This is a genomic window from Streptomyces luteireticuli, from assembly GCF_041519305.1.
GTDB lineage: Bacteria > Actinomycetota > Actinomycetes > Streptomycetales > Streptomycetaceae > Streptomyces > Streptomyces luteireticuli.
Genome location: NZ_CP167927.1, coordinates 7,851,316 through 7,906,413 on the forward strand (window position 1 = coordinate 7,851,316; position 55,098 = coordinate 7,906,413).

At 72.5% G+C, this 55,098-nt stretch carries 43 protein-coding genes; 22 read left to right on the forward strand and 21 right to left on the reverse strand.

Features of this window, described 5'->3' with window-relative positions; genetic code table 11:
- Positions 1–18: 18 nt before the first annotated feature.
- Together AB8735_RS35230 and AB8735_RS35235 are read left to right on the forward strand one after the other, a co-directional pair.
- The gene (locus AB8735_RS35230) at positions 19–1,149 is read left to right on the forward strand and encodes an amidase domain-containing protein (RefSeq protein WP_344021679.1); all 1,131 of its coding nucleotides are present in this window, start codon (positions 19–21) and stop codon (positions 1,147–1,149) included.
- Positions 1,150–1,255: 106 nt separating this feature from the next.
- Entirely contained in the window at positions 1,256–2,524 is a 1,269-nt protein-coding gene (locus tag AB8735_RS35235; protein WP_372411709.1) for a hypothetical protein, read from the forward strand.
- Between the two features lie 43 nt (positions 2,525–2,567).
- Here AB8735_RS35235 and AB8735_RS35240 read toward each other — a convergent pair whose 3' ends face one another.
- Together AB8735_RS35240 and AB8735_RS35245 are read right to left on the reverse strand one after the other, a co-directional pair.
- On the reverse strand, positions 2,568–4,658 hold the full coding sequence (locus AB8735_RS35240) for a transglycosylase domain-containing protein (protein ID WP_372411710.1): 2,091 nt from the start codon (positions 4,656–4,658) through the stop codon (positions 2,568–2,570).
- A 145-nt stretch (positions 4,659–4,803) separates the two neighbouring features.
- Complete coding sequence (locus AB8735_RS35245) at positions 4,804–5,214, reverse strand: nuclear transport factor 2 family protein (RefSeq protein ID WP_344021675.1); 411 nt, start codon at positions 5,212–5,214, stop codon at positions 4,804–4,806.
- 193 nt (positions 5,215–5,407) lie between these two features.
- Between AB8735_RS35245 and AB8735_RS35250 the strand changes: the two genes are divergently transcribed.
- Positions 5,408–5,995, forward strand: coding sequence for a PadR family transcriptional regulator (locus tag AB8735_RS35250; protein ID WP_372411711.1), 588 nt, complete (start codon positions 5,408–5,410; stop codon positions 5,993–5,995).
- On the forward strand, positions 5,988–7,475 hold the full coding sequence (locus AB8735_RS35255; RefSeq protein WP_372411712.1) for an FAD-dependent monooxygenase: 1,488 nt from the start codon (positions 5,988–5,990) through the stop codon (positions 7,473–7,475). The genes AB8735_RS35250 and AB8735_RS35255 overlap by 8 nt, the downstream gene beginning before the upstream one ends.
- Here the strand turns inward: AB8735_RS35255 and AB8735_RS35260 are convergent.
- The 7 genes from AB8735_RS35260 to AB8735_RS35290 all read right to left on the reverse strand — a co-directional run bounded on the left by AB8735_RS35260 (position 7,438) and on the right by AB8735_RS35290 (position 14,359).
- A complete protein-coding gene (locus AB8735_RS35260) occupies positions 7,438–9,057 on the reverse strand; it encodes a purple acid phosphatase family protein (RefSeq protein ID WP_372411713.1) in 1,620 nt (539 codons plus the stop codon). The genes AB8735_RS35255 and AB8735_RS35260 overlap by 38 nt on opposite strands.
- Before the next feature lie 119 nt (positions 9,058–9,176).
- Entirely contained in the window at positions 9,177–9,968 is a 792-nt protein-coding gene (locus tag AB8735_RS35265) for an AAA family ATPase (protein ID WP_344021669.1), read from the reverse strand.
- A 44-nt stretch (positions 9,969–10,012) separates the two neighbouring features.
- On the reverse strand, positions 10,013–10,189 hold the full coding sequence (locus AB8735_RS35270) for a hypothetical protein (protein WP_372411714.1): 177 nt from the start codon (positions 10,187–10,189) through the stop codon (positions 10,013–10,015).
- Positions 10,186–10,746 (reverse strand): hypothetical protein, encoded by a 561-nt coding sequence (locus tag AB8735_RS35275; protein WP_372411715.1) that lies wholly within the window; start codon positions 10,744–10,746, stop codon positions 10,186–10,188. Before AB8735_RS35275 ends, AB8735_RS35270 begins: the two co-directional genes overlap by 4 nt.
- A 160-nt stretch (positions 10,747–10,906) precedes the next feature.
- The gene (locus AB8735_RS35280; RefSeq protein WP_372411716.1) at positions 10,907–11,941 is read right to left on the reverse strand and encodes an AvrD family protein; all 1,035 of its coding nucleotides are present in this window, start codon (positions 11,939–11,941) and stop codon (positions 10,907–10,909) included.
- A 213-nt stretch (positions 11,942–12,154) separates the two neighbouring features.
- The gene (locus AB8735_RS35285; protein WP_372411717.1) at positions 12,155–12,643 is read right to left on the reverse strand and encodes a MarR family winged helix-turn-helix transcriptional regulator; all 489 of its coding nucleotides are present in this window, start codon (positions 12,641–12,643) and stop codon (positions 12,155–12,157) included.
- Positions 12,644–12,718: 75 nt separating this feature from the next.
- Positions 12,719–14,359, reverse strand: coding sequence for an MFS transporter (locus AB8735_RS35290; RefSeq protein ID WP_372411718.1), 1,641 nt, complete (start codon positions 14,357–14,359; stop codon positions 12,719–12,721).
- 381 nt (positions 14,360–14,740) lie between these two features.
- On the opposite strand from AB8735_RS35290, the gene AB8735_RS35295 reads away from it, so the two are divergent.
- Complete coding sequence (locus tag AB8735_RS35295) at positions 14,741–15,976, forward strand: cytochrome P450 (RefSeq protein ID WP_344021657.1); 1,236 nt, start codon at positions 14,741–14,743, stop codon at positions 15,974–15,976.
- On the opposite strand, the gene AB8735_RS35300 is transcribed toward AB8735_RS35295, so the two are convergent.
- A complete protein-coding gene (locus AB8735_RS35300; protein ID WP_372411719.1) occupies positions 15,915–23,366 on the reverse strand; it encodes an SDR family NAD(P)-dependent oxidoreductase in 7,452 nt (2,483 codons plus the stop codon). The two genes, AB8735_RS35295 and AB8735_RS35300, sit on opposite strands and share 62 nt — an antisense overlap.
- 136 nt (positions 23,367–23,502) lie before the next feature.
- Between AB8735_RS35300 and AB8735_RS35305 the strand changes: the two genes are divergently transcribed.
- The 3 genes from AB8735_RS35305 (at position 23,503) to AB8735_RS35315 (ending at position 27,217) form a co-directional block, all read left to right on the forward strand.
- Positions 23,503–24,063: a gamma carbonic anhydrase family protein gene (locus AB8735_RS35305; protein ID WP_344021653.1), complete on the forward strand. Its 561-nt coding sequence runs from the start codon at positions 23,503–23,505 to the stop codon at positions 24,061–24,063.
- Positions 24,060–25,616 (forward strand): DHA2 family efflux MFS transporter permease subunit, encoded by a 1,557-nt coding sequence (locus AB8735_RS35310; protein WP_344021651.1) that lies wholly within the window; start codon positions 24,060–24,062, stop codon positions 25,614–25,616. Before AB8735_RS35305 ends, AB8735_RS35310 begins: the two co-directional genes overlap by 4 nt.
- A gap of 347 nt (positions 25,617–25,963) precedes the next feature.
- Positions 25,964–27,217, forward strand: a complete 1,254-nt coding sequence (locus tag AB8735_RS35315; RefSeq protein ID WP_372411720.1) for a cytochrome P450 — start codon at positions 25,964–25,966, stop codon at positions 27,215–27,217.
- 18 nt (positions 27,218–27,235) lie between these two features.
- Here the strand turns inward: AB8735_RS35315 and AB8735_RS35320 are convergent, their stop codons facing one another.
- A complete protein-coding gene (locus tag AB8735_RS35320) occupies positions 27,236–27,922 on the reverse strand; it encodes a lipoprotein (protein ID WP_372411721.1) in 687 nt (228 codons plus the stop codon).
- A 121-nt stretch (positions 27,923–28,043) separates the two neighbouring features.
- On the opposite strand from AB8735_RS35320, the gene AB8735_RS35325 reads away from it, so the two are divergent.
- Positions 28,044–29,015: a GNAT family N-acetyltransferase gene (locus AB8735_RS35325; RefSeq protein WP_372411722.1), complete on the forward strand. Its 972-nt coding sequence runs from the start codon at positions 28,044–28,046 to the stop codon at positions 29,013–29,015.
- On the opposite strand, the gene AB8735_RS35330 is transcribed toward AB8735_RS35325, so the two are convergent.
- Positions 29,002–30,243, reverse strand: a complete 1,242-nt coding sequence (locus AB8735_RS35330; protein WP_372411723.1) for an alpha/beta hydrolase family protein — start codon at positions 30,241–30,243, stop codon at positions 29,002–29,004. The genes AB8735_RS35325 and AB8735_RS35330 overlap by 14 nt on opposite strands.
- A gap of 302 nt (positions 30,244–30,545) precedes the next feature.
- Here AB8735_RS35330 and AB8735_RS35335 point away from each other — a divergent pair, with 302 nt between their 5' ends.
- Positions 30,546–31,610, forward strand: a complete 1,065-nt coding sequence (locus AB8735_RS35335) for a mechanosensitive ion channel family protein (protein ID WP_372411724.1) — start codon at positions 30,546–30,548, stop codon at positions 31,608–31,610.
- A 23-nt stretch (positions 31,611–31,633) separates the two neighbouring features.
- Here AB8735_RS35335 and AB8735_RS35340 read toward each other — a convergent pair whose 3' ends face one another.
- On the reverse strand, positions 31,634–32,698 hold the full coding sequence (locus tag AB8735_RS35340) for an NUDIX domain-containing protein (protein WP_372411725.1): 1,065 nt from the start codon (positions 32,696–32,698) through the stop codon (positions 31,634–31,636).
- Positions 32,699–32,888: 190 nt separating this feature from the next.
- Between AB8735_RS35340 and AB8735_RS35345 the strand changes: the two genes are divergently transcribed.
- Together AB8735_RS35345 and AB8735_RS35350 are read left to right on the forward strand one after the other, a co-directional pair.
- Positions 32,889–33,416, forward strand: a complete 528-nt coding sequence (locus AB8735_RS35345) for a tetratricopeptide repeat protein (RefSeq protein WP_372411726.1) — start codon at positions 32,889–32,891, stop codon at positions 33,414–33,416.
- Between the two features lie 514 nt (positions 33,417–33,930).
- A complete protein-coding gene (locus AB8735_RS35350; RefSeq protein WP_344021636.1) occupies positions 33,931–34,209 on the forward strand; it encodes a hypothetical protein in 279 nt (92 codons plus the stop codon).
- Positions 34,210–34,452: 243 nt separating this feature from the next.
- Here the strand turns inward: AB8735_RS35350 and AB8735_RS35355 are convergent, their stop codons facing one another.
- The 3 genes from AB8735_RS35355 to AB8735_RS35365 form a co-directional block, all read right to left on the reverse strand.
- On the reverse strand, positions 34,453–34,818 hold the full coding sequence (locus AB8735_RS35355; RefSeq protein WP_372411727.1) for a hypothetical protein: 366 nt from the start codon (positions 34,816–34,818) through the stop codon (positions 34,453–34,455).
- A gap of 533 nt (positions 34,819–35,351) precedes the next feature.
- Positions 35,352–36,311 (reverse strand): amidohydrolase family protein, encoded by a 960-nt coding sequence (locus tag AB8735_RS35360; RefSeq protein ID WP_372411728.1) that lies wholly within the window; start codon positions 36,309–36,311, stop codon positions 35,352–35,354.
- Between the two features lie 32 nt (positions 36,312–36,343).
- On the reverse strand, positions 36,344–37,105 hold the full coding sequence (locus AB8735_RS35365; protein WP_344021618.1) for an SDR family oxidoreductase: 762 nt from the start codon (positions 37,103–37,105) through the stop codon (positions 36,344–36,346).
- Between the two features lie 537 nt (positions 37,106–37,642).
- Here AB8735_RS35365 and AB8735_RS35370 point away from each other — a divergent pair.
- Positions 37,643–38,191: a hypothetical protein gene (locus AB8735_RS35370; protein ID WP_372411729.1), complete on the forward strand. Its 549-nt coding sequence runs from the start codon at positions 37,643–37,645 to the stop codon at positions 38,189–38,191.
- Here AB8735_RS35370 and AB8735_RS35375 read toward each other — a convergent pair.
- Positions 38,178–39,128 carry a LysR family transcriptional regulator gene (locus tag AB8735_RS35375; RefSeq protein WP_372411730.1) on the reverse strand — a complete coding sequence of 317 codons (951 nt, stop codon included), beginning with the start codon at positions 39,126–39,128 and terminating at the stop codon, positions 38,178–38,180. The genes AB8735_RS35370 and AB8735_RS35375 overlap by 14 nt on opposite strands.
- Positions 39,129–39,274: 146 nt before the next feature.
- Between AB8735_RS35375 and AB8735_RS35380 the strand changes: the two genes are divergently transcribed.
- The 3 genes from AB8735_RS35380 to AB8735_RS35390 all read left to right on the forward strand — a co-directional run bounded on the left by AB8735_RS35380 (position 39,275) and on the right by AB8735_RS35390 (position 42,930).
- Positions 39,275–40,030, forward strand: a complete 756-nt coding sequence (locus tag AB8735_RS35380) for an SDR family oxidoreductase (protein WP_372411731.1) — start codon at positions 39,275–39,277, stop codon at positions 40,028–40,030.
- 131 nt (positions 40,031–40,161) lie between these two features.
- On the forward strand, positions 40,162–42,360 hold the full coding sequence (locus tag AB8735_RS35385) for a helix-turn-helix domain-containing protein (RefSeq protein ID WP_372411732.1): 2,199 nt from the start codon (positions 40,162–40,164) through the stop codon (positions 42,358–42,360).
- A gap of 12 nt (positions 42,361–42,372) precedes the next feature.
- Positions 42,373–42,930 carry a helix-turn-helix transcriptional regulator gene (locus tag AB8735_RS35390; protein WP_344021608.1) on the forward strand — a complete coding sequence of 186 codons (558 nt, stop codon included), beginning with the start codon at positions 42,373–42,375 and terminating at the stop codon, positions 42,928–42,930.
- A gap of 179 nt (positions 42,931–43,109) precedes the next feature.
- Here AB8735_RS35390 and AB8735_RS35395 read toward each other — a convergent pair whose 3' ends face one another.
- Positions 43,110–43,550, reverse strand: coding sequence for a heme-binding protein (locus tag AB8735_RS35395; protein WP_372411733.1), 441 nt, complete (start codon positions 43,548–43,550; stop codon positions 43,110–43,112).
- 65 nt (positions 43,551–43,615) lie between these two features.
- Between AB8735_RS35395 and AB8735_RS35400 the strand changes: the two genes are divergently transcribed.
- Positions 43,616–44,512, forward strand: a complete 897-nt coding sequence (locus AB8735_RS35400) for a helix-turn-helix domain-containing protein (RefSeq protein ID WP_344021604.1) — start codon at positions 43,616–43,618, stop codon at positions 44,510–44,512.
- Positions 44,513–44,565: 53 nt separating this feature from the next.
- On the opposite strand, the gene AB8735_RS35405 is transcribed toward AB8735_RS35400, so the two are convergent.
- On the reverse strand, positions 44,566–45,039 hold the full coding sequence (locus tag AB8735_RS35405) for a nuclear transport factor 2 family protein (protein ID WP_372411734.1): 474 nt from the start codon (positions 45,037–45,039) through the stop codon (positions 44,566–44,568).
- A gap of 194 nt (positions 45,040–45,233) precedes the next feature.
- Here AB8735_RS35405 and AB8735_RS35410 point away from each other — a divergent pair, with 194 nt between their 5' ends.
- The 5 genes from AB8735_RS35410 to AB8735_RS35430 all read left to right on the forward strand — a co-directional run bounded on the left by AB8735_RS35410 (position 45,234) and on the right by AB8735_RS35430 (position 50,970).
- Entirely contained in the window at positions 45,234–46,247 is a 1,014-nt protein-coding gene (locus AB8735_RS35410; protein WP_372411735.1) for an aldo/keto reductase, read from the forward strand.
- 215 nt (positions 46,248–46,462) lie between these two features.
- Positions 46,463–47,326 carry a chitosanase gene (locus AB8735_RS35415; RefSeq protein ID WP_372411736.1) on the forward strand — a complete coding sequence of 288 codons (864 nt, stop codon included), beginning with the start codon at positions 46,463–46,465 and terminating at the stop codon, positions 47,324–47,326.
- A 590-nt stretch (positions 47,327–47,916) separates the two neighbouring features.
- Entirely contained in the window at positions 47,917–48,480 is a 564-nt protein-coding gene (locus AB8735_RS35420) for a CAP domain-containing protein (protein ID WP_372411737.1), read from the forward strand.
- A 437-nt stretch (positions 48,481–48,917) separates the two neighbouring features.
- Positions 48,918–50,147 (forward strand): S8 family peptidase, encoded by a 1,230-nt coding sequence (locus AB8735_RS35425; RefSeq protein ID WP_372411738.1) that lies wholly within the window; start codon positions 48,918–48,920, stop codon positions 50,145–50,147.
- Positions 50,148–50,328: 181 nt separating this feature from the next.
- Entirely contained in the window at positions 50,329–50,970 is a 642-nt protein-coding gene (locus tag AB8735_RS35430) for an AAA family ATPase (RefSeq protein ID WP_372411739.1), read from the forward strand.
- 342 nt (positions 50,971–51,312) lie between these two features.
- On the opposite strand, the gene AB8735_RS35435 is transcribed toward AB8735_RS35430, so the two are convergent.
- Positions 51,313–53,988 (reverse strand): Helicase associated domain protein, encoded by a 2,676-nt coding sequence (locus AB8735_RS35435; protein WP_372404112.1) that lies wholly within the window; start codon positions 53,986–53,988, stop codon positions 51,313–51,315.
- A 390-nt stretch (positions 53,989–54,378) separates the two neighbouring features.
- Positions 54,379–54,588, reverse strand: coding sequence for a hypothetical protein (locus AB8735_RS35440; protein ID WP_372404111.1), 210 nt, complete (start codon positions 54,586–54,588; stop codon positions 54,379–54,381).
- Between the last annotated feature and the right edge of the window lie 510 nt (positions 54,589–55,098).

The following is a 55,098-nucleotide window of genomic DNA, read 5'->3' on the forward strand; positions in this document are numbered from 1 at the left end:
ATGACAAGGGGAAACTTCGTGAAATCAACGACTCTCAGATCCGCCGTGGGCGTCGTGGTGGCCGGCGCCGTGTCCGCCGTCCTGCTGCCCGCCTCGGCCGCGGGCGCGGCGACGCCGCGCCCCGCCACCGTCGACAAGGCCACCGCCGACGCGTTCGGCCGCGTCGCGGCCGCCGTGCTGACCGAGCGCACCGACGCGCTCGTGGACGGCCCGGCGCACCGAATAGCCGGCAAGGGCGGGCAGAAGGCGGGTCTTTCGGCCCGTATGGCCCGTACCGAGGGCTCCGACGTCTCGTCGCTGCGGACCCGCAAGAAGCGGCTGGCCGCCCTGGGCGAGGTGTACACGGCGGGCGCCACCAAGGTGTCCGTGGACGGCGTCCGGGTCACCGGGAAGCGCGCCACGGTGAAGGTCACCGAGACCACCACGTTCACCTACAAGAGGATCCGTGGTGACGAGCCGGCGTCGACCGGCTTCAAGGCCCACCACGAGCTGGGCTTCACCGCCGCCAAGGGCGGCCGGTGGGAGCTGACGGGCATCAAGGCCACCGACGACGGCCCCCGGGCCGTCAACGCCCCGGCCCCGAAGCAGGCGAAGGTGGCGGGCGTCGCCACGACGACGCCCAGCGCGCCCAAGGCCGACACCTCCTGGCCCGCCCGCGCGGTGCCCAAGCAGCGGACCTCCTACGACTACGCGGCCATGGCGGCGTACTCGGAGAAGTACTGGCGGAACTACAACCCCGACTACCGCAAGTTCAACGAGGCCGGCGGCGACTGCACCAACTTCCTCAGCCAGGCCCTGAAGGCCGGCGGCTGGAAGCCCGAGACCGGCAAGTCGGCGGACTACCGCAAGTGGTGGTACGACGGCAAGGGGCAGTCCGACAGCTGGATCGGCGTCAACGAGTGGTCGTGGTACGCGCTCAACTCCAAGCGCGTCACCCCGCTGGCCAACGTCTTCCAGATGGAGGTCGGCGACGTCCTGCAGATGGACTTCGACGGCGACGGGTCCAAGGACCACTCCATGATGACGACGTACCGCAGCCGTTACGGCATGCCGTACCTCACCTACCACTCGACGAACACCTACCGGAAGTCGATGGCGAGCATCCTGGCGTCCTACCCGGACGCGGACTACTTCGCCTACCGCACCTGACGGTCCGGCCCGTCCGGCCTCCTGGCACCAGGGGGCCGGACGGGCCCGGTGGTCCGCCTGTGATACTGGAGGTAGAACATCCGTTTTGGTGCCAGGGGGTACGAAATTGTCGACGAGAACCGTGCACACCGCGTCGGCTCTGGTCACCGTGGCCGCTCTCGCCCTCGGGCTGTCGGCCTGCGATTCGGGAGATTCCGGGAACAAGGCGGACAAGGCCGATGGCAAGGGCACGCCGTCCGCCTCCAGCGGGCCCACGGACGCCCCGAAGAAGGACAAGAGCAAGAAGAAGCCCGAGGAGAAGTGGGACGGCAAGGTCCGGGTCCTGGGCGACGGATCGACCTCCAACACGGGACCGCAGCCCAAGCAGCCCAAGCCCCGCAAGCTCAAGCCCGGTGAACGGCCGCCGCAGTTCGTCGTCTTCTCCTGGGACGGCGCGCTGGAGGGCGACGACCACCTCTTCTCGCACTTCCGCGAGGCCGCCAAGGCGAACGACGCCCAGATGACGTTCTTCCTCACCGGCACCTATCTGCTGCCCAGGTCCAAGGCGAAGATGTACAAGCCGCCGCAGCACAAACCCGGCGAATCCGCCATCTCCTATGCGACCGACGAGCACATACGGGACACGCTGGAACAGCTGCGGGGCGCCTGGCTGGACGGCAACGAGATAGGCACGCACTTCAACGGGCACTTCTGCGGCACCAAGGGCGGCGGCGACTGGAGCCCCGCCGAGTGGAAGAGCGAGATCGACCAGTCCTACTCCTTCGTCGAGAACTGGAAGACCAACACCGGCTACAAGGACCTGCCCCCGCTGCCCTTCGACTACAAGAAGGAACTCGTCGGCGGCCGCGCCCCCTGCCTGGAGGGCCAGAAGAACCTGCTGAAGACCGCCAAGGACTACAACTGGCGCTACGACGCCAGCTCGCCCGGCGACTTCCAGATCTGGCCCTCGCAGATCGACGGCATCTGGAACTTCCCGCTCCAGCTCCTGCCCTACCCCAGGAGCGAGAAGCAGGTCCTGTCCATGGACTTCAACTTCCTCTACAACCAGTCCGGCGACAACACCAAGGGCGACCCCAAGAAGTACGCGGAGTGGCGCAGGCTGACCCGCGACGGCTACCTCAACGGCTTCGAGCGCGTCTACAACGGCAGCCGCGCGCCGCTGTTCATCGGCAACCACTTCGAGGACTGGAACGGCGGCATCTATATGAAGGCCGTCGAGGACGTCATGAAGTCCGTCTGCAAGCGCGAGGAAGTGCGCTGCGTCTCCTTCAAGCAGGTCGCCGACTGGCTCGACGAGCAGGACCCCGAGGTCCTGGCGAAGCTGCGCGGGCTGGACCCGGCGCAGTCCCCGGACTGGAAGACCCTGGTCAAGTAGTCCCTGTGAGGGGCGCCGGGCCCCGACGGCCCGGCGCCCGGCCCTACTTGGCGGTCATGTACCGCGTCCACAGATCGAGTGGCAGGGAACTGCCCGCCGTTCCCTCGGGCGTTCCGCCGATGCCGTCCAGCGGCAGCAGCTCCTGCGTCTTCGGGTCGATCCGGGCGAGCGAGACCGCCGTCGACAGCGAGCCGCGGTAACCGACGAACCAGGCGGACTTGTTGTCCTGCGCGGTGCCCGTCTTGCCCGCCGTGCCCGCTCCCGCGGCCCGCGCCGGCTTCGCCGGGCCCTTGCGGACCGCCTCGCGCAGCGCGTCGTCCACGGCCCCGGCCACCTCCCGCGGCAGGACCTGGTCGGTCTCCGGCCTCTTCACGGGAACGTCGTCGCCGTTGCGCCGCAGCCCGGCGACCGAGTACGGCTCGGTGTGCCGGCCCCCGGCGGCGAACGTGGCGTACGCGTCGGCCATGCGGATGGCGCTGGGGGTGGACGTGCCGAGCGAGAAGGACGGCAGCTTCTCGCCGAGGCTGCTCTCCAGCAGGCCCGTCTGCATGCCCACCTTGCCGACCTCGTCCAGCCCCACGTCCATGCCCAGCTGCATCATCGGGGTGTTGACCGACTGCGCGACCGCGTCCTTGAGCGAGATCTTCCCCCAGGATTTGTCGCCGTCGTTGACCGCCTTCACGATCTTTCCGGACCGGTCCCAGTAGGGGCCCTCCGGGGTCTGGAGCGAGATCTTGTTGTTGCCGTCGTAGACCGTCGCCGGGGTGACGCGCGTACGGGGCTTGCCGCGTTCGCGCTGCACGCCGTCGCGCAGGGCCGCGGCGTAGACGAACGGGGTGAAGGCGCTGCCCGCCGGGACGACGGAGGAATTGGCGTCGTTGAAGCCCTGCTTGAGGTAGTCGGGCCCGCCGGACAGGGCGACGATGCGGCCGTCGGTGGTCACCGAGGCGGCGCCGATGCGCACATCGCGGTCGGCCGCGCGGCGGTCCGGGGCGAGACCGCCCCGCGCCTTCTCGACGGCCCGGGTCAGCGCGGCCATCCGCCGCTTGTCGAAGGTCGTGCGCACCTGGTAGCCGCCCCGCGCGAACTCCTGCTCGGAGACGTCGGAATGGGCGAGGAGGTAGGCGCGGGCCGTCTCGACGAGATAGCCGGTCTGGCCGGTGAGCCCGGTGGCCTTGGGCGGGGCGATGGGTTCGGGGAAGCGGGTGTAGCCGGCGCGCTCCTGCTGGGAGAGCTTTCCGGTCGCCACCATCCGGTCGAGCACCCACTTCCAGCGCTCCTCCGCGCGCTTGTGGTTCTCGGCGCCGACCGCCGGGTCGTAGAGCGCGGCCCCCTTGAGCAGGGAGGCCAGGAAGGCGCCCTCGCTCGCGTTGAGCTGGGAGACATCCTTGCCGTAGTAGGCGTGGGCGGCCCGCTGGATGCCGTAGGTGCCGCGCCCGTACCAGCTGGTGTTGAGGTACTGCTCGAGGATCTCGTCCTTGCTCAGCTTGTTGTCGAGCTTGATGGCGATGAACATCTCGGTGAGCTTGCGCGTGAAGGTCTGCTCCTGGTTGAGGTAGGCGTTCTTCACGTACTGCTGGGTGATGGTCGAGCCGCCCTGGGTGTCGCCGCCGCCGATCATCTTGGAGACGGCGCGGAGCATGCCGCTGGGGGAGACCCCGCTGTCGGAGTAGAACGTCTCGTTCTCCGCGGCCAGCGCCGCCCAGCGGACCTTCTCGGGCACCTTGTCCAGCGGGGTGTCCTGACGGTTGATCTCGCCGGTGCGGGCCATCTCGGTGCCGTCGGCCCAGTAGTAGACGTTGTCCTGCTGTGTGGCGAAGGCGTTGAGGTCGGCGGGTATGTCGGTGCGTATGTACATGATCGTCAGCAGGGCGGCGACGACGGTGACGGTGGAGCCGAACAGCCCCAGCGTCTGGCGCCACGACGGAACCCAGCGCCTGAACCCCGTCCGGCCCGGGCGCGGATAGGCCGGGCGGAACCGCGGCCCGCGGCGGCGGCGCCCGGTCCCGCGATGTCCGGTTCCGTGGCGGCCGGGCTCGCCGTGTCCGGCCTTGCGGCGGCGGCTGGAGAAGGGACGACGCAGCAGCGGGGGGAGGAGAGTCAGGGCATCCACTCTCTTGCGACGATCGCTCACGGACCGACCCTATGGGATGAAACTGAGAGCGGATGTTTGGATTCCAGTCCACGCATATTACGGTTCAGGGTCATTTGGCCTCAGTGGGCCGTGCGCTCCGTCCGCAAGGGCCGGACGGTCCCGTCCGGCCCTTGCGGCGGATCCCTTACGCGCGCTCCACCAGCGCACGCTCCCAGTGCTGCGTGTCCGCGTACTCCCGCATGCCGACGATCCTTCCGTCGCGGACCGTGAAGATGCCGGTGTTCTTCTGGTCGTACGCTCTGCCGGTCCGGCCGGTCGCCCAGGAGTCCCACTCGACGAGCACCTGCTCGCCCTCGCCGAAGAGGTTGGTGATCCGGATGCCGATCTCCCGGTCCGGGTCGAGGTGGGCGAAGGCGGTCGCCAGGAATCCGTCGATCACCCGGTCGCGGCCCTGCCACGTGCCCGAGATGGGGAGGTCGCCGCCGTACCAGCAGCTCCCGTCCTCGGCCCAGGAGTCACGTACCGTCTCCTGGTCGCCCGCCGCCAGCGCCTCGAAGTAGCGCCGCACCACGTCCTTGGGTTCCGTGCCGGTCATCGCCGATCCCCGTCCTCTGCTCGTTCCCGGCGGTCCCTCCGCCGTGTTCACAGTCAAGCCGCCGGGGGAGCGGCGGCCAACGGCCGCTTCGTGCGGGCAGTCATCGCGCATCGTGATCAATACGCCCTAGCGCTTACTCGGATCCGAGTAGTAGGGTCCGAGTGAATCGTCCGCTGCGACCGAACGGAGCGCGATGTCCCCCCGACGACCCGCCAACCCCCTGGCCCTCGCCGTCCTCGGCCTCCTCCTCGAACAGCCCCTGCATCCGCACGCCATGGCCACCGCCCTGCGCGAGCGCGGCATGGACCGGGCCTTCAAGGTGACCACGGGATCCCTCTACGACACCGTGCGGGCGCTGGCCCGCGACGGCTGGATCGAGGCGGACGGCACCGAACAGGTGGGCGGCCGCCCGGCCCGTACCGTCTACCGCCACACGCCCGACGGGCGGCGGCAGTTCACCGAGTGGCTCGACGAGCTGATCCGCGAACCGGCCGAGGAATACCCGAAGTTCGTCTCGGCCGTCAGCTACCTCGGCGCCCTCGGCCCGCAGCGCGCCGCACAGGCGCTGCGCGAACGGGCAGCAGCCCTGGAGACCCGGATCGAGGAGGGCGGACGCGCGTACCGCGCGGCCCGCGAGGAGCACGGAGCACCCCGGCTGTTCGTCATCGAGGCCGAGTACGCGCGGGAGATGGCGCGCGCCGAGCTGCGCTGGGTGCGCAGGACCGCCGAAGAGATCGAACAGGGCGCCCTGGAATGGCCGGAGAAGGACCGCCATGCCTGACGCCGACGTCCTGATCGTCGGAGCCGGACCCGCCGGGCTGGCGCTCGCTGGCGAACTGGGCCTGGCCGGGGTCCGCACCCTGCTGATCGAACGCGACCCGGCCCCGCCCGCCCGCTCCCGGGGCTTCACCCTCCACGCCCGCGCCCTGGAACTCCTCGACCGCCGCGGGCTCGCCGCCCGCTTCCTGGCCGAGGGCCCCACCGTGCCGAGCACCGCCTTCGTCGGCACGGCCCGCCTCGACCTGGCCGCCATGCGCACCGGCCACCCCTACGTCCTGGGGATCTCCCAGACCCGGGTCGAGGAACTCCTCACCGAGCGGGCCACCGGGCTCGGCGTCCGCATCCTGCGCGGCCACCGCCTCACCGCCCTGCGTCAGGACGACGGCGGGGTGACGGCCGAAGTGGCGGCACCGGACGGGCCGTTGCACCTGCGCGCGCCCTGGCTCGTCGGCTGCGACGGCGGCCGCAGCGCCGTCCGCACGCTCGCCGGCATCGCCTTCCCCGGCACGCCCCCGCGCCGCTTCACCCTGGCCGGGGACGTGGTCCTCGCCGACCCCGGGGCCCTCCCCTTCGGGGTGACGGGCGGGGTGTTCGCCGTGCCCCGGCCCGGATTCGTCCGCCTGATCACCGCCGACCCCCGGCCGCCGGAGGACCGGGACGAGCCAGTCACACCGGCCGGTTTCCGGCGGGTGGTCGACGCGGCGCTGGGGCGGCACCTGGAGATAGCCGAGTTCCGGTGGCTGACGCGGTTCGGGGACGGCGCCCGGCTCGCGGAACGGCTGCGGCACGGCCGCGTCCTGCTGGCAGGCGACGCCGCGCACGTCCACCCGCCCGCCGGTGCCGTCGGCGTCAGTGCGGCGGTCGACGACGCGGTGAACCTCGGCTGGAAGCTCGCCCTGACCGTCCACGGGCAGGCCCCCGACGGCCTGTTGGAGACCTACCACACCGAACGGCACGCGGCCGGAACGGCGTTGCTGCGCAGCACCCGCGCCCAAGCCGTGCTCAACCGCGAAGGCCCCGAGGGCGAGGCCCTGGCCCCGGTGCGCGAACTCCTCGCCCACCTCGCGACGTCCGAGGACACGGCCGGCCCGCTCGCCGAGACCGTCACCGCCGTGGGCACCCGCTATCCGGCCCCGGGCAGCAGCGGCCACCCCTGGGACGGCCGCATGGTGCCGGACGTCCCGCCGGCGGGCGAGGGCCTGCTGCCGCTGCCGGCGCGCACGGGCGGCGGGGTGCTGCTGGTGGACGGCGAGGAGGAACCGGCGGTCGCCGCCCCCTGGGCGGACCGGGTCGCGGTCGCCCGTACCCGGCCCGGCGCCCTGCCGGGCGTCCGCGCCGTCCTGGTCCGGCCGGACGGTCACGCCGCCTGGACGGGAACGCCCGGGGACGGTGCTCTCCGCGAGGCCCTCGCCCGCTGGTTCGGCCCGCCGGGGCCGGGGGAGTTCAGCGGCGCGCGTCCGAACGCGGGCGCTGCAGGGTGAAGGTGTCGACCGGCGTGAGGTCGCCGTGGGGCCCGTCGAACGTGTAGTAGGTGACCCGCATCCGCGTCAGGCCGTCGCGGCCGTCGCCGGGATCCACGTCGAACGCGGCGAAGCCGCGGTTGTACTTGCGGTCCTGGACGGCCGCCCACGGCGCCTCCTCGGGGATCCACACCGCCTCGCGGTGCCCGGAGGAGGACTTGTCGTCCTTGAGGCCGACCAGGACCCGGGCCCGGGGCGTGTCGAAGAGGTCGTCCTGGCTCGTGGCGATGTTGCCGCCGGCGCCGATGACCATGTGGACGGTGCCCTTGCCCGTGTCGATCAGATCGGTGCGGGTGGAGACCGGAACCGGCGTGCGGGCCTCGTTGGGGAGGGTGCCGCGCACCGGGTGCGACCGCTCGTAGTGGTGCTCGTGCCCGCTGACCACCAGGTCCACCCCGTACGCGTCGAACAGCGGGCCCCAGGCCCGGCGCACCCCCAGGTCGCTCCCGGCGCTCCGGTGGCTGGAGATCATCGGCTGGTGCATGCACACCACGATCCAGTCGACGCCCCGGTCCGCCCGGGCGGCCTTCAACTCGCGCTCCAGCCAGCGCCGCTGGGCACCGCCGGAGTAGCCGCTGATGTAGGTGTCCCCGCCGTCCTGAATCGCCACGTCGTCGTTGGCGAGGCTGATGAAGCGGACGCCGCCGACCGTGAAGGCGTACCACATGCCCCGGGTCTCCTCGTCGGAGGAGGCGGACGAGGAGGGCAGCGCGAAGTAGGTCTGGTAACCGGCGGCGCCGATCGGGCCGTTGTCCTTCTCGTTCTCGTGGTTGCCCGCGCACGGCATCCACGGACGCAGCCGGGTGGAGCGGCTGTTGTTGATGAACCAGTCCGCCCAGGTCGCCACCCGGCTGGTGCCCCACGCACCGGCGATCGCCGCGTAGCACAGATCGCCGTTGACCAGGTTGAACAGGGGCGCGACCCGCTCGACGGCGGAGACGATGTCCGCCGAGGCGGGCGAGCCGACCTGGCTGCTGGTGTGCAGCGGATAGCGGTTGACGGGGGAGGGGACGCCGTCCGGCAGGTGGACGACCCGGCGCAGATTGGGCGTCGCCTGGTCGCCGAAGCTGGTGAAGGTGAAGGCGGCGCGGCCGCGCGGCGCCGTGGTGAACGAGCCGGTCTCCGGGGACGCGCCGTCGTGCCCGGCCGTGTAGAGGTACGTGGTCGAGGGGCGCAGACCGGTGACCCGGGCGTGGTGGACGTACACCTCCTCCTTCGACAGCCCGTCCCGGTACGTCCGCGTCTCGGCGTCGACCACCCGCCCGCCGTGCCCGCCCCCGGGCGAACCGAGCCGCACCTGCGGCCGGCGGACCGACTGCGGGGTGATCCAGGAGACGGTCATCTCGGAGGACGGGTCCGAGCCGAACTGCAGGTGGACGCCGAGCACTCCGGGCGCGCCCAGCCGGTGCGGCCTGCTCTGCAGCAGCGGCCCGGCCGCCGGTGCCGCCGGGGAGGCGGAGGCTTCCCCGGCGGCACCGGCGACGAACGGGACGGCGGCAGCGGCCGACGATCCCTTGAGCACGGATCTACGCGTGATCGCCATGAAACACCCTGTTCCTGTGGGGGAGTTGGTGGTGGAGGGCACTGTAGGTGATCAGGGTGCGATCCGGCCATGATCAAAAGAACACTGCGTCAGGAGTGGCCGGCAGCAGTGGGCAGCGGTCAGTAGCGCAGGGCGTAGGCCAGGCGCCGCCGCCAGGAGGCGGCACGCTGCGCGCTGTGGTGGCGCGCGTCGGCCTCGATGAGCTCCCGGGCCCGGCGCACCCGGTCCTCGGCGACGGCGATGGCCTCGTCCAGGGGCATCACCAGCGGGAGTTCGAAGATCTCCACGATGCGCTCGACCCGCTCCCGTACGGAACCGCCCACGACGTGGTAGGGGATCTCCATCTCCTCCAGGGTCTCGACGAGCAGGGTGTCCGAGAGCCTCCGGAACCGTTCGGACACCGGCCGGTGCCCGTCGGGCCGCAGGGGGAACTCCACCGGGAGGTGGACGTAGGCGTCGTAGACGCGCTTCGCCCGGTCCTTGACGATCCGCCCGTAGGCGTTCATGTACCCCTGGTAGAAGGGGCGGGAGGGCAGGCCCGCGACGGTCTTGACGGCCCGGTGCAGGAAGCCCGCCCCGGGGTTGATGCCGGCCCGCATCCGCGCCTCGCCGTAGATCCACTCGTGGATGACGGAGCCGTCGGAGACGAAGGGGCCGGGCCCGGACTCGTTGTGGATGCGTTCCTCCAGCCGGCGCAGGCCCAGCATCAGCAGCTCGTCGGCGTTCAGTTCCTGCACCTGCTTGCCGGGCACCAGGTCGAGGAGGATCTCGCGCGAGGTCATGGCGTGGGTGCGCGGGATGCCCGTCGCCACCGAGACGGCCTCGGTGGTGGTGCTCTTCCCGCTGGAGTACGTGCCGGATATGGCGAGACGGAGGCCGCGAGCGGTCTCCGGCGCCGGTTCGGATGTCATGGGTTTCCTTCCGGGTGCTGGAGAGAAGGCGGTGGGACGGGCGTTCACGCGGCGGCCCCCGGGCGCGGCCCGGCCCCGCCCGCGGCGTGCGCCAGGGCCGCGGCGGCGGTGAGGGCGATCTCCGCGAACAGCTCCTCCCGCGTGGGCAGTCGGCCCGGGACGGGCGGGCGGTGCGCGGGCCGTGCGCGGCCGGCCGGCTCGTCGCCGGGGTCCGCGGTCACCGTCGTGCCCCCGCCCGTTCCGCCGCCGCGGGGCAGGCCGTCGCCCTGCCGAAGGTCTGCTGCACGACCGCCGCCAGATGCCCCGGGGTGAGGACCGCCGAAGGGCGGCGCCGCGCGAACCGGATCCGGGGCTGCCCCGGCGCCGGTTCCCCGTGGTCGAGGAGGAGGGGCGGCAGCAGCGCAGCGGGCCGGCGGGCGAGGAGGGCGTCCGTCCGGGACAGGAAGTCCGCGCCGCGCCGACGGTGCTCCGCCGGCAGCCAGTCCAGGAACGGGACGGTCAACTCCACCACCTCGGCCCCGGGTTCCGCCGCCACGCCCAGGGCCGCGCGCAGCGGCTCCGGCGCGTGCTGCCACTCCTCGCGCAGGACGGGAACGGCCGCCGCCCCGTCGAGGACGACCAGCAGCGGGCAGCCGCACGCCAGATGGGCCGAGAGCTGCTCCCGGTGCCGGCGCTCCGGCCACAGGCCGCACGGAATCCAGGTGCCGCCGCCCCGGTGGTGCCACAGCAGGCGCTGCGGCCCTTCGCGGACGACGACGGCGTTTCCGCAACGCGTCATCGGTGTCGGTGTCATGTGCTGTCCCCCGTGAGTTCTTCCGCGTGCTGTCCGCCCGCACGGGCCGTTCCCGCCCGCACGGAAATTGCGCGCCGCGCAATGACGGAGCGGATCCGTGCAGGAATGCGGGAGGAATATGAAACGGTGTTTGAATACCGCGCGGTCAGGCCGCCCTGTGCGCCGGCAGCCGGTGCGCCACCGAGAACGAACCGTGAATGCCGCGGAAATCGTCGACCGCGCAGTCGGTGGTCCGCCACAGCCCCCCGTCCCACGACAGGAGGCGGTTGTGCGTGGCGCGCGCCCGGACGTCGAAGGGCCCGTCCACCGGGCGCACCGGGGTGTCCGTCCCGATGGTCATGCGGCGCATCCACAGCGTGTTGCTGCCGGCGCGGTCGAGCCCGTCCTGCGCGTACAGCAGCGCCTGGGCGAGCTGGGCGGCGCCCACCAGCCCGTCGACGACGGTCACCGACGGCGCGTAGGCGGCCTCCAGGCCGTGGCGGACGGGCGGCGCGTCCGCACGGCGGACGAGCCGCTGGCGGGCCCGTACCCGCCGGTGCGTCAGATCGACGGCGACGTCGCCGGCCACGTGCCGGTGCGCCTTGTGCGCCGCGCCGTACACCCGGGAACCGGCAGGTCCGAGCACATCGGTCACGGAGCCGAAGACATGGGCGTCCGGCCGGTCCCCGCCGGTGCGGGCGCCGCGCTCGTGGACGAGGACGCAGCGGGCCCTGAGCCCGCCGACCCGGCAGTCGTAGGTGCTGTGCAGCGGCCCCGGCTCCCCGTCCGGGGCGGGACGGCTGTCCGCCAGCCGGCCGCGGACCGGGAAGTCCGACAGCGTCTCGTGCGGCCGGCTGCCCGCTCTGACGTCGGCCGACCGCAGCCACGCGCGGCCCAGTTGGTCCGGCGTCAGCCCGTGCGCGGTGCTCAGGTGCACCTCGCAGAGCGTGACGGCGAGGAGCAGGACGTCGATGCTGCTCACATGCGGACGCAGCTGCGGGGCGGCCGACTTGCGGGACCAGTCCCGCGGGTAGTCGAGCGTCGCCCAGGCGTGGATCTCCGCGCCCGGCGCGGTCGAGCCGTACGAGACGATGTGGTCGAGGTGCTGCGACACGCGGGTGTATCCGCTGCCGAAGAAGCGCGATTCCCCCGGGCCGAGGCAGGCGTCGAAGGAATCGAAGAGCAAGAGATTCTGATTCATTTCCCCCGTGGTCCTTTCCGCAGTGCGGCAAAGCGCACGTATAGGCAGGACGGTGATGCGTGTTCGAACAGGCTAGCACGGGGGAAAGATCGAAAAAGGAAGCCGCCCGGTGCTTCCGCGGCGAATGGGCGGCGGTATTTCGCGGAATTATTTATTCGGCATGAAACGTTCCGCGCCGCGGAGCGCGGCCGCCCAGGTCGGGCCGGTCCGCGGTCATTCGCAGGCGATGACCCGGGGCCACTGTCCGGCCAGCAATCGGCCGAGAATCAACCTGAGTTGCTCGCGGTCCTCCTCCGGCGCGCCGGCGAGGAACTCCCGCTCGACCGCGTCCACGGCCGCCCCGGCGGCGGCCAGCACGGCGCGGCCCCCGTCGGTCAGCCGCAGGATGTAGCGCCGCCGGTCGGCCGGGTTGCGCCGCCGCTCCAGATGGCCGTTGCCCTCCAGCTCGTCGACGAGCGCGACCATCGTCGTCGGGTCGAGGTTCAGCAGCCGGCTCAGGTCCTGCTGCGAGAGGTCGTGGCCGCCCTCCAGGGCGGCCAGGACGTAGAAGTACCGCATGCGCAGGCCCTGTTGTTCCAGGGCCCGGTCCGCCTCCTGCATCAGCAGGGTGCCCGCCTTGTGGAGCAGATAGCCGGTCCGGTGGACCAGGGGGAAGTCGAGTCCCGGGGCGTCCTGCCGGGCGGGTGAGGGACGAGGTGACATGGCGGACCGTTCCGGAGCAGTAGGGGAGGGGGCGGACCCATTATCACCGGCGGGCGCCGGGCGGAGCTCCGCCGGTCACGGCCCGCTCTCGACGGCCGCCGGCACGCCCTCGGGAGCGCTGTCGCCGTACGGGGTACGGCCGTTGGCGGCGGCGGGCTCCTCCTCCCGGGTGTCCAGCGCGCTCTCGTGCAGGTCGCGGGTGCGGATGGCGGCGAAGCCGACGATCGCGCCGAGCACGGCCAACGCGGCGCAGGCGAGCACGACTTCGGTGAGCCCGTCGGTGAAGGCGGTGCGCGCCGCCTCCTCCAGCCGCGCGGCCAGCGCCGGGTCCCGCACCGAGCGGGCCGCCTCCGCGCCCCCGCCGGCCGCGACCGCCCGGCCGAACTCCTCGGCCCGCGGCCCCAGGGCGTCCGCCGCCGCGGAGTGGGCGAACAGGTGCGTGACGCGCGACTGGAACAGCGCGCCGAAGGCCGCGATGCCCACCGCGACGCCCACCTGCTGGAAGGTCTCGCCCACCCCGGAGGCCATCCCGGCCTTGGACGGCTCGACCACCGCGATCGACAGCGACGCCCGCGGGGGGTTGAACAGGCCCATGCCCAGGCCGATGCCGAACATGCTGGGCAGCAGCGCCGTCCATGCGCTGTCCGCGTCCACCAGGGTCACCAGCGACAGGCCGGCGGCGATCAGGGTCAGGGCGGTGCCGACGAGCACGCGCTGCGGCACGCGCGTCGTCAGACCGCCCGCGAGGGCGGCCGCCACGAAGAGGCAGAGGGTCAGCGGGAGGAACCGCACCCCGGTGTCCCAGGCGGAGAAGCCCATCACGTTCTGGACGTAGGAGATCTGCAGGAAGATCGCCGACATCGTCGCGGCGCCGCACAGCAGCGTCACGGCGGATATCCCGTTGAAGGTGACGTTGCGGAAGAGGGCCAGCTCGAACATGGCCCGTTCGCCCAGCCGCCGTTCGATCCGCCAGAAGACGACGAACAGCGCCACGGAGACGGCGAACATGGTCAGGATCGGGACGCTGTCCCAGCCCTGGGCCTCGCCGCGCAGGAAGCCCAGGACCAGCAGGCCGAGGGCGGTGGAGAAGAGCAGCAGGCCCCGCCAGTCCACGCTGCGGGCCCGCGGGTCCCGCGACTCGCGCATCCGGGCCGTCCCCACGGCCAGGGCGGCCAGGCCGACCGGCACGTTGACGAGGAAGATCCAGCGCCAGCCGATGCCGTCCGTCAGCCCGCCGCCGATGAGGGGGCCGAAGGCGATGGCCAGGCCCACGACGCCGCCGAAGATCCCGAAGGCCCGGCCGCGGTCCCTGCCCCGGTACTCGTGCCCGATCAGGGCCGGGCCGATGGCGAACAGCACGGCCCCGCCGATGCCCTGGACGCCGCGCGCCGCCGACAGGAAGAGCGCGTCGGGGGCCGTCCCGCAGGCGAGCGACGCCAGGACGAAGATGACGAACCCGGCGTTGAACACCTTCTTGCGGCCGAGCCGGTCGGCCAGTGAACCGGCCGTCAGCAGGAAGACCGCCAGCCCGAGCGCGTAGGCGTCCAGGACCCATTGGAGCTGGGAGAAGGACGCGTCGAACGTGCCGCGCATGTCGGGCAGGGCGACGTTCACCACGGTCAGGTCGAGCATGAGCATGAACGTCGCCGCGCAGACGGCCGCGAGCGTCCATCCGCGGCCGCCTGCGGGCCGCGTCGGATCGATGTGCTGGGACATGGTTTCCCCCGGGTGCGTGTCCGCTCCGCTCATTGATTTCTGAATCAAATCATCTGCAATGCCGATGATTTGTGGAGCATACCATGGAGAACCCCGACGGAGTCGGCCGTGCGTTCCCTCAACTCGGCGCGGAGCATGGTGATTTGACCTGGCCCTCGTCCTGTCGCCCGGCGCCGCGCCGGCGGTGGCCGCCACCCCCGGCGGGAGGCCCATCGCCGAGTCCGCGGAACAGCTCTCGGCGCTCACCCTCCGCTGATCCGCGTCACGCCGCCTCCTCACCCTTCCCAGGGAAAGCCGCAAAGAGGGAAAATCCGTAAAATCCCTATCGGATCAGTTCGGCCGGAAGAACCCCGCCGCGTGCGGGCCCTCGAAGGAGGCGGCATGACGACCGATCAGCACCGGTCCGGAACCACCGGCACCCCCGTGGGTGTCGCCCACGACTTCTGGGACCGGCTTCCCTTCGACGTCAGGGACCCGGCCTTCCACGCCGACCCCTACCCCTCCTACGAACGGCTGCGCACCGAGGCCGGCGGCCCTGTGATGCGCCTGCCCGACGGCGTCCTCGTCGTGACCGGCCACCGCGCCTGTACCACCGCCCTCGGGGACGAACGCCTCGGCTTCGGCGCCCTCGACACCGGGGCGCAGTCGTTCCTCATGGTCGACCCGCCCGAGCACCGGCGGCTGCGCGCCCGCGTCGCGGGGCCCTTCGCCGCCCGCGCCGTCGAACGCCTCCGCCCGGCCATCGAGCACCGCGCCGCCGAACTCCTCGCCGCGGTGGACCGTGCCGCGGAGGTCGACGTCGTCGCCGATCTGGCCGAACCCCTCGCCCTGGACGTCATCTGCGCCCTGGTCGGCGTCCCGCCCGCCGAACGGGAGGAGTGGGTGGAGGCCCTGTCGTGGATGGTGACCGGCTTCGACCCGGAAGCCCTGCGCGACCCCACGACCAGCTCCCGCGTGGCCTGCGCCCGCCTCGACTTCGCCCGCCACCTGCGCGGACTCGCCGAGCGGCGGAGGGCCGCCCCGGCCGGCGACTTCGTCAGCGCCCTCGTCGCGCCCGGCCCGGACCGGACCCCGCTGCCCCTCGAACAGGTCGTCACCGCCGTCGCCCAGCTGGTCACCGCCGGCTACGAACCCACCGTCAACCTCATCGTCAACGGCTTCCACGCCCTCCTGTCCCACCCCTCCCAGCTCGAACACCTCCGGACCCGGCCCCAGGACGCCCCCGCCGCCGTCGAGGAACTCCTGCGCTACAACCCGCCCATCCAGCTCCTCACCCGTGTCGCCCTGCGCGACGCGGACATCGACGGCACCCCCGCGCCCGCCGGGACGGTCGTGGGCCTGCTCGTGGGGGCCGCCAACCGCGACCCCGCGGTCTACGAACGGCCGCACCGGCTCGACATCACCCGGCCGTGCCGCCACCTCTCCCTCGGCTGGGGCGACCACTTCTGCCTGGGCGCCCGGCTCGTACGGGTGCAGGCCGAGGTGATGCTCACCGCCCTCGCCCGCTGCCGGGCCGTGTCCACCGGAGAACCCGTCGGCTTCAAGCCGACGCTGATCAGCCGGGGGCTGGAACGGCTTCCGGTGGTGCTGACGGACGGCGGTCCGCACCACCCGTAGCCGCGGCGTCCCCGGAGGGCGGGGCCAGCCGGCGCAGACAGCGCCGGGCCAGGTCGCCCACCGTGGCGCTGCCCAGGATCTCCACGGCGGGCACGTCGCAGCCCAACTGCCCGCGCAGGGCCGTCATCAGCTCCGCTCCCATCAGGGAGTCGAGCCCCAGCTGGTCGAGGCGGTGCTCGGCGCGGACCCGGCCCGGCTCCGCCTGCAGCACCCGCTCCAGCAGCGCGGTGACGGCCTCCGTCACCCGGGCCAGTGCCTCCTCGGGACCGGCGTGGGCCAGGGCCTGCGCCAGGTCCCGCGCCTGCCGGCCCTCCGTGCCGTCCGCCTCCGGCCGCGCCGGCGCGAAACGCGGCGCGGCGACGGAGCCCAGGGCGTACCGCAGCCGGTCCCAGCCGATGCCCGCCACCACCGCCACCCCGCCGTCCCCGGCCACCCCGCCATCCCCGGCCGGCAGAACGTCCCCGGCCAGCAGGCCGTCCAGGAAGTCCAACGCGCGCCCGGCCGGCACCGGGGGCAGCCCCACCTTCTCCATCACCGCGCCCAGACCGTGCCGCGCCACGTGCCCGGCCCCGTCCAGCGCGCCCCAGGCGACGGTCAGCGCGGGCAGCCCCGCCGCCCGCCTGGCCCGGGCCACCGCCTCCAGGGCGAGATTGGCGCCCGCGTACGTCGCCTGGCCCGGGTTGCCCAGCAGCGCCGACGCCGACCCGTACAGCACGAAGAAGTCCAGCCTGCGATGGCGCGTCAGACGGTCCAGGACGCGGGCGCCCTCCGCCTTGGGGGACAGCACCCGGCGCGCGGAGGCGTCCGTGATCCCCGTCAGCGGGCCGTCGTCGAGGACCATCGCCGCGTGCACGACCCCGCGCAGCGGATGCCCGGGGGTGTCCACCTCGTCCAGCAGCGCCGCCATCGCCGCCCCGTCCGCGACGTCGGCCGCGTGCGCCGTCACCTCCACACCGGCGCGCCGCAGTTCGCCGAGGAGGGCCGGTGCCTCCGGGGTGTCCGCGCCGCGGCGGCCCACCAGGCACAGGCGCCGCGCCCCGCGCTCGGCCAGCCGTCGCGCCGTCGCGGCACCGAACCCGCTCAGCCCGCCGGTGACCAGATAGCAGGCGTCCGGGTCGAGCGACACCCGGCCCGACCCGCCGCGCACGCGCGGGGGAGTGTCCAGGGAGACGACGACCTTGCCGATGTGCCGGGAGTGCCGCAGCGCCTCGAACGCCTCCCCGACCCGGTCGGCCGCGTAGACGTGGTGCGGCACCGGGCGGTACGCGCCCTCGTGCACCCATCGCACCACCTCCGCGAACTCCTCGGCCACCGACTCCGGCCGCTCCCGCGCCAGATGGGCCAGATCGACGGCGCTGAAGGCGAGGTTGGCGAGGAACGGGCCCAACGGCAGCCGGTTGTCGGCGTAGAGGTCGCGCTTGCCCAGCTCGACGAAGCGGCCCCCGGTGGTCAGGCACTCCAGCCCCCGGCCGATGGCCTCGCCGGCCAGCGAGTTGAGGACGACGTCCACGCCCCGCCCCCCGGTCAGCGACCGCACGTGCTCGGCGAAGGCCATCGAGCGCGAGTCCACGACGTGCTCCACGCCCAGCAGGCGCAGCAGTTCGCGCTTGGCCGGCGTACCCGCGCTGGCGACGACCCGGGCCCCCGCCCGCCGCGCGTACTGGAGGGCCGCCAGGCCCACACCGCCGGCACCGCCGTGCACCAGCACCGTCTCGCCGGGGCCCAACCGGGCGACGCGGTGCAGGGCGTGGTGGACGGTGAGCAGCACCACGGGCAGCGTCGCGGCCTCCGCGAAGCCCATGCCGTCCGGGATCCGGCCCGCCGTCGCCGCCGGGACCGCCACGTGGGAGGCCAGGGTGCCCGAGCCGAAGGCGAACACCCGGTCGCCGGGGGAGAGTTCCGCGACGCCCGCGCCGACGGCGGTGACGACCCCGGCGCACTCCATGCCCGGACGGTGCTCCCCGCCCGGTGCGTCGAGCGGCATGACGCCCTGGGCCTGGAGCACGTCCCGGTAGTTGAGCGCGGCGCAGCGCACCGCGACGACGACCTCGCCGGGCGCGGGCCGGGGCACTTCGGCGGCGGTCCACTCCGGCCGGTGCGCGCCGCCCGGTTCGCGCACCCGCAGGGCGAAGGACGGCGCCCCGGAGCCGGCGTCCGCGTCCGTGCCCTCGCGCAGGCGCGTGACGAACCGTCCGGCGGCCGTCAGCAGGACCTCGTCCTCCTCGCTATCCGGTCCGGCCAGTTCGGCGGCCAGCCGGGCCGCGTCCTCCTCGGCGCGCCCGGTGGACTCCAGCGAGACGCGGCGGACGGTGAGGCCGGGGTGCTCGTTGGCCAGGCAGCGGGCCGCGCCCCAGGCCGCGGCCGCCCCCGGGGCCAGGGGGCGCTCGGGGCCGGGCAGGACCCCGGTGGGCGGGGTCACCAGCCAGAGCGCGGGGCGCGCGTCCGGCAGGCGTTCGGCCGCCACGGCGAGCGACCGCAGGACGGCCGTGCGGCGGGCCTCCCGGTCCAGGGCGCCGGTGCCGTCACCGTCATCACCGCCGTCGCCGCTGTCGCCGAGGAGGAGCAGGACGGCGTCCGGGAAGGGCGACCAGCCGTCCGGATCCGTGCCGGGCGCCGTGCGGCGGACGGTGGCCCCGGCCGCGGCGAGCCGCCCGGCCACGGCGGCGGCCAGGGCCTCCTGCTCCGGCTCGGCGGCGACCACCCAGGTGCCGCCGGCCGCGGGCGGCGCGGGCGGCGGGGCCGGGCGGCCGAGGTCCGGGCGCCGGGCCAGGAGGACGGAGGCGCCGCTGCGGGCGGGGTCCTCGGCGTCACCGAGGACCACCGGGTCCCGCCAGCCCCCGGCGGACAGCAGCCGCTGCCAGGCGACGGCGGACAGCAGCGGCCCGCCGTCGCCCTCCCGCCGGTCCCAGAAACCGGGCCGCAGCCCGGACAACAGGGCCAGGGGCACCGGGTCGTGGGGCTCGGTCAGCAGCAACTGGCCGCCGTCGTCCAGCAGCAGGGCGAGATGGCCGAGCGAGCGGCGCGGATCCCGGGCGGTGTGCAGGACGTGCGGGGCGACGACGAGGTCGAAGTCGCCCTCCGTCCAGCCCTGTTCGCGCGGGTCGCGGTCGAGGTCGAGGACGCGGAGGCCGAGCGCGTCGTGGTCCGCGAAGCGCTTGCGCAGCCGGGGGAAGCGGTCGTCCGAGCCGTCGGCGCACACGTACCGGGTCCGCTCCGGCGGCAGCTCCGGCAGCAGGAACGCCGTGGCACCGCCACTGCCCGCGCCGACCTCCAGGACCCGCAGCGGCCGGTCCGCCGGCCAGTCCCGGACCAGCCGCCGCAGCACCGTGCGCGCCGCGCGGTGGACGAAGCCGCGCAGACAGCCGTCGGTCGACAGCTCCTCCAGCAGATGCCGGTGGGCCTCCGAGCGCAGCAACTCGCCCCCGTCCCGGTGCCCTTGCAGCACCTCGCCGAGCCGGGCGCCGCAGGAGCCGAGCAGCGCCAGCTCCACGGCCAGCCCCGGCAGTTCCCCGGCGGCCGCCCGGAACCGCTCCGCCGGAGCGGCGGGACGCACCACCCGCCATCCGCCGTCCACGGGCTCGACCAGCCCCTCGGCGTGCGCGGCCCCCAACAGGGCCTCCAGCAGCGGCACATGCTCCGGGAGCACGCCCGCCGCGACGAGGCCGTCCACGCCGAGGACGTCCCCCGCACCGCGCCCCGGCAGCGAGGCGAGCGCCGCCGCCCCGAGATGGGCCGTCAGCTCCCGCAGCCGCGCCGCCCCGGCCCGGTCCGCGGCCTCCCGCCCGGCCCGCAGCTCCTCCGCGCACGCCCGCGCCACCTCGCCGGGCGCCGGCAGCGGCACGGGCGACGGTGCCGGGCCCGGCACCGGGGCGGCCCGGCCCACGGTCGTCAGGAGCCGGGGCCGCACCCGGCCGCCCTGGTCGAAACGGCGCAGCCGGCAGCCCTCAAGAGTCAGACAAGTCAGCCCGTTGGGCGCCAGCACGGTCACGTCCCACAGCGCCTCCCGCGCGGACACCTCCCGCGACCGCACATGGAGGTGACCCGCGGCGGGCATGCGCCGCCACGCCCGCACCCGGTCGACGGAGACCGGCAGGAACGGCACCCCATCCTCGGCCACCTCCTCCAGCAGGGCGGACCCCGCCTGCAGGGCGCCGTCCAGCAGCGCCGGGTGCGCCTCGAAGTCCGACGGGCCGTCCCCGCCCGCGTAGTCGGCCAGCACCTCGGCCCCTCCCACGCGCAGGGCCCGCAGCACCCGGAACGCCGGGCCGTAGTCGAGCCCCTTGCGCAGCGCGGCCCGGTAGTGCTCCTCCGGCGTCCTCGCCCGCGGCGCCCGGGCGGCCAGCGCGTCCAGATCGGCCGGCGCCGGCACCGGGGCGTGGAGCCGGCGCAGCCGGCCGCGCGCATGCTCCCGCCAGGAGGCGTCCTCCTCGCCCCGGGCGGCGATCCGCACGATCCCGTCGTCGGCCGCCAGGGACGTCTGCAGATCGAGCCGCCGGCCGTCGTCGAACGGCAGCACCAGCGCGGCCGACATCACCACCCGGGTGATCTCCACGGGGGCGTCCAGGAGCCGCCGCCCCGCCGCCAGCATCATCTCCAGATAGCCGGAGGCCGGCATCACCGCCGCCCCGCCCACCCGGTGCCCGGCCAGCCACGGCACCCGCCCCGGATCGAACGGCCCGTGCCAGACCGGATCCGCCACGGCCGCCCGCTCGCCCAGCAGCGGATGGTCCACCGTGCCGTCCCCGCAGCCGCCCGCCCACGCCGCCGGGCCGCCGTTCCAGTGCTCCTCGCGCTCCCACGGGTACGCCGGCAGGTCCACCACCCGGCCCGGGCGCGGGAAGAACGCCGCGGCGTCGTACCCGGCCCCGCCCGCCACCAGCCGTGCCACCGCCCGGTCCAGCGCCTCCGGACCCGGCACGTCCCGCGACAGCGTCGGCACCGCCAGCACCCCCGCCCCGCCCGCCGTCCGCCGCAGATACCCGCACAGCACGGGATGCGGACCGATCTCGACGAACACGTCGCAGCCCTGCTCCCGCAACTGCTCGACCGCCGGCGCGAACAGCACCGGCCGGCGCAGGTTGTGCCACCAGTAACCCGCGTCCAGCTCCGGCCCGTTCAGCACCGTCCCCGTCGTCGCCGACGCGTACGGCACGGCGGCCCGGCCGGGCTTGAGCCCCTCCAGCGCCGCCACCAGCCCCTCCTCCAGACCGTCCATGGCCCGGCTGTGGAACGCGTACGCCAGGTCCAGCGGGCGCACATGCACCCCCTCCCGCCGGCACGCCTCGTACAGCTCCTCCAGGGCGTCCCGGTCACCGCTGACCGTCACGTCCCGGCCGCTGTTCACCCCCGCGACCTCCACCCGCCCGCCGTACGGCGCCAACAGCGCCCGGGCCCGGGCGACTTCGGCGCCCAGGGCCGCCATGCCCCAGTTCCCGGCCGTCGACGCCTGCGCCCGGGAGCGCGCCACCACCACCCGCGCCGCAGACGACAGATCCAGCGCCCCCGCCGCCCACGCCGCCGCCATCTCGCCCGAACTGTGCCCGGCCACCGCCGCCGGCACCACGCCCCGGGCGCGCAGCGCCGCCACGACGCCCACCTGCACGGCGAACAGCAACGGCTGCACCACATCGGTGCCGTCGCCACGACGGGGAGCGGCCAGCTCCCCGGCCACCGACCAGCCCAGCCACGGCCGCAGCGCCGCGTCCGCCTCCCGCACCGCCCGCCGGAAGACCGGGTCGTCCGCCAGCAGGTCCGCCGCCATCCCCGCCCACTGCGAACCGTTGCCGGAGAACACGAACGCGACCGTGCCCCGCGCCGCACCCGTCACCCGCGCCCCCGCGCCGTCCCCCGCGGCCACGGCCCGCAGCCGCGCCGCCGCCGTCGCCGGGTCCGCGGCCAGAACCGCGATCCGCTCCTCGTGCCGGCCCCGCCGCCGGCAGGCCGTGTACGCCACGTCGTAGAACTCCTCCGGCGCGCACCCGTCGAGCCGGTCGGCCATCCGCCGCGCCGCCTCCGCCGCCGCGGCCGGTGTACGGGCCGAGACGACGACCGGCAGCGGCCGCCCCGCGGGAGGCGGCGCGGCGGATGGCCGCGGCGCCGGGGCCGCCAGGACGACGTGCGCGTTCGCCCCGCCGAAACCGAAGGAGTTGACCCCCGCCACCGCCCGCCCGCCGGGCACCGGATCCAGCGCGGACTCCCTTACGACGGGCGCCAGTTGCAGCCCCTCGAAGTCGATGTCCGGACTCAGCGGCAGCGCCCCCGCGTTGGCCGGCACCCGGCCGTGCCGCAGCACCAGCAGCGCCTTCAGCAGCCCCGCCATCCCCGACGCGGGCTCCAGATGCCCCAGATGCCCCTTCACCGACCCCACCGGCAACGGCCGCCCCGCACCCCGGCGCACCCCCAGCGCCCGCCCCACCGCACGGCACTCCACCGGATCGCCCACCGGCGTGCCCGTGCCGTGCATCTCCAGGTACACCAGCTCGTCCGGCGCCACCCCCGCCGCCTCGTACACCTCCCGCAGCAGCGCCTCCTGGGCCGCCGCGCTCGGCTGCGCCAGCCCCGGCGTCCGCCCGTCGGCGTTGACCCCGCTGCCCAGGATCACCCCCTGCACCGGATCCCCGTCCCGCACCGCCGCCTCCAGCGGCTTGAGCACCACCACCCCGCCCCCCTCCGCCCGCACATAGCCGTCCGCCTCCGCCGAGAACGGCCGGCAGCGCCCCGTCGGCGAGAGCATCGACGCCTTCGCGAACCCCACGAACTCGAACGGGCTCAGCAGCACATTGACCCCCGCCGCCAGCGCCAGGGAACTGCGCCCCGAACGCAGCGCCTCGCACGCGTGGTGCAGCGCGACCAGCGAGGACGAACAGGCCGTGTCCACCGCCAGACTGGGCCCGCGCAGGTCCAGGAAGTGCGACACCCGGTTGGCGATGTTGCAGGCCGCCCCGCCCGTCATCGTGTACGCGTTGGCCGACCGGGGATCCAGCCCCTGGAGGAACGCGAACGCCTGGCTGGACGCCCCGACGTACACCGCCGTGTCCGACCCGGCCAGCGACGCCGGAGCGATGCCCGCCCCGTCGAGCGCCTCCACCGCCATCTCCAGCAGCAGCCGCTGCTGCGGGTCCATGCGGCGCGCCTCGCGCGGCGACACATTGAAGAACCCGGCGTCGAAACCCCGTACGTCCGGCAGGAATCCGCCCACCGTCGCATACGCCTTGCCCGGACGGCCCGGCTCCGGATCGGTCCAGCGGGCCGCGTCGAACCGGTCGGCGGGGACCGGGCCGACCAGGGAGCGCTCCTCGCACAGGGCGGCCCACAGCGCGTCGGGCGTGCACAGCCCGCCCGGCAGACGGCACGCGACCCCGACGACGGCGACGGCTTCAGGGGAGGACACCACGGCGACTCCTCGGGACTCGGGACGGCGCGACTTCCCTGGTGGCATGCCCCACCGCGCACCCGGGCGCCGCACTTTTCACCCGGACGGCGGTGCGAGGGGTGCCCCCGCGGGTGGTGAGGGGAAGCCGCACTGCATGAACACCGCCCTCACCCCCGGTCCCCTCACCGTCCCCCTCCTGGGATCCCCGCCGGACATCGCCCCCACGGCGTTCGTCGCCCCCACCGCCGTCCTCGCCGGATCCGTCCGGATCGGCGACCGGGCCAGCGTCTGGTACCACACCGTGCTCCGCGCGGACGGCGACGAGATCCACCTCGGCCCGGAGAGCAACCTCCAGGACGGCACCGTCGTCCACGCCGACCCCGGCTACCCCGTCCGCGTCGGCGCCCGCGTCTCCGTCGGCCACAACGCCGTCCTGCACGGCTGCCGGCTGGAGGACGACGTCCTCGTCGGCATGGGCGCCGTCCTCCAGAACGGCGTCCGCGTCGGCCCCTGGAGCATCGTCGCCGCCGGCACCGTCGTCCCCCCGGACCGCCGCATCCCCCCGAACACCCTCGTCGCCGGCCCCCACGCCGCCGTCGTGCGCGAACTCACCGACGAGGACAGGGCGTTGATCGTCGCCGCCACCCGCACCTACCTCGGACTCCTGCGCCTCTACCGCAACGCCGACGGCGCGGACCAGGTCCCCGTCGGATGAGCGGCAACCACGCGCGCCGCCGCGTCGGGCCCGCGACCGCGCTGGCCGTCGTGTCGAGCTCGGTCTTCATGGCCATGCTCGACAACCTCGCCATGAACAACGCCCTGCCCCGCATCGGCACCGAGATGGGCCTGGGAGTCAGCGGACTGCAGTGGGTCGTCGCCGGCTACACCCTCCCCTTCGCCGCCTGCCTGCTCTCCGGCAGCGTCCTCGGCGACCGGCTCGGCCAGCGCCGCGCCTTCCTCGCCGGGGTCCTGGCCTTCTGCGCCGGCTCCGCCTTCGGCGCGCTCGCCGCGAACGGGGCCTGCCTGGTGGCCGGACGCGTCGTCCAGGGCCTCGGCGCCGCCGTCCTGATGCCCCCGAGCATGGCCCTGCTGCGGCACGTCTTCACCGACCCGCAGCTCCGCACCCGCGCGATGGGCGTGCGCGGCGGCGCGGGCGGACTCGGCGTCGCCCTCGGACCCACGGTCGGCGGCCCCCTCGTCGACGCCCTCGGCTGGCGCAGCATCATGTGGATCAACGTGCCGGTCGGCGTGGCCGTGTTCCTCCTCGCCCTGCGCACCCTGCCCGACGTGCCCCCGGCCCCGGCCCGCTGGGACCCCCGCGGCCAGCTTCTGGCCGTGACCGGACTCGGCGGCCTGGTGTACGGCCTGGTGCAGGGCCCGGTCGACGGCTGGACCGACCCGGCCGTCCTGGCCACCCTGGGCCTGGCGGCCCTCGCCCTGCCCGCCTTCGCCGTCGCCGAGGCGCGCGGCACGGCACCGATGCTGGAGGTCCGGCTGCTGCGCGACCCCGTCACGGCCGCGGCCGCCACCGCCTGCTTCGCCGCCGGCCTGGGCCTGTTCGGCTCCGTCTTCTTCCTCACCCTCTACCTGCAGAACATCCTCGGCTGGTCCGCGACCGGCGCCGGAGCGGTCTTCCTGACGGCCTCCGCCCTGATCGCGCTCACCGCCCCCCTCGCCGGGGCGCTCTGCGCCCGCCACGGCGTCCGCCTGCCGCTGGTCTGCGGACCGGTGCTGTGCGCCGTCGCCCTGCTCGGCCTGAGCGGCCACGGACGCGACGCCGCCTACGGCTCCTACGGCTGGCTGCTGCCCGTCCTCGGCACCGGCGTCGGCCTGACCTTCGTCTCCGCGGTCATCGCCACCGTGCAGCGCGCGCCGGCCGACCGGACGGCCATGGCCTCCGCCTTCATGGACACCCTGCGCGAACTGGGCGGCGTCGTCGGCGTCGCCGCCCTCGGCGCCGTCCTGACCGGCCGCATGCGCCTCTCCCTCCACGACCGGGCCGTCGCCGGCGGGCTCCCCGAGGGCCGCGCCCACGACCTCGTCGAGTCCGTGCTCCGGCACGGCGCCGCGGCCGGCCTGGAACGGGCCGCGCCCGGCAGGGTCACCGCGGCCGCCGGCACCTGGGTGGAGCAGTCCTTCGTCGCCGGGCTCCATCTGGCCCTGTTCTCCGGCGCCCTCGTCCTGTTCGGCGCCACCGCCGTCGTGACCCTGCTGCTCCGCGGCGACCGGGCCGTGGCCGCCGAACAGCCCCTTCCCCAGACCGGCTGAGCCGGGACGGCCGGGACACCTGCGCACGACGCCGGAACCGGCCGTCCCGCACCCGTCCCCATCGCGCCTGCGCACGAGGACGGAGCGCACCCGGCCGCAGGGGGCGCACGGCCGGCGCCGCACCCGGCGGACGGGACGGACCGCCACTCCCGTGGCCCGTGCCCCGCCCCCGGCCGCACCCGGGACGGTTCCCCCGGCCACAACGTCAGTTGTGCGCACGCTCCCACTGCCCCACGCCGGTGCGACACTCGACGGCCAGGGGCGTCGAGGACACGGCCAGGGGCGTCAACGACCGCACTGCGACGCCCCGTCACGGGGGAAGCACACGAACGAGAGCAGGTCGCACCGTGCCGGACCAGACCGACCACCGCGCAGGAACCCGCTGCCCGGCCCTGTCGTCCGCCGCGGTCTCCGCGGCCTTCCTGTCACCGGCGTCCGCCGGACTCCACCCGCTCCTCAAACAACTCCGCGACGACGCACCGGTGTTCTTCAGCGAGGAACTCGGCGTCTGGATCGTCACCCGCTACGACGACGTGCTCCGCGTCCTCAAGGACGCCGAGCTCTTCCCCGCCTCCACCCGCTCCGTCATCCTCGGCGCCTACCCGCCGGAGGTCCGCGACATCCTCGCCGCGACCGCCACGTTCACCGCGCCCAACATGGGATTCGACGGCCGCCCCACCCACGACCGCCTCCGCAGGCCCGTCGCCCCCTACCTCTCCGACCGGAACGTCGCACGCCTCGAACCCCGGATCCGGGCCATCGCCGACCGCTGCGCCGCCCGCCTCCCGGACACGCCCCCGGCCGACCTCGTCGCCGCCTACGCCCGGCCGCTGGCCACCGCCCTCGTCATGACCCTGGCCGGATTCCCCGACGACGACCACGACCGCGTCCTGCGCTACCACCGAGCCGTCAGCGGGTTCTTCTTCGGCAGCCCGCCGCCCGACCGCCAACTCCCGTACGCCCGGGACGTCCAGGAGTGGGAGGAGTACCTGTCCGCCCACATACGACGACGACGCCGTCACCCCGAGGACGACATCGTCGGCTTCGTCGCCGCCCAGGACACCTACACCGAACGCGAACTGATCAGCTTCCTCAGCTTCGACATCGTCACCGCCGGCATCGGCCCGACCGGTTACGCCCTGACCGTCCTGTGCCGGGAACTGCTGGAGGACCACCGCCGCCGCGACGCCCTGGCGGCCGAACCCGCCCTCTTCGACACCTACTTCGGCGAGAGCCTGCGCCGCTCCGGACCCGCCCTGGGCGTCTTCCGCACGGCCGCGGAGGCGACGGAGCTGGGCGGCGTCCGCATCCCGGCGGGCGCCGCCCTGTGGGCCCTGATCGCCTCGGCCGACCGCGACGAACGGCGCTTCGAGCGCCCGGACGACCACGTCCCGGCCCGCCCCCGCCTGGGCGCCAGCCTGCACTTCTCGCACGGCCTGCACTACTGCCTCGGCGCCAACCTCGCCCGCACCGCGGTCCGCACGGCGGTCACGGCCCTCCTGCGCCGCCGCCCGGACCTGCGCCTGGTCCCGGACCAGCCGCGGGTGTACGAACCGGGCATCAACGTCATCGCCCCGGCGCGGCTGCTCGTCGAGTGGTGAGGGGGCGGCTCGCGGGCGTCAGCCGCCCAGCGGCGTCAGCGTCCTCTTCACCAGCTCGTACCCCGGGAGCATCTTCCGGTGCTCGCCGGTGCTCACCCCGCCCAGGTCCACGACGAACGCGCCCTTCGGCGTGTTCACCGCGAACGCGCGCTGCTCGCGGTCCTCGTCCATCAAGGGGCTGTTGAGCACATAGACGGCCTCCACGGCCGGGAGCCCGGCGACCGTGATGTCCCGGTACTCCTGCTTCACCAGATGCCGCTTCGCCTCGGTGACGAAGGTCTCCATGACCTTGCGCGGGGAATCCCCGCGCCGCGGCGCGGTCCACAGCGTCATCGTGCCGAGTACACCAGTGGGCTTGGCGTCGAGGTTGCAGACGGCCCGGACGGACTTGTGCTCGGTCAGCCTGCCCATGAACTCGGCGGTCTTGCCCGACAGTTCCGTCACCTTCCAGCCCTTCGCCGGCTCGAACGTCACGGGGAGTTCGCACGCGGAGCCGGGCTCGCCGAACTTCGCCGGACCGGCGGGCTTCCGCTCCTTCGGGGACTCCGGGGACTTCGGGGACCCGGACGGCACATCGGCCTTCTCCCCGGCCGCCTTGTCCGCCTTGCTCTCCTTCGCGTCCTTGCCGTCGTCGCCGGAACCACAGCCGGCGAGGGCGCCGACCAGCAGCGCGACGGACACGAGACCCCCGGTGAATCTGCGCATGAACCTTCCCTGTCGAGAGACAAACGGCGACGAATCTAAACCACCCGGGAGGATCCGCTCAACTCCTTTTCCCGCCGCACCCCGCCGCCCCTCCCACCCCAGCCATTTCATACCCTTAAGCATGGATATCGCCCTGCGTGCCCTGACCCTGTCCGACGTCCCCGCCCTGACCGCCCTGCGCGCCGCCGCCGAACACGCCGACCGCTCCGGCATGCACTTCGACGAGACCGACATCCGCTCGGAACTCACCGACCCCAAGCTCGACCTGGCCGCCGGCACCGTCGGCGCGTGGCAGGGGACGCGGCTGGTGGGCTTCGCCGCCCTCTACGAGCCGGAGCGCGTACGGGACGTGGCGCGCTTCGAGGCCTCGGCCGCCGTCGACCCGGCCCTGCGCCGCCACGGCATCGGCACGGAACTGATCGGCTGGATGCGCCAGCGCGCCCGTACCGTGCACGCGGAACGCGGCTACGACGCCCCGGGCGAACTGCACCTGTCCGGCGTGGCCACGAACACCGGCCTCGCGGCCCTGGCCCGGCACACCGGATTCACCCCCTGCCGCCACTGGGCCGGCATGACCCACGACCTCCGGGACGGCGGCATCCCGCACGCCGCCGTTCCGGAGGGCCTGCGCCTGGTGCCCTACACCCCGGCGTACGAGGAGGCGACCCGCCTCGCGCACAACGACGCGTTCACCGACCACTGGGACTTCGGCGGGGCCGACGCCGAGGACTGGAAGGCATGGGGCCCCGCGGGCCACTCCTTCCGGGCCGAGCTCTCGGGCCTCCTCCTCGGCGCCGGCGACCGCGTGGCGGCCTACCTCCTCACGGACGAGTACGCCGCCGACACGGCCGCCACCGGACTCCGGTCGTGCACCCTGGCCTTCCTCGGCACCCGGCCGGACCACCGCGGGCGGGGCGCGGCCCGCGCCCTGCTGGCCCACACCCTCCACGAGGCCCGGCGGCTCGGCTACGACCGGGCGGAACTGGTGGTGGACACCGAGAGCCCGACCGGGGCACCGGCCCTGTACAGCTGGGCCGGCTTCCGGCCGGGCATCCGGTTCGTCACCTACTCCGGGCCGCTCACGGGGTGTTGAGCGGGTTGCCGGCCGGGTTGCCGGTGGGATTGCCGGCCGGGTTGCCGGTCGGGTTGTTGAAGTGCACCTCGGGGTTGGCCGGCGACGGGCCGTCGAGGAGCGGCTGCGGCAGGTGCCGCAGATGCCGGTCGAAGAAGGCGGCGGTGTAGGCGCGCGTGACGGCCACCGACCGCGCGGCGGACAGCGCCGGCCTCGGGACCGTGGGCGGGAAGATCTGCTCGGCGAAGACCGGGGAGTCGGTGAAGGTGAAGTGGTCGGCCCGGTCGACCGTCAGCCACCGCTTCCCGCCGCCCAGGCGCGGCCACGCCTCGTCCCAGGAGGTGTCCTTGCCGCCCGGCCGGTGCCACTCGTCGTTCGTGCCGAGCATCATGAAGGGCCGCCCGCCGAGTCCTTCGGCCGGAATCGCGCCCTGGAAGGCCCCGTCCATGTTGACACCGGCCCGTACCCGGCCGTCCGCGGCCATGGTCGCCGCCGCACCCGCCCCGCCGATGGAGTGGCCGGCCATCCCGATCCGCCTCTTGTCGATCATCCGCGCGAACGGCCGGGCCGCGCGGGGGCCGGTCAGCCGGTCGAGGACGAACGACACGTCCTTGGCGCGCCCCGTCACGACGTTGTGGAAGTCCTCCGGCGTCTTCGCCGTCTCGCAGGCGACACAGGTCAGGACGCCCCGGCCGGGGAAGGCCACGCCGTAGGCCTCGTAGGCGTGGTCGACGGACGCGACGACATAGCCCCGGCTCGTGAGGTCCTCGGCCAGGGACGTGAGGGTGTAGCGGGGAACGCCGAAACCGGGGGAGAGCACCACCAGCGGATGCCGGCCGCCGTCCGGCCGCGCGCCCGTCCGGACGTCGGTCCGCGTCCCGGCCATCGCCTCCGGCGGCACGCCCTCCAACTGCCGCGCGGCCAGCAGCACGCGCATTTCCTCGGTGGTGGCGTACGGTGCGGGGCTGCCGGTGCCGCGGACCGCCGGATAGAAGACGTCGACCATCACCTCGCGGCCACCGGCCTGCGGCACCCACGGGTCCTTGCGGCTGTCGTCGGTGAGGTGCAGCGTGGTGCGGCCGATCCCGTACGGCCCGGTGGGGCGCGGCAGTTGCGCGCGCTCGGACGCGGCGGTCGCGGATGCGGCGGGGGACGGGGCGGGCGGCGAGGCCAGCGCGGTGCCGGGAGCGGCGAACGCGGCACAGAGGGCGAGAGCGGCGGCCGCGGCCGTGCGCATGAGTCTGGTCATGGCCCGAAGACTAGGCCGCTCCTCCGCCGCCCCGGTCGCCGGGCGGACGCGATGGCCGGGAACGGACCGTCCGCCCGCGCCCGCCGAAGCACCGCAAACCTGACAAGGTGCCACATCCCCCGGGCACAAAGGAACCCGGTGGTGCGGGAGCGCACCAGAGGTGGTGCAGGATGACATCTCGCGCCGGGCACACCACCGTGACCGGCGCGTTCGTGATCCCGACGGGACAGGCAGGTACACGTGACGAACCATCGCTCCGGGCTTCCGGCGGCCCACCCCACCACCGCATCCGAGGAGGACCGATGAGCCGGGACCTGACACTGCACGACATCATCGCCGCCGGCATCGCCGTGGCCGCCGGCCTCGCCGCGGCCCTCGTCCTGCGGGTGGTGCTCCGCTGGCTCGGCGAGCGGGCCCGCAGGACCAAGTGGAGCGGGGACGACATCATCGTCGACGTCCTGCGCACCGTCGCCCCCTGGGCCGCGATCGCGGCCGGCGTCGCCGCGGCCGCCGCCGCCCTCCCGCTGACCCGCGCCGTCGGACACACCGTCAACCAGATCCTGACGGCCGGCGTCATGGCGACCGCCTCCTTCGCCGCCGCCCGCGTCATCAGCGGCCTGGTGCGCACCGTCGCCCAGTCCCGCTCCGGAGTCGCCGGATCGGCCACCATATTCGTCAACATCACCCGGATCACGGTCCTGGCGATCGGCTTCCTCGTCATCCTGGAGAGCTGCGGCATCTCCATCGCCCCGCTGCTCACCGCCCTCGGCGTGGGCGGCCTCGCGATCGCCCTCGCCCTCAAGGACACCCTGGCCAACCTCTTCGCCGGCGTGCACATCCTCGTCTCGAAGACCGTCCAGCCCGGCGACTACATACGCCTCAGCAGCGGCGAGGAGGGCTACGTCGTCGACATCAACTGGCGCAACACGGTCGTCGAGCAGCTCTCCAACAACCTGGTCATCATCCCCAACGCCAAGCTCGCCGGCACGAACATGACCAATTTCAACCGCCCCGAGCAGAAGCTGTCCGTCACCGTCCAGGTCGGCGTGGCCTACGACAGCGACCTGGAGCACGTCGAACGCGTCACCATCGAGGTCGCCGAGGACGTGATGCAGCACGTCGGCGGCGCCGACCCCGAGCACGAACCGGCCGTCCGCTTCCACACGTTCGGGGACAGCCGCATCGGCTTCAGCGTGATCCTCGGCGTCGGCGAGTTCAGCGACAAGTACCGCATCAAGCACGAGTTCATCAAGCGCCTCCACCAGCGGTACGGCACGGAGGGTATCCGGATCCCCGTACCGGCCCGGACGGTCGCCCTGCAACAGGCCGCCACGGAGGCGGCGATACCGCGGCCCCGGGTGCCGTAGGGACCTTCAGCCGAAAGGGACCTTCAGCCGAACCGGCCGGGTGCGCACGGGAGTTCGGTGACGGCCTGCGGAGCGGCATGAGGCAGGCCGAGGCGGCGACGGGCGTCGAGGACGGCGCCGACCTGTCGCCGCCCGTCCGGCCCCCAGTCGAAGAGCTCGGCGGCCTGCTCGGGGGTGGCGAGGAGCCGGGCGTACGTCAGGCCGGTGGCCGGATCGGGGGCCGCGGGGCCCACGTCCGTGACCACCGCGGCCGGCCGTACGCGGGCGCACGGGCCGGGCGGGTCGTACGCCGCACCGGCGCCGTCGTACAGATACCCGAGCGGCACCGGTGCGCCGATCCGTACGCGCGCCTCCTCGAACGCCTCCCGCCGCAGCACGGCCGCCGGGTCGCCCAGGTCGTCCGGCTCCGGCGTGCCGCCCGGCAGACAGGCGGACCCGGAGTCCGGGCCCACCAGCACCAGGACCCTGCCGTCCGGGGCGAAGAGCCACCCCCACGCCTGCGCGGTCCGGAGCCCGGCGGGCGCCGGACCCGCCTGCCACGGCCACCGCTGGGGCTTCCGCGGGGTGCGCAGCACCCCGAGCCGGTCGAGCACCGTCGGATCGGTGGGCACGCCGTCCTCCAGGAACGAGGGGCCGGACCGGTTGATCCGGGCGCGCAGCGCGGCCAGGGCCCGCCGGGCGTCGCGCGGGCCCATGCGCCGGGCGAGCAGGGCCGGTTCGACGAAGCGGACGGCGGTGACCTCCCGCCCGGGCAGCCGGAAACCGGCGATGTCCTCGTCCCTCAGGACACCGCCGTCGAAACAGGTGACCACCTCACCCGGGAACCGCACCTCGGATGCCCTCTTCGGCGGCGCCCAGTCGACGGCAAGGACCCGGGAAAAGGACCGGCGCAGCCCCAGCTCCTCGAAGACCTCGCGGCCGGCAGCCGCCGAGGGAGCCTCGCCGGGCTCCACAGCTCCTCCGGGCAGCAGGCGGGCGGCGCGGTGGTCCACCTCCTCGACCAGGACCCGCCCGGATGCATCCGTGAACAGCACGGAGGCCCCGTTCCGGACGACGCCGCGCGACGCCGCGTACTCCGCGTCGGTCATGCGAGGACAGGGAAGGGGAAGAGGCTCGCCGGGACCGGCGCCGGACCGCAAGGTCACTGTTCCTCCAGCAAGTTCGGACACGGAAGCGGTGATGTGTGCACGGATATGTACCCATCTCCTCGCCGAAGCCCCCGGCCGGCGGGCAGGATGCGACGGGTGAGAGCCTCGGCGCCTCCGGGAGAATGAGGACATGACGACGACAGCACCACCCGACTGGGAGCAGCGCGTAGCCGCCCTGTGGGCCGCCATCGAGGACCACCAACCGGGCGACTTCCGCGCGCAGATGACACGGCTGGCCGACGAGCTGCCCACCGGCCACCCCCTCGCGCTCTTCGAAGTCGCCTCCGCGAACGACAGCACCGGAGAACCCGACGCGGCGGCACCCCTGTACCGGCGGGCACTCCGGGCCGGCCTGACCGGCTACCGGCGCCGCCGCGCCGTCATCCAGCTGGCCAGCACCCTCCGCAACCTCGGCCGAGCCGACGAGAGCGTCGCCCTTCTGACGGCCGAACGCGAGCTGGATCCCGCGTCATTGGACGAGGCCACGGCAGGCCTGGGCGACGCCGTCGACGCCTTCCTGGCCCTGGCGCTGGCCGACAGCGGGCGCGAACGCGAGGCCGCCGCCCTCGCGTTGAACGCCCTGTCCCGGCACCTGCCTCGCTACAACCGGTCCCTGGCGTGCTACGCCGAGGCGCTGTGCGACGGCCCGGGCCGCTGACCGGCAGGCCGTCGGCCACGGAGCGTTGGACTTCGACGTTCGGCTGCAGGCCGGGCGGCGTGGGGCGACGTGGCGGCCGGATGGTCGCGCGGGGCCCGAGGAGGAGCAAGGTGCCGGGCCTGAAGCCGTTCGGCACTGATGAGCGGGGCGCGTCGGAGCGGAGACCGTCGCGCGCGGTATCGTGCGCGAGCGCCATCCGCAGGAGCCGGTCTCTAGGATCCGACGAGAACGGCTCGCCTCGTGATCGTCAGGTAAAAGCGGGAGCGGGGTGTGAACGTGACCGGCCGGGGCCCGGTCCGAAAGGGATTTCCGGGAACGGCGGATACCCCTCCCCGCATCTTCCCGATTGAGTGCAACTCCCCGGCAGCAGCTAGGATTTGGTCGTTCTTGCGAAGGGGAGCTGATGGGCACCAGGTTTATTGAGGTAGACGAATCGCGGCAGGACGAGCCGGGCGTGCAGAGGGGAGGGAGGACGTTGACGGTGGGAGACCAGTCCATTACCCAGGAGACATGGGTGAAGGTCGAAGCCTATGACGACCTCGATCCGACCGTGACCGGGGACGTCCATCTGCACACGTTCGCGGTCCCGGGTATGGAAGTCCGGGTCGGGGCCGCGAAGGGTGACGAGGACGGAAGCGGCGAATTCGAAACCAGGTTGGTCCCGTCCGTCCAGTATTACCAGATCGAGCTCGGGCCCGACTCACTGAACAAGCTCCATGATGCGCTCCGGCCCTTCATCGCGGCCGCGCAGGAATGCGAGCCGCCGAAGGGCCGCAAGGCACGCGCCAAGTAGTCCGCAATGTCCCCTCCCGCGAGGGGGCATTGCCGTATGGCAGACGGCGGGGCCCGCCTTGTCGGAACAGCCGCCATGCTTTCCCTCCGTCCGCGCCCCCACCACAAGAACCGCAGGCGCAACTGCTCTCCGCCCACGTGGGGCCGGCCTGTTATGCGAGGGGCCGTGGAAGCCACGGGGCCTCATGACCTCCACGGCCCTGTCGAAGCTGCTTCTCCTGCGAGCCGAGGCCGATGCTCGCTGTCAGACTGCCCGGAAGCTCAAGCGCGGTGCCCAGGACTGCCAGGTGTGGAAGTCGTTTGCCGGCTCCGAAAGGACGCTGCCCGTGCAGTCGGCGTTGGTGTACATGTCGAGCCGCTTGTCGGCCAGGTTGAACACCCCATAGGCAGGGAAGGGAAACGTGACGCAGTTCGACCCGGGATCGGCGTGCCACGACGTTCTCCCTTCCCAAGGGGTCTCGTAGAAGCACGCGGATCCGTTCACGCAGACCGGTTCACCCGGCTTCCGGTTATCGAGACTGTCGGCCGAAGCGGGACCGGCGAGAAACGTCATCGAGAATGCCGCCGCCGAGGCGCCGATCGTGAGGGCGGATTTGATGCGAAGAACCATGACTGCCTCCGTGAAGTCCAAGAAGTGAGGCGAGTCAGGCGCTTTTGTGAGGACGGGGAGCTTCCTTGTTCCGCCTCGATGCAGTGCTCAGCGTAGAGGCGCCTGAGCCCTGTCGACTGCACTGTTCTGGCCTGGACGGGGAGTTGAACGTCCGGTTCAAGTCAATGGACGCAGTTCTGGTAGGCGCACGTTGCGAAGAGGGTACCGGCCTGCGGATCAGGACCGAGATGGTGCCCGGCGTGACGGACGCAGGTCGTGGCACGGCACTGCACGGCCGGGAAAGCGGTGTTCCGGCCGGACCGTGTGACGCGGCCGGTCTGCTCGGTGTCCGCCGGGAGTTCAACGGGGGGTGTTCCGCACGGAAGCCGGCGGATTCGGAGGCGGCCTGCCGGGCTTCGGCCTCGGCGGTCTGCCATCGCGAGTGGTCGAGCGCCGTCCGGGCCGCGTTCTCGCCCAGGAGCAGGTGGGTGGGGCGGTGGTCGCGCTTGGCCACGCGGACGGAGACGCCCGGGGAACCGAACCGACCGGGACCCTCACCCGGGCACGGCCGCCCCGAAGAGCTCCCGGGCGTTCGCGTCGAGAATCCTTGCCGCCTGCCCCGGCGGGAGACCCGATTCCTCGACATAGGCGACGGCGGTCCGGAAGAGGTCCCCGTTCTCGTAGGGGAAGTCGGTCCCCAGGACGATCCGGTCGGCGCCGAGCGACTCCACGGCCGCCCACAACGCGGGCGCGTGCCCGTGGCCGACGCTGTCGTACCACAGGCGACGGGCGGTCGCGCTGGGCTGTTCGGCGACGTCGGGCGCCTGCCACTCCCAGGCGTGCTGGTTGTCCATGCGCCGGAGCAGCATCGGCAGGGCCCCGCCCAGATGGCAGACGACGAACCTGATGCGCGGGAACCGGCCGGGGACACCGGCCCGGATCAGATGGGCGACGGCGACGGTGTCCTCCAGCGGCGCGCCCACGGACCAGGTCAGATGGAAGTCCGTGACGAGCCTGCTGCCGGCGCCGCACCCGGCCGGGTGGACGAACAGGACCGCCCCGCGGCGGTCGAGCTCGGCGAGGACGGGCGCGAATGCGGGGTCGGTGAGGGAACGGTCCAGGACCGAGGTGGTCACGCACGCCCCGTGCAGGCCCAGTTCGTCCAGGGAACGGGCGAGCTCCTCCAGCGCGGGACCGGTGTGGGGGAGGGGCAGGGAGGCGAGGGCCAGGAACCTCTCCGGCCAGTGCGCGACGACCTCGGCGTACTGGTCGTTGACGAACCGCGCCGCGTGCAGCGCATGGCGCGGATCGGCGAAGTGGGGCGACTGGGGCGGGGCGGAGAGCACCTGACGGGTGACACCCGCCGAATCCATCAGCGCGAACCGCGCCTCGAGCTCCGTCCCGCCCAGCCCCGCGCCCATGCCGCGCTGGAAGGCGGTGTCGGTCCGCCCGTACCCCTCGAGGAGATCGAGGTATTCGTCGGTCCACAGATGGGCGTGGACGTCGATGCGCATGAACCGCCTCCTTCGGCCGGCGGCAGAGGACTTCAGCTGGCGGTCCCGACCAGGCCGCCGTTGGCGTAGACGGTCTGCGCGGTGATCCACTTCGCTTCCGGCGAGGCGAGGAAGCGGACGAGCGGCACGATGTCGTCGGGGTCCCCGATGTCGCCGTTGACGCTCATGCTCTTGAGCCAGGCGATGTTCTCGTCGGTCTCGGCCGGGTAGAAGAAACTGGTCTTGAGCGGGCCGGGAGCCACGCAGTTGACGGTGATGCCCCGGCCGCCGATCTCCTTGGCGAGCGACTTGGTGTAGTGCTCCACGGGGCTCTTGCTGCCCGCGTAGCCGCCGTACGTCGGGGCGGTGACCGCGACGATCGTCGTGATGAGGTTGAGGATCCGGCCGTGGTCGGCCATCCTCGTCGCCGCCTCCCGCATCAGGAAGAACGGAATCTTCGCGTTGACCGCGAACATCCGCTCCCACTCGTCCTCGGTGAACTCCGCCACGGGCTTGCGGACGATCATCCCGGCGGTGTTGACGAGGATGTCCCACCGCCCGAACTGTTCCAGCGTCGCGTCCACCAGCGCCGTGACCCGGTCCACCCGGGTCAGGTCCCCCTGCCAGGTGGCGGCCTTCACGCCCAACCCGGTGAGCTCACCGGCCACTTGCGCGGCCTGGTCGCGCTTGTGGTCGCTGTTGTAGTGGACCATCACGTCGGCGCCGTCCCGGGCGAGCGCGGTGGCGAACTTCTGCCCGAGATTGGCGGACGCGCCCGTCACGACGGCGGTCCTGCCGCTCAGTACACCGGTCATGGTCTCCTCCTCCTCACGCCGCATCGCGGAACTCCGCCGGGCGACGCGGGACTTCGCTTCGGATCGGTACGCAGCCGGGTGGCTTCCACGCCCGTGTTCCGTGAGCAGGGGGGTGAGGAGGGGCGGCGGCCGTCGGCGACCGCTCCTGGCGCGGCGACGACGACGCGACGGCCACGATCCGTGATTTCCCCTGTGCACGATGCACTCCGCATACGTTCGTGCAACCGGCACCGAGAACGCGGGCACAGAGCCCACCGCGGACTGCCGAGGTCCCCGGGCCCGCCGGTGACCTGCAGGGAAGCCCCCGGTAAGGCCATAAGCGGTTCCCCTCGCGCGAATGCGGACACTCCTACCAGGCTGAGCCGCCGCGGGGGCGGCCGCAAACGCACACCGGCGGCAGCCGCGATCCGCCGGCCCGCAGGCCCGGACCCGCCGACGGGTCGCACCCGCGTCCTGGCCGATCAGGCCCCCTGGCGCCGCTGTCCCCGACCCCGCACCCTGGTGGCGGAGATGCCGTCGGGACGCCCGGGAGGACACATGCTGTACGCCTTCGGCTTCGAGCGGATCGGCGTGGTGGCGAGCGACCTGTACTTCGTGGACCCCGACCCGATCCCGGGACAGGAGGGCGCCGAGCGGGGGGTACGGCTGGAGGTCCGCGTCCTGCGGCCCGGGGACCTCCCGGGAGGCATCTACGCGTCCCGGCCCATCGTGGTCGACCGTCCCGTGTGGCGGGCCGACCTCCTGGAGTCGGTGGCGGGCCCGGCAGGCAGCCTGGACCGGGCGCACCACCACCCGGGCTTCGAGGGCTGGGAGCCCGGCGAGCGCGTCTTCGACGACGCGTTGTCCGCCGCACCGCTGGACTGGGTGGCCGGCAGGCTGGCCGACCTCGGCACCCTCCTGGCGGAGGCGAACGTCCCGCCCTCCGGCGCGGGACCGCACGACGCCGCCGACCTCCGCAACGCCCTCCCCGACATCATGGCGGCCGTACGGAAGTTGCTCGACGGCGTGGCCAAGGGGGAACTGGCCCGTCCGCCCGCGGGCCGGGAGGGGGAGCCCCTCACGGACGCCCGCGTCAGCTGGCTGTGACGGGCGGTACGAACCCGGGACCGGACGCGCAGCTGTCGTGACGGGAGGCGGCGGGGGCCCGGTCCGCCGCGGGAAGGGCAAGGAACTCCACCACGAGGGCGGCGAATTCGTCCACGAGAGGGGAGCTGTTGCCGGCGCTCCAGGCAAGGGCGACATGGTGGGGCGTGATGTCACGGACGGGGACGTGGGTGACATCGGGGCGGGTGTAGAAGGTCGCGACGGACCGGGGCAGGATGACGACGCCTTCGCAGGAGGCGACGTATTCGAGCTTCTCCTCGACGGCCCGGGGAAAGCGCCGCGCGTCCCCGGACCGCGCGTCCGGCGGTACGGGTATTTCGCGCCACTCCGGGACCGCGTCCGGGTCCTGGAGCGGCCGCTCCCCGGCCAGATCGGCGAGGCCTATGGACTCCCTGCCCGACAGGCGGTGGCCGGCGGGCACCACGGCCACGCGCGGTTCGCTGTAGAGCGGGCGCAGACGGAGCCCGCGCTGGTCGAGGGGCATGCGGACGAACGAGACGTCGGCCCGGCCGTCGAGGAGGGAGCGGGTCTGGTCGTCCCAGGAGGTGCGGACGACGTCCAGGGTGATGCCGGGGTGCCGGGCCGCCATGGCCCGTACGGCGTCGGTGACGGTGATGCCGGGCATGAATCCCACGGTGAAGCGGGCCGGTTCGCCGGCCGCGCGGCGGACCCGGTGGCGCAGGGCGTCGGCCGCCGTGAGCAGGGGACGGGCGTCGTCCAGCAACTGGCGTCCCGCGGCGGTCAGTTCGGTGGAGCGTCTGTCCCGCCGGAACAACTGGGCGTGCAGCTCGGTCTCCAGGGCGCGGATCTGCCGTGAGAGCACGGGCTGCGCGATGTGCAACCGCTCGGCCGCGCGCCCGAAATGGAGCTCCTCGGCCACGGCCACGAAGTACCGCACCTTCCTCAGGCTGAGGTCCATCCCGGTTCCCCCTCTTGCCGGCCGACGCCTGACGCCCTTGATACCCCAAGGGTATGACAGCGGGCGGAACAGGTCTTGGACGGCATCGCGCGGCGCGGAGCAGGATCGAACCGATCCCGAATCCGGCTCCACGGAAGGCTTTTGCCATGACTGCCAACGACTTTCCCACCGGCACTCCCATCAGTACGCTCACCGGCCGGCGCGTCGTCGTCCTCGGCGGCACCTCGGGCGTCGGACTCGCCACCGCGGCGCTGTCCGCACAGCACGGGGCGGATGTCGTCGTCGTGTCCCGCAACCCCCGGAGCGTGGAGCGGGCGCAGGCGTCCCTCCCGCCGACCGCCACGGCGGAGACCGCCGACCTGACCGACGCCGCCCAGGTCTCCGCGCTGATGGAACGCCTCGGCTCCTTCGACCACTTGGTGTTCACCGCGGGCGAGCCGCTGGAACTCACGCCCCTGGACACGCTCGACGTGAAGGCGGCCCGCGAGTTCTTCGGACTGCGCTACTTCGGAGCCCTGTCGGCGGTCACCGCCGCGATCCCGCATCTGCGCCCGGGCGGTTCGGTGGTGCTGACCTCCGGTACCGCCGGACAGCGGTCCGGACCGGGATGGGCCGTCGCCGCGAGCATCTGCGGAGCGGTCGAGTCGCTGACCCGGGCCATGGCCGTCGAGCTGGCCCCGGTCCGGGTCAACGCGGTACGTCTGGGCATGGTGCGCACCCCCCTGTGGTCGCACATGCAGGAGGACGAGCGGGAGGAGATGTACGCCCACATCGGCCGCTCCCTGCCGACGGGACGCGTGGGCGGCGCGGAGGAGGCCGCCGAGGCCTATCTGTTCCTCATGAACCAGCGCTTTGCGACCGGCTCGGTCGTGACGGTGGACGGCGGGGGACTCCTGGTCTGAGCTGCGCCCGCCATAGGAGCACGCAAACTCAGTGCTTCGAACGCATGGCGTACGTGGTGCGTACGGCAGATGTTCGGGCTCCGTACGGTTCGTGGGGTCCGTGGGGTAGATTCTGGCCCAGGAGGTGCCCCATGTCCGAGTTGTTCGACGCGGTCGACGCGTTGGTCGCGTCCCGTTCCCCGCTGCCGCCCCCGGCGGAGCGCAAACGGCTGCGGCAGGCGCACGGCCTGACCCTGGACGAGGTGGCGGGCGCGCTCGACGTACGCCGGGCGACCGTCAGCGGCTGGGAGGCGGGCAGGACCGAGCCGCGGCCGCCGGAGCGTGAGGCGTACGCGCGTCTCCTCAGGCAGCTCGGGGAGCTCTACCCCGCCCCCGCCGACGGCATCCTGCCCGCTCAGGACACGGCGGTGCCGCAGACGGACACCCCCGCGCCCGCCCCGGCGGAGGCGCACACCTCCCCGGCGCCCGCCCCTGCGACCGTGACCGCCACCGCGCCGGACACCACCCGGCCCCGCCCGGTCGTAAACGACACCACCGACACCACCGCCACCACGGCTGCACCGCCGCGTCCGGGCGCGGCCGTGGCGAAGCCCGCCCCGAAGAAGCCCGCCCGGGAGAAGTCGGCCGCCCCGCCCGCCGCCGACCCGCGTTTCGCCAACGGCCCGCTCGCCGTGATCGACACCGACTCCGACGGCCGGGTCTCCGCCTACTGTGCCGACGGCCTGATCCTGGACGTACCCGCCAAGTCCCTGCCCTCCCTGGTGGAATGGGCGCTCACGGAGGCCCGGCTCGGCGCGCCCCGGCTGAGCCATCACGGCCGCGACGCCGACCCGCTCCTCGTCCTCACCGATGCCGCCGCCACCCGCTACGGCCTCCCGGCCCGGCTGTCGGACGAGGAGCGCCACGCGGGCCGCCTGCCGGAGGACCACAAGGCCGTCAAACAGCTCACCAGGGCGGACTGGCAGCTCACCCGGCGGGGCCTGGGGCCCTGGGCGTGGATCTACCGGCCCGCCCAGGGGTCCCGGCGCATCTGCGTGCAGCTGTGCGTCCTGGGCTGGGACGCGCTCGACCCCCGCTCCTGGGGCCACGCCGCGTCCCTGCCGCCGGCCGAACTCGCCCACCTCCTCGGCACCTACGCGACTCGCGTGATCACCCCGCGCGGCTCCACCGCCGTGAACGGCCTGGAGCTGATGACCGCTCTGCACCCGCCGACCCGGGCCGGTGCCCCGGACGCCGACGGCAGACGCCACAGCGAGTACAACCCCGGCTCCCTCGGCAGTGCGCCGGTGGACTGCGCCCCGCCGGAGGCCCCCGACGGGCACCCGCTCCTCGCCGGCCTGCCCCGGTTCCACCAGCGCGGCCCGGCCGAGATGCTGCTGGAAGAGGCGTACGACTGGGCGCGGCCGCTCACCGACGACGAGTACCACAGACGTTTCCTCGTGGGCATCGACGTCAACATGGCGTTCGCAGCCGGCGCGAACGGCGCGGTGGTCGGCCTCGGCGCCCCGGTCCACGTCAAGAACCCGGCCTTCGACCCGAAGACGCCCGGCTCGTGGCTGGTCGACCTCTCCCACGTCGAGCTCGACCCGCGCCTGCCCAACCCCTTCACACCGACCGGGGAACGCCCGGACGGCCCGGCCTGGTACGCCACGCCGAGCGTGGCGTACGCGGTCGAGCTCGGCCACGCCGTCGCCCCGGCCGAGGCGTACGTCCGGCCCGAGAACGGCCGCTACCTGGACGCCTGGTACCAGCGGCTGCGCGACGCCTACATCGCCACGATGGCCGACCTCGGCGTCACCATCGGCATGGAGCCCCAGGCGTTCCTCGACGCCATGGCCCGGCACAAGCGGACCGACCCCGACCTCGCGGTCCTCCTGTCCGTGATCAAGGCCACGGTCAAGGGCGGCATCGGGAAGCTCCGCGAGCGCCCGCGGGGCGGTGGCTGGCGCCCGGGGCAGCCGTGGCCCGCCCTCCAACGCCCGACCTGGCGGCCCGACATCCGCGCGGCGGTCATCTCCCGTACGCGCGTCAACATGCACCGCAAGATGCTCAAGCTCGCCCGGGCCACCGGCCAGTACCCCGTCGCGGTCCTCTCCGACTGCGCCGTGTACGCCTCCGACGGCCCGAGTCCGCTGGACTTCCTGCCTTACGAGGACGGCAAACCGCTCAAGGGCGGCTTCCAACTGGGCGTCTCCCCGGGCATGGTCAAGCACGAGGGAACCCAGACCGTGCTGTGGTCCGAGGAAGTGCGCGAGCAGTACGGCCAGGACCTCAACCTGGCCCGCTACATCAAGGACGGCAACGTCACCGCCAAGGACGACGGACAGTAGGGGACGAAGACGATGGACACGGTCGGGGAGGGCCTCGACAAGGCACTCCAGAAGGCGTTCACCCGCCCGGTGCCCAAGTCGGCCGGTGCGCAGATGCGTTACCTCGTCAAGCAGCACAAGGGCAGCACCAAACAGGTCGCCCAACTGCTCGGCGTCACCCAGCGCACCGTAGAGCGGTACGTGAAGGACCAGATCAGAAGACCCCGCCCGGACCTCGCCGCGCGCATAGAACGGGAGGTCAGGAAGCGCTGGCAGCCGCAGGTCAGAGCCAGGGCGAAGGAGGCAGCGGCCACCACGGACGGCATCATGGTCGACACCCGTGCACGCTTCGGCTACACCGCCGCCCCCGGGACCACGGACGACGCCCGGCTGCGCCACCTCACCGTGGCGCTGCCGCCGCAGTACGCGGCCCGGCTGTTCGAGGCCCAGGACGCCGGCGCGACGGAGCCGCAGTTGCGCGACATCGCCGCCGAGGGCCTGGGCGAGGTCTACTTCCGCGACCGCAACCGCCGTGCCCATGGGCTGCTGGTCGAGCTGACCGACGTCGAGCACATCGAGTTCGAGCTCTGAGCGCTCGGACACGGCACGGGGCCGGAACGTGGTGTGACTGAGCACTACTCGGCTGTCGGATGAGCGCAGCAGTTGGCGGACTGAGCGTCCCGATCGGCGGAGGTCCGTTCACCGCGCATGCGGCCGGCGTCAGGGCCCCGGGGGCGTGGTCACGGTCGGGGCCCTGGGCAGTGGACGGGTCAGTAAGCCTGGGCGGCGGCTCCGGCAACATGGACGTCCTGGTCGACCGTGCCGCCGGAGACGCCGACGGCACCGACCGTACGGCCGTCCGCGTCCACGATCGGCAGTCCGCCGCCGAAGGAGATCAGGCCGCCGTTGCTGTGCTCAATGCCGTAGGCGGGCCCGCCGGGCTGGGAGATCTCACCCAGGGTCGCGCTGGGCATCGAGAAGAGCACCGAGGTCCTGGCCTTCTTCAACGCCAGGTCGATGGAGCCGAGCCAGGCGTCGTCCATCCTCGTGAAGTGCAGCAGGTGGCCGCCGGCATCGACAATGGCGATGTTCATCGCGGTACCTGTCTCCTCGGCCGCACTCCGACCGGCGGCAGCGATGCGAGTGACATCATTCAGGGTGAAAGCAGACACGTTTGTGCCTTTCATAGGGGTGGGCCGTTGTGTACGCATCGAGCCTCGCGCCCTCGCCGCGGCGCCACCAGAGTGTGCTGTGGCGGGCCACAGCGTTCCTGGGGATGACAACCCCAGGAACGCCCCACTGGCCGGATGCGACACTTACGGGCGTGAGTGAGCTCGGAGACTTCCTGAAAGCCAAGCGGGCGCAGATCGCCCCCGAGCGGGTCGGGCTGCCCGCCGTGGGCAACCCCCGTCGCGTTCCCGGCCTGCGCAGGGAGGAGGTCGCCCAGCTCGCCGCGGTGAGCGTCGACCACTACACCCGCCTCGAACAGGGCCGGGTGGCTGCAGCCTCCGACAATGTCCTTGCCGCCCTCGCCCGGGCTCTGTTGCTCACCGACGACGAACACGCCTACCTGCGGTTGCTCGCACATGCGCGGCCGTCACGCCGCAGCCCTATGACACCGGTCAGGGTCGCCCCGCCGGTGCAGGACCTACTGGATGCGCTGACCGGCACCCCGGCGTTCGTGCTCGGCCGCCGCTCCGACATCCTCGCCTGGAACGTCGCCGCCACCGCGCTGTTCTGCGACTTCGCCGCCCTGCGGCCCGAGCACCGCAATCTGGTCCGGCTGGTGTTCCTCGAGCCCCGCATCCGCGGGCTGTACGAGGACTGGGCGGCCGTCGCTGCCGAAGCGGTGGCCCGGCTGCGCATGGACGCCGCGCACAACCCCGAGGATCCGCGGCTGACCAAGCTGGTCGGCGAGCTGTCCGTCCGTGACGCCGACTTTCGCCGCTGGTGGGGCGGACACGGCGTGCGCACCCCCACCGCAGGACGCAAACGCCTGAACCATCCGCTCGTCGGCAGCCTCGAACTGGACTGGCAAGCAATGCGGATCGGCGCCTCCCCCGACCAGACCCTGGTCACCTACACCGCCCCGGCAGGCTCGCCCACCCGCGACGCTCTGGCCTTCCTCACGTCCTGGCAATCCCCCACAAACGCCGCCGACCACCCGGCATAGCTACCGCGCTCATCCGCCGGCTGAAGCGCTCAGTCAGACGTGGGCCGGGAGGACTACCGTTGTGCGGGAGCCCGGCGGAGATGGTGACTCACATCACCGACGAGGTTGATGCGGACTCGTCGTTCCACGAAGCGCCACTGCTCGTCACGGCGCTCGAAGCGGTCGTGGTAGCGGCCGCCGGCAATGGGTTGCAGTGGCAGGCCGGGCAGTGCCTGCAGCACGGTGACGTACGAACGCGAGCTTGCCGTGCTCGCCTGTTCGTCGACCTCGATGGCGATGTTGGTGATGACGTGCTGGGTTCGCGGGGTGCCGTCGGCGTGGACGATCAGGGTGTCCCGGAACATCTTCTCGATCGCCTGGCGGCTGCTCACCGGCTCGCCGCTGCCGATGAAGGTGGCGTCGGCGAGAAGGGCGCCGAGTCCTGCGAAATCGCCGTCGTCCACGAGCTCGGCGTAACGTGCGATCAGGTTCTCGATGGCCCGGTGGCTCAGTGCCGGTTCGGCAGGGATTCGGACGGATTTGGACATGAGCTCCTCCAGGCGGGACGGGCGGTCTTCAACGCTGCTTTGCTGAAACAAGGCTGCAATTTTGACAGTTGTGACAAGTAGCTTGCCGTGTCGGTGACACCCACCGTGCTTCGGCACAGCCAGGCACTCACCTCGCGACGGACGGAACCGGCGTGCCGATATCGTCCGCCGGAACCACCGAAAGGAACCCCGCCATGCCTTCCACGCCTTCCACGCCCGTCACACCCGACACCGAACGCTCCGTCGGCTCGCCGATCACACGGTTCGGCCTGGGCACGGCAGCGGTCGGGCGGCCCGGCTACATCACGCTCGGCCGTGACGTCGACCTGCCGGCCGAGCGCACCGTCGAGGCGCTGCGCGGGCGGACGCACGCACTTCTTGACGCCGCCTATGCGGCGGGAGTGCGCTACTTCGACGCGGCCCGCTCCTACGGCCGCGCCGAGGAGTTCCTCGCGGAGTGGCTGACGTCCCGGCCGGAGGCCGCGGCCGACGTGACGGTGGGCAGCAAGTGGGGCTACACCTACACCGCCGGCTGGAGAGTCTCCGGAGTGCCCGCGCACGAGGTCAAGGAGCACTCGACGGCGGTGTTCGACCGTCAGATCAGGGAGACCAGGACACTGCTGGGCCGCCACCTGAACGTGTACCTGGTGCACTCCGTCACTCCGGACAGCCCGGCGCTGACCGACCCCGCTCTGCACGCCCGCCTCGCCGAGCTGGCGGCGGAAGGCGTCCGGGTCGGCCTGTCGACCAGCGGCCCGGAACAAGCCCGGGCCATCCGCGCGGCGTTGGGGGTGATGGTCGACGGCCGGCCGTTGTTCGCCGCTGTCCAGTCCACCTGGAACCTGCTGGAGCCGTCCGCCGCTCCGGCACTGGCCGAGGCGCACGCGGCGGGGTGGCTGGTCGTGGTGAAGGAGGCCATGGCCAACGGCCGCCTCGCAGGCCGCAATGCCACGGGCCCTGACACCGCGGCGCTGCGTTCCGCGGCGATGCGCGCGGGCGGTTCGTGCGATGCCCTCGCACTGGCCGCGGCCGCTGCCCAGCCCTGGACGGACATCGTGCTCTCCGGCGCGGTCTCCCCGGAGCAGCTGGCATCCAACCTCACCGCGGCCGACCTCCCCGTCACCCCCGGCATCCTGGCCGGGCTCGCGCCGCTCGCCGAGCCGGCGGAGACCTACTGGCGCACTCGCGCCGCACTGCCCTGGGCGTGATGAGCCACCCCGGTGTGCCCGTTGGTAGCAATGATGCGGCTATGTCCTGCTGTTGACGATGTGCTTGATGAGCAACAGGTGGCGCATTTTGTACCTACTGCTGTAGGTGATGCTTGTGGCGGATGGGGCGTAACCGCTTCAATGCGTCTTGTTGCTCGACAAAGCTTCCTCACCAGGAGCCTCCTGACGGCCCCACCGGGAAATCGGAGTTCCAAATGCCGCAACGTCCAGCGAAGAGACTTTCCCTCACCGCCCTCGCGGGAGTGACCCTCGTCCTGCCCGCCCTCGCCCTCGGCGGGACGTCCGCCGCCTCCGCCGCGGCCCCGGCCGTGGGATCCGGGCTGTCCGCCCGTATACAGGCTGCCGCGCCCGGACTTGACGACCCCCACAAGAAGGACATCGCGATGCAGCTGGTCTGCAGCGCGGAGAACTCCTCGCTCGAGTGGCGCAAGTACTTCGCCTACATCGAGCCCTACGACGACGGCCGCGGCTACACCGGCGGCATCGTCGGCTTCACCTCGCGCACCGGCGACATGCTGGAGCTGGTCGAGAACTACACCAAGGCCAAGCCCGGCAACCCGCTCGCCGCGTACCTGCCCGCCCTGCGCAAGGCCAATGGCTCCGACTCCCACTCCGGTCTCGGCAAGCCCTTCGAGGAGGCGTGGCGGAAGGCCGCCCAGGACAAGGCGTTCCAGGACGCCCAGGAAGCCCTGCGCGACCGCATGTACTTCAACCCCGCCGTTAAGCAAGCGAAGGACGACGGGCTGCGTACGCTCGGCCAGTTCATCTACTACGACGCGATCGTCATGCACGGCCCCGGCAACGACAGCGACAGCTTCGGCGGCATCCGCAAGAGCGCTCTGGCGAGGGTCAAGCCCCCGTCCCAGGGCGGTGACGAGAAGGCGTACCTCAACGCGTTCCTCGACGCCCGCAAGAAGGTCATGAAGAAGGAGGAGGCGCACAGCGACACCAGCCGTGTGGACACGGCCCAGCGCGTCTTCCTCAACGACGGCAACTTCGACCTCGAGCCACCGTTGAAGTGGAAGGTGTACGGCGACTCGTACCGCATCGACAAGTAGAGGCGGGGCCTTCCCCAAGTGTCCTCCTGCGGTCCCCACACACGGGAATCACAGGAGGACAACGGAACCCCTGGTGCTCGTTTCTGTCGTTCCGGCCATGATGTGCGGACCGGCCGAAGACGTAAGCCGGACAGTCCGTTACGAAGTGGCGGTTTTCCCTTGTCCCACCTCTGCCCCTCCACGGGGCGTGCGGGAGACGAGCAGCCCATCGGTGCTCGGACGAGGTGCGCCGGGAAGCCCGGGCGGGGCCGTCACACTCCCGTCCCGGGTCTCGGCAGCAGCGTACGGGGAGACGCCGGGCGTGGACGGACGCAGAGCGGGCAGCGGTGAACCACCACGACCATACGAACGGGGCGGGTCCGTGTGCGCTGTTGATCGCCGGCGCTGTCGGTGTCGGCAAGGCCTCGGCCGCGGACCTGCTGGGAGATCTTCTCTCCGTTGCCGGTGTGCCATACGCGGTAAGGGACTTGGGCTGCCTTTGCCGGTCGTGACCGGTTCCTGAGGGCGTCCTGTTCGACTTCTCTCTGTTGCTGCGTAATTTGCGTGCTCTGACCGCGGACTGCCTTGACGCTGGTGTGTGGTGGTTCGTTATGGCTGGCGGGGCCGGGTTGTGGGGCAGGGCTGCTGTGGGGGCCCTGTACCGGGGCATCGGCGGGAACCTCGCCTGTGGCCGGGGTTCGCCCGCCGAAGTGGTCGGGGGCTGGATGAACAGCCCCGGGCACCGGGCGAACGTCCTCAACTCCGGCTTCACCGACATCGGTATCGGTTTCGCCGGGGGCGGCAGGGCCGGTACGTTCTGGATGCAGCTCTTCGATGCGGTGTGGTGGGGTTTCTCCCTGTTGCCCGTCCTTCCGTCGTTTCTGGCGGGCCCCCCGGCACCGCCGCTTTGCCGCGATGGCCTTAAGCGCCGGCCGGGCCGGATTGTGCGTGCGGGTTGGGCTGTTGCACCTGCTTTGGAGAACCGGCCCGGCCGGCGGATCCACCCCGGCCCGGCAATACCGGCCCGGCCGGGTTCGAGGTCGAGCGGCGCAGCCGCTTTCGGGGCCCGGGGCGGAGCCCCGAAAAACGGGGTGGCTGAGGGGCACCCCTCAGGAAACGGTGAAAGGGCGGGACCGGGGCTCCTCCCTCCCCGGAGGCCTGTCGGCCTCTACTGACTTCCCAACCAGGGCCAGAAGGCAGCAAATTGGCGTGCATTCCACTTGATATACCGCAGGTAATGGTCGACTTGTGCCCATCGGGTGCCGGGGCCTGCGGCTCTGCGCCCCGCGACCCCACCCCAAGTCCCCTTCTGTCCGGACGGGATCCAGCCACTCAAGTCACATCATGGACAAGGTGAGTTGAATGTGTGCCCGCTGTAAAACATGACAGCCGTTGACGGCCCGAGGGTGCCCGATTTTTCTCCGCCGAAGCGGGATTCCGGCTTTATGCAACGACGTTGCGTATGTCACACCTCCGTGCGGATCTTGAATTGTGCGCGTCAAGACTGACAGGGTTTCGAACACCCGGACGCGGAGCTTCCGCCGCTCCGGGCGCAATTGCGACAGCGTGCAATTGCCCCCCCCACGCAACTGCACGAGGAGGAAACCTCGTTATGGCGACACGCAAGCGCGCCGGCAAGCGACGGCTCGTACTGGCGATATCCGCCGCGACGGCCGTCACCGCCGGAGCCACCCTGACGGCTCTGCCCGCCGGTGCCGCGACGCCCAAGGAAGGCGCCGTGTACGGCACGGAGGCCAAGGGCGCCATCGACGGCAGCTACATCGTCATGCTGAAGGACGGCAGAAGCGGTGCTTCCGCCCAGGCCGTCTCAGAGCAGGGCAAGAACCTCACGGAGCAGTACGGCGGCAAGCTGAACCGTACCTACACCTCCGCTCTCCACGGCTTCTCCGCCAGCGGCCTCGACCGGTCCGAGGCGAAGCGGCTCGCGGCCGACCCGGCGGTCGCCAAGGTGGTCCAGAACCACCGCTTCACAGCGAGCGCCAGCCAGCAGAACCCGCCCTCCTGGGGCCTGGACCGCATCGACCAGGCCGACACCAAGGGCGACGGGAAGTACACCTACCCGGACAGCGCGGGCGAGGGCGTCACCGCGTACGTCATCGACACCGGAGTCCGCATCAGCCACAAGGACTTCGGCGGTCGCGCCTCGTACGGCTTCGACGCCGTGGACAACGACAACAACGCGGACGACGGCAACGGCCACGGCACGCACGTCGCCGGCACCATCGCCGGTACGCAGCACGGCGTCGCCAAGAAGGCCAGGATCGTGGCCGTCCGGGTGCTGGACGCACAGGGCTCGGGCAGCACCGAGCAGGTCGTCGCCGGCATCGACTGGGTCACCAAGAACCACAAGGGCCCCTCCGTCGCCAATATGAGCCTCGGCGGCGGCGCGGACGAGGCACTCGACGCGGCCGTGCAGAAGGCCATCGCCTCCGGCGTCACCTTCGCCGTCGCGGCGGGCAACGAGTCCACCGACGCGAGCAAGGGCTCCCCGGCCCGGGTGAAGGAAGCGATCACCGTCGCCTCCAGCACCAAGGACGACCAGCAGTCCGGCTTCTCCAACTACGGCAGCGCAGTCAAGATCTACGCCCCCGGTACGGATATCACGTCCGACTGGAACGACAGCGACTCCGGCAGCAAGACCATCTCCGGCACGTCCATGGCCACCCCGCACGTCGCGGGCGCCGCCGCGCTGTACCTCGCCGCGCACAAGGACGCCACCCCGGACCAGGTCCAGTCCGCCCTGGTCGCCGCCGCCACCCCGGACAAGATCACCAACCCCGGGACGGGCACACCGAACAAGCTGCTCAACGTCAGCAAATAGGGCCTACTTTTACCTGAGTTGATCCTACAGGGCCGGCCGTCGCACCTCACCCCCACGGGGCGCGACGGCCGAACTGCGTTGCACAGCATCAGACCGCCCGCCAGCAGGTCCATGGCCCGGCTCGGCGACATCCTCCAGGTCCGGCGACGGCCGCCCCTCGGACTCGATCGAGGCGCGAGCGATGATGTGCGTCCACGGCGGTGCCGGTTTCGGCAAGACCATGGCCGTCACCAGCTGCCTGCGCGAACTCGAACCGGACGAGGACATCCGCCGCATCACCTTCCACGCCCGCGCCACCACCCGCGCTGTCCGCCACGAACTGCACGCCGCCCTCGAACTGCCGGGCCAGCCCCCGCGCTACGCCAGCGAGTTCGACCACCTCCTCAAGAACGCGCTCGCCACTCATCCGCGCACCCTCGTCCTGGACGAAGCGCAGTGGCTCCAAAGCGACCAGCTGGAGTACGTCCGATACCTCTGGGACGACCCCTATACCCAGCTCGCCGTCATCTTCGTCGGCGGCGAGGGCTGCCACGCCGCGCTGCGCAAGGAACCGATGCTGTCCTCCCGGATCTTCATCTGGCAGCGCTTCACCCGCCTCACTGGTGACGAGGTGTTGGAGGCCATCCCGCTCTACCACCCGATCTGGGCCGACGCAGACCCGGACGACATCACCTTCGCCGACAGGCACGCCGCCCATGGGAACTTCCGTAACTGGTCCCGCCTGACCGCCCATACCCAGACGGCCATGGAACGCACCGGCCGGGCCCGCGTCGACCAAGAAGTACTGCGCTGGGCCTTCAGCCGCCTTGGCTCGGGCGCATAGGCCCGTCTGCCCCGCCCACGCCGTTCTCCAAGCGCATCGCCTGCCCATATGCCAGACGGGGGACCGGGAGTCGTGCTGCTGCCGGCCCCACTGCCCGCCCCCAGCGCCGCTATGCCTAGCGCGTGCCGATCGCTGTCAGTTGCCAGGCCCCGTCGCTGGTTGATCGGAGAGGGTTGGACACCCGGCACTCCGCAGCCAGCCCTTTCCGCCGGAACCTACGCCCACTCTCGAAGCGCGGCCCGTTGCGGTTCGCTCAACTTGCCCCGCTGCTGGCGGGGATGACATGGAAGACCCCTGCAGGGACAGACCCGCCCTGCCCCGCCACAGGCACGGCTCCGTACTTCACACCCATTCGATGCCCAGCTTCCGTAGCGCGTCCAGTTGCTCCGCCGTGAGCTTGTCGCGTCTCGATTTGGTGTTCGATACCCAGACGCCCAGTTTCACGGTCACCGGCCCGGCCTCGCTGTCGACCGCGATCTGTTCGCTGTGGCTCCTCGGCACGGGCCGGTGGGCGCCTTCCCGCTTCACCCACTGTGCGAGGGCCGTGAGGCCGCGTTGGAATGCCTGCTGTGCCTTGCCCTTCGCCGCATGGCCGGTCGCCGGGGCGGGTGACGGTGCTTGGGGCGGCTTGATGCCCAGCATCGTCAGTCGTTGCTGTTGCTCGGGCAGGAGCCGTGCCCAGGTGCCCGGTTGTTTCTGTTGCTGCGCCCATCGTCCGAGGTCGTCGCCGTCGTAGAAGACGCCGGGCTCGATGGTCGGCAGGGTGCCGTTGGGTTCGGTTTCGGTGAGGTTGGCCAGGATGCGGTAGTGGCGTTGCCAGTCGAGTGGCCAGGGGCAGTTCCAGTCGGGGTCGATCTCTGTGAGCTGCGCTGCGCGCAGGGCGGTTCGTTCCGGGTCTTTGCCGAGGCCGTTTTTCTGGCCTTTTCGGCGGAGGTTGGCCATGTGCTGTCCGATCGGTACCTGCGTCCCGTCGGCGGGGTCGGTCCATACGGCGTCCTGGCGGGGTGCGAGGTGTCCCGTGGCCCGCCGGTACGAGCGGAGCGCGGCGAGCTTGTTTTCCCATGCTTCCTCGCCGGGCTCCCAGACCGTCCCGGCCTCGTCGAGGAGTTCCTTGCGGTGGGGGTCGAGTTCGCGGGCGCGCAGTGCCTTGCGCTGTTGGTGCACCCACCGTCCCAGGGGGAAGTCCTTGGTGACGCCGACTTCGGTCTCGGTGTCGTAGGGGACGGCATGTAGGCCGGTGATGCCGTTGTCGGCTCGCCAGCGGATGAGGGCCTGGTAGCCCTCCAGCCACACCAGGGACTCGGGCCGGATGACGCGGCAGCGGGTCAGTGCCGCGATGTCGGCGGCGCTGCGGGGGGCGGCGAAGTTGACCACGACCGAGGTGACACGGTCTGTCTCCCGCTGCGCCTGGCCATCGGGCTCCCCGCCTTCGCCGCCGCCTGTCCCTGCACCGCCGCGGTCGGGGCGGACATGGAGACGCCGGTGTTCCTTCCTGCGGGTCAGGGCGCGGGAGGCGAGCTGTTCGACGAGGCGTTCGGAGTGGGAGCGGAGGGCTTGGAGGATGTCGACGAGGGGTTGGTAGCTGGCGGAGGCGAGCATGTCCTTGGGGTCCTCGCCGGGGGCGAGGAAGACGGGGATGATGATCCGGGCGGTTTTCACGCTGCCGTCGGGGTTGGGCCGCAGGGCGCGTCCGATGTTCTGGACGATGTCGACCTGGGAGCTGCGGGAGCCGACGATGCACACTGCTTCCACCCCGCGCAGCCCGGTGATGTCGACCCCGACCCCGAGTGCTCGCACGGACGCGAGGAACGCCCGGTGCACTCGCCGGTTGTCGGCGTTGATGCCGTTGGCGAACTGGTGGATGACCTCGCGCCGGTGGGCGATGGGGTGGTCGCCGCACAGCCAGTTGGCCCAGACCCGGTCCGGGGGTACGTGACGGCTGTCCTCCAGTTCGTACAGCTCGGCGTCGATGGAGGAGGCCGGCAGCTCCTCTGCGTCGGCGAGAGCGGCCTCGGACGCCTCGGTGGCATACAGCTCGGCGGCGGTCGCCGGCAACTGCTCGGCGAACGCCTCGGCTTCCTCGACCCGCTGGTGGAAGGTCATGACGGTGTGCAGGTTCATCTGCGCCGCGTGTTCCAGCAGCGCGGCCTGGAGGAGTGCGAGCCGCCGGCCGCGCAGCGCGTCCTCGGACAGGCCCAGGATCGGGTCGGGGTCGCGGATCTCCAGCACGTCGATCTCGAACCCCGCGAGGATCGTGCGCTCCACCGCCTCTGCCAGCCCGAGGTCGAAAATCCTGGTGCCGTAGGTGCTGGAGTCGGCCTCCATCGAAGCGACCACCAGCTCTTGCCCGTCTCGGCCCCGCTGCGGCCGGGGCGAGGCGAGGATCCGCGGGGTGGCGGTGAGGTAGAGGCGGAAGTCGATGGGGATGCGGGCGTTGTCGTGGATCGCGGCCCAGGGCCGGCCGATGTCGCCGGCGGTCATGTGCCCCTCGTCCAGGATGGCGAGGTCGAATCCGTCCATCTGCTGCCCGTACAGACCTTTCCCGCCCGCCAGGGCGGCCTCTAGCGGTCCGCGTACCTTCCGCTGGCCCGACGGGTCCTCCGGGTCCTCGCGGTCCACGAGGGAGGCATACGTGGCGAACATGACCACGGGCCCCTTACCGGCCCACAGGGCGAGCCGGATCGGGTTGGTGGTGGTGCGCACCCCGAGCTGCTCCAGGACCTCGTCCTTGTCCACTGAGCAGACGGCGACCATGGGCGCGCGGTGCCCGACTCGGCGCCACGCCTGGGCGCTCTGCACGATCAGGTCCAGGGTGGGCACCATGACGAGGATCCGGCTGCCCGGGAAGCACTCCAGCGCGGACGCGGCGGCCGTGATGGTCTTTCCGGACCCGGTCGCGGACACCCCCGTGGCACGCGCCCCCTGAGGGGGCACAGACGATCTTGCAGGGAATCCTACCCATTTACGGAACGCCGATTTCTGGTCGACCTGGTGTTCCCTGAGCGGAACCAAAGACATTTCCGTACCTCCCTACACCTAATTCTCGTGGATCCTCAGGTGGCCGGGTGCGGCGTGCAGGCCGCACCCGGCGTCGCTCCGGGCCGAGCCGCCCGCCAGATGGCAGCCGCCGGGCTTTCCGTCCTTGAAGGACGGCTCGTTGTGAGGGTCGCAGGGCCCGGCCTCGCGGGTGCAGCAGCGCCTCCAGGACCCGGCGCCGCTGCGTGGTGTTCGGGTGCGTGCGCGGCAGCACGGCCTTGCGGACGAACGTCTCCAGCCGCACCAGGTCCGCCTGTTCAGGCCTCCGCACGTCCGCGACATGTACGGCCAGCTCAGCATCCTCGGCCGACCATCCGCCGCGCCGCGTCCAGCCCCGGTCCGCGATGCCCTCCAGGGCCTCGCTCACGGCCGTCACCCCGCATACCAGCCCTCTCTGAACTCTTCGCCCTTGGCGCCTGTGTACACATTGCGCTCCACGACCTCGCACTGCGCCCCAGCGACTGCTCCGGCCTCCAGCGCGGCCACCAGGTCGTCCGCCTCGCTCGCGGGCACGCCCTGCGCCTCCAGGAGCGCGAACGGCTTCAACCGGGCGTTCACGTCCGCCGTCTGGTACTGCGTCACCCGGCGCACAGAATCGCTGCTGAGCGCGGGATCTGGTCCGGTAGATTCGTGGTGACCGGTCATCTGCGGCCGTTCCTCTCAGGATTCTGAAAAATCTCCGGTGCGCTTGGAGGGTGTCTCGTGTTTTCGCCAACGGTACATGGTGCATCACCCTGATACGCCCGCTACACTAGAACCCGACACGAACGAGCACCCCCACCCCTCCTAGCCAGCCAGGCCCGCGTCAGCGGGCCCAAGTCCTGGAGGCGCAGCCGGAAGGACTATTGCGGCGAGGGAGCGCAGCGGACTCGCCGGCCCGGGTCGAAGCGAAGCGGAGACCCGGTAGCGGGGCAGAACCCCGCAGGCCTGGAAGCGCAGCGAACAGGCCATCAACCTGCTTGCGCAGCAAGCAGGTTGTGCGAGGGGCGCAGCCCCTCGCACGCGCTCCCGCGGAGCGGGAGCGCAACACCCACGCGCAGCGTGGGTGTTCGCTTGCACAGCGCGCAGCGCTGTGGGACCCGCGGCGCGGGA

Bases quoted from the DNA above. Each gene is read 5' to 3' on its own strand.
- AB8735_RS35380 (WP_372411731.1), top strand. From the start codon at position 39,275: ATGACTGCCAACGACTTTCCCACCGGCACTCCCATCAGTACGCTCACC.
- AB8735_RS35255 (WP_372411712.1), top strand. From the start codon at position 5,988: ATGCCTGACGCCGACGTCCTGATCGTCGGAGCCGGACCCGCCGGGCTG.
- AB8735_RS35415 (WP_372411736.1), top strand. From the start codon at position 46,463: ATGCCGCAACGTCCAGCGAAGAGACTTTCCCTCACCGCCCTCGCGGGA.
- AB8735_RS35410 (WP_372411735.1), top strand. From the start codon at position 45,234: ATGCCTTCCACGCCTTCCACGCCCGTCACACCCGACACCGAACGCTCC.
- AB8735_RS35250 (WP_372411711.1), top strand. From the start codon at position 5,408: ATGTCCCCCCGACGACCCGCCAACCCCCTGGCCCTCGCCGTCCTCGGC.
- AB8735_RS35340 (WP_372411725.1), bottom strand. From the start codon at position 32,698: ATGACCGACGCGGAGTACGCGGCGTCGCGCGGCGTCGTCCGGAACGGG.
- AB8735_RS35290 (WP_372411718.1), bottom strand. From the start codon at position 14,359: ATGTCCCAGCACATCGATCCGACGCGGCCCGCAGGCGGCCGCGGATGG.
- AB8735_RS35310 (WP_344021651.1), top strand. From the start codon at position 24,060: ATGAGCGGCAACCACGCGCGCCGCCGCGTCGGGCCCGCGACCGCGCTG.
- AB8735_RS35385 (WP_372411732.1), top strand. From the start codon at position 40,162: ATGTCCGAGTTGTTCGACGCGGTCGACGCGTTGGTCGCGTCCCGTTCC.
- AB8735_RS35320 (WP_372411721.1), bottom strand. From the start codon at position 27,922: ATGCGCAGATTCACCGGGGGTCTCGTGTCCGTCGCGCTGCTGGTCGGC.
- AB8735_RS35275 (WP_372411715.1), bottom strand. From the start codon at position 10,746: ATGACGCGTTGCGGAAACGCCGTCGTCGTCCGCGAAGGGCCGCAGCGC.
- AB8735_RS35370 (WP_372411729.1), top strand. From the start codon at position 37,643: ATGCTGTACGCCTTCGGCTTCGAGCGGATCGGCGTGGTGGCGAGCGAC.
- AB8735_RS35325 (WP_372411722.1), top strand. From the start codon at position 28,044: ATGGATATCGCCCTGCGTGCCCTGACCCTGTCCGACGTCCCCGCCCTG.
- AB8735_RS35295 (WP_344021657.1), top strand. From the start codon at position 14,741: ATGACGACCGATCAGCACCGGTCCGGAACCACCGGCACCCCCGTGGGT.
- AB8735_RS35265 (WP_344021669.1), bottom strand. From the start codon at position 9,968: ATGACATCCGAACCGGCGCCGGAGACCGCTCGCGGCCTCCGTCTCGCC.
- AB8735_RS35420 (WP_372411737.1), top strand. From the start codon at position 47,917: ATGGCTGGCGGGGCCGGGTTGTGGGGCAGGGCTGCTGTGGGGGCCCTG.
- AB8735_RS35400 (WP_344021604.1), top strand. From the start codon at position 43,616: ATGACAACCCCAGGAACGCCCCACTGGCCGGATGCGACACTTACGGGC.
- AB8735_RS35305 (WP_344021653.1), top strand. From the start codon at position 23,503: ATGAACACCGCCCTCACCCCCGGTCCCCTCACCGTCCCCCTCCTGGGA.
- AB8735_RS35335 (WP_372411724.1), top strand. From the start codon at position 30,546: ATGAGCCGGGACCTGACACTGCACGACATCATCGCCGCCGGCATCGCC.
- AB8735_RS35390 (WP_344021608.1), top strand. From the start codon at position 42,373: ATGGACACGGTCGGGGAGGGCCTCGACAAGGCACTCCAGAAGGCGTTC.
- AB8735_RS35285 (WP_372411717.1), bottom strand. From the start codon at position 12,643: ATGTCACCTCGTCCCTCACCCGCCCGGCAGGACGCCCCGGGACTCGAC.
- AB8735_RS35425 (WP_372411738.1), top strand. From the start codon at position 48,918: ATGGCGACACGCAAGCGCGCCGGCAAGCGACGGCTCGTACTGGCGATA.
- AB8735_RS35405 (WP_372411734.1), bottom strand. From the start codon at position 45,039: ATGTCCAAATCCGTCCGAATCCCTGCCGAACCGGCACTGAGCCACCGG.
- AB8735_RS35395 (WP_372411733.1), bottom strand. From the start codon at position 43,550: ATGCGTACACAACGGCCCACCCCTATGAAAGGCACAAACGTGTCTGCT.
- AB8735_RS35375 (WP_372411730.1), bottom strand. From the start codon at position 39,128: ATGGACCTCAGCCTGAGGAAGGTGCGGTACTTCGTGGCCGTGGCCGAG.
- AB8735_RS35345 (WP_372411726.1), top strand. From the start codon at position 32,889: ATGACGACGACAGCACCACCCGACTGGGAGCAGCGCGTAGCCGCCCTG.
- AB8735_RS35430 (WP_372411739.1), top strand. From the start codon at position 50,329: ATGATGTGCGTCCACGGCGGTGCCGGTTTCGGCAAGACCATGGCCGTC.
- AB8735_RS35280 (WP_372411716.1), bottom strand. From the start codon at position 11,941: ATGAATCAGAATCTCTTGCTCTTCGATTCCTTCGACGCCTGCCTCGGC.
- AB8735_RS35260 (WP_372411713.1), bottom strand. From the start codon at position 9,057: ATGGCGATCACGCGTAGATCCGTGCTCAAGGGATCGTCGGCCGCTGCC.
- AB8735_RS35365 (WP_344021618.1), bottom strand. From the start codon at position 37,105: ATGACCGGTGTACTGAGCGGCAGGACCGCCGTCGTGACGGGCGCGTCC.
- AB8735_RS35360 (WP_372411728.1), bottom strand. From the start codon at position 36,311: ATGCGCATCGACGTCCACGCCCATCTGTGGACCGACGAATACCTCGAT.
- AB8735_RS35245 (WP_344021675.1), bottom strand. From the start codon at position 5,214: ATGACCGGCACGGAACCCAAGGACGTGGTGCGGCGCTACTTCGAGGCG.
- AB8735_RS35355 (WP_372411727.1), bottom strand. From the start codon at position 34,818: ATGGTTCTTCGCATCAAATCCGCCCTCACGATCGGCGCCTCGGCGGCG.
- AB8735_RS35435 (WP_372404112.1), bottom strand. From the start codon at position 53,988: ATGTCTTTGGTTCCGCTCAGGGAACACCAGGTCGACCAGAAATCGGCG.
- AB8735_RS35330 (WP_372411723.1), bottom strand. From the start codon at position 30,243: ATGACCAGACTCATGCGCACGGCCGCGGCCGCCGCTCTCGCCCTCTGT.